The following is a 57671-nucleotide window of genomic DNA, read 5'->3' as shown; positions in this document are numbered from 1 at the left end:
TCGGCAATGTCGCCAAAACCGATCGCTGGCAAACTGTCGCGCTCGGCCACAAGCCTCGCCTCCATGGCCCTGGCCGCAATCAGTTGGCCTCGAGCCATCTCGTATTCAGAGCGAAGTTGGGCGTCATCCAGAATGATCAGCGGATCATCACGCTTGACGATGTCGCCATCATGGGCAAGCAGCGCTTTGACGATGCCGCCTTCAAGGTGCTGGACGGTTTTCCGATAAGCCTGCACGGTGACCACGCCTGGGGCATAAGCGGCACCGTCGAGGGGGGCGACGGCCGCCCAGGTGCCGAACAGGCCGAAGATCACCGCTATGATGACAACGCCCAGGCGACGAATTTTGCGATCGGATGTCGGCAGGTCGGCGAAGCTCTCAATTTGACGAATGGGCACCATAGGGTTCATCAGGATCACCCTTGCCGGCAACGACCGAAGCCGTGCCGGTGCTTGCGGGCACGGCTGGCGTCTGTGCCTGCTGTCGCTGCGCGTTAAGTTCGGCCAGGACATGCTCGCGTGGCCCGTAGAGACTGATAACCCCAGCGTTCATCACCATGAGCCGGTCAAGCTGCGACACGATGTTGGTCCGATGGGTAATGACAAACAGCGTCGCGCCGGTCTGCCTCAACTGCTGGATCGCTGCCGCGAGGGCCCGGTCACCGACGTCGTCAAGATTGGAATTGGGCTCGTCGAGAACGATCAAGCGTGGGCTGCCATACAGGGCCCGGGCCAGTCCGATGCGCTGGCGCTGCCCTGCCGAAAGCATGAAGCCCTCGCCGCCTATGACGGTGTCGTAGCCATCGGGCAACTGCAGGATCATCTCGTGAACCCCAGCGGTTCTGGCCGCCTGGATCACCTTCACCGAATCGACCTCGGCGAAGCGAGCAATGTTTTCACCGATGGTGCCTTCGAACAATTCAATGTCCTGGGGTAAGTAACCGATATAAGGCCCAAGCTCGTGCTTGTCCCAAGCGCTGATGTCGGCGCCATCAAGCCGAACCACCCCGTGCTGCGCGGCCCAGACGCCCAGCAACGCCCTGGCCAATGTCGACTTTCCCGCCGCGCTGGGACCGATGATGCCCACCATGCAGCCGGCAGGTGCGCTGAAGCTGATGTTCTTGAGGATCGGAGTCCTGGAACCGGGGGCCGCGACAATCAGGTTCTCGACCTGCACATGCCCTTGGGGCGCCGGCAAAGACATGCGCTCGGGTTGCGCTTGCTGCTTATCGAGGATGTCGTTCAAACGGTTGTATTGAGAGCGAGCGGCGATAAACCCCTTCCAGCTACCAATGATCAGGTCGATGGGCGCCAGCGCACGTCCCAGCAGTATGGACCCGGCGAACACCAGGCCGGCCCCGACCTGATTGTCCACGGCCAGATAGGCCCCTAAACCCAGCACCAGCGATTGCACCAGGATGCGGAAGGTGCGCGACAGCGTGCTGATGATCGCCCCGCTGTCACTCGCCGCCGATTGCAGCAACAGCACGTTGCGTTGCCGCCGGCCCCAACGATCCATCAGGGTTTCCAGCATGCCCATGGACTCGATGACTTCGGCGTTGCGCAGGTTCTTGGTGGTGTAGAGCGTCGCGCCGATGTGCTCTTTGTTGGCCTGGGCCAGCGCCGGTCCCGTGAGTCGTTCGTTAACGAAGGCGAGCGCGAGCAACAACAGCGCGCTGGCCGTCGCCACCCAACCAAACCAGGGATGGAACAGGAACATCACGGCGATATAGATCGGCAGCCAGGGCGCGTCGAAAAATGCGAACAAGCCGTTGCCGGAGAGAAACTGCCGCAAGCCCGTCAAGTCATTGAGCGATTGCGCCGAAGCGTCCATACCGCCGCTTTCCAAGGCCCGCTTGAAGCTGGCCCGGTAGACCTGGCGACTGAGCAGCACATCCAGCCGGGTACTGACCCGAACCATGACGCGCGAACGGATCCACTCCAGCGAGCCGAGGGTCACCAGCAATGCGGTCGTGATCAGCGTCAGCATGGTCAGGGTCGTGAGACTTCCGCTGGTGATCACTCGCCCATAGACCTGGAGCATGTAGAACGTGGGGACGAGCATCAGCGCATTAATGAAAAAGCTGAAAAAACCGACAGAAATGAAGCTGTCCCGGCAGGCTTTCAGTGCTTTTTTCAAGCTGTTTTCAGGCGCGCTTCGCATCGAAACCCCCTGCTCGGGTGACCCTCCTCTGGAGCTTAGATCATGCCGGACAACGGCGTGTAGCAATTGGCCAGATTGTTTGTGGGGGCATATCCAACACCGCCGATTGATACGACTTCAGATTGGCGAGACGGCTGGGCCCGGCCGTACAAAACACTGTTCCGTAACGGGTCGCCCCCATTGCTGTCCCTCTTGCTCCAGCTCCAACCTGAAACCAAACGCTTCATACAACTTGCGAGCAGCGTCGAGCCCCTGAAACGTCCAGAGGCTCGTTGAACTGAAGCCCCACTCGTCACAGAACTTCATCGCTTCAGCCAACAGACGCCTGCCAGCACCCTTGCCTCGCGCCGAATCATCCAGAATGAAGCAACGCAGCACCGCACTGGCGCCCTCGCCTTCGCCGTCGATGGCGATCGAACCGACCACTCGTTCGCCATCCAGGGCTACCCAGACCTCGTTGCGCGGGTTGTGCAGACGCCCCATCAGCTCGGCCATGTCCGATGCAACCAGGCTTTCAAACGGCTGGCCGAAGTTTGAATGCCTTGCGTAATAGTCCGCATGCATTTGCACAATGCGGCCGATGACGCCAGGACGGTAGCCACGCGCAATCGCCAACTGCGTCGGCGCAGGCGGCTCTGTACCGAGTCGATGAGCGTGCAGTGCGACAGCATAGCTGGCAAGCCCCTCACTCACGGTCTGACATTGCTCGCTGGATAAATGCGACATGGCCGCGACAACCTGTTGCGTGGCGAAAGCATCAATGGCTCGAAGAGTGTTTTGCCCCTGCACGGTGAGTCGCAATCTCTTGGCGCGTGCATCCTGTTCATGGGCAATTTCTTCGATCTCGCCGGCCTCGATGAGCTTGCGAACCATCCGGCTTACGCTGGATTTTTCCAGGCCGAGCAACTCGACAAGCTCGCCTGCGGTCAGGGACTCACGGTTGCCGAGCTCCACGATTGTGTGCACCGACGACGGCGGATAATCCGTGGCAGCCAGCGTGCTGTGCATGAACCCCAGCTCGCGCACCATGAGACGCGACGCCGAACGGATGTTCTCAATCAGATCTGGTGGGCAATGGTTCACGGCGGACCTCGGACAAAATGAGTGATTAGTTGTACCGCACAACTAAATACTCATCAATGCACTCAGTCAAGCTTCCCGGCCCAATTCCAGGATAACTTCAAGACCTTCCAGACCTATGGCATTGCCGCCCTGCTTTACATGTTGCAGGCATGCGCGCTGGTGGGGGGAATTGCGATTGGCTGAGCGCCAGTTGCTGGCCTATCAGCGATAACGTTCGGGGCTTACAGAGGCTCTGCGGTCTGGATGAGCGAGTTCAACACCAGCTTGATTTCAACAGCCGGGTCTTTATGCCCTTGCAATATCAGGCCTTCCGCCAGGGCGGTGAAGGTCTTGGCAAGCGCGGCGTAGGCCAGGGGCGGCCTCTTGCCGGCATGATTGAATATGATAGTAATCAACTTGCCCAAGGCCTCGCTGTTTTCCTCGTGCAAGTCGTAGTAATGCGGCGAGAACTCTTCATCGCGCAGGGCGATCAATTGCAACTCGGCATCGAGGATCGCACAGCGGGTATTGTTCTTCAGCGTATCGATATAGGCATTCAAGCCGTGGCTCAACTGCTCCGCCGAGTATCCCGACGCCAGGGTCGTACTCAATCGGTCGATCTCAACTCGCTTGAAGCGTTGAGTCAATTGCAGCAGCAAGTCCGATTTACTTGAAAAATTTGAAAAAAAGGCGCCTTTGGAAAAGCCGGCCTCCTCGGCAATAACGTTGACGCTGGCGGCATGAAAGCCTTTTCGGATCATCAGCTCAGTGGCTGTGTCGAACAATCTGTCTCTTGTTACTTGCTGGCTCTCTTCTCGACCTAGTCTCTTTTTAATCACGCCCTCGGCTCCTTTGGCCAAACAAAATATCTACGTGTAACTGGATGCAACGAATCGACGCCTCACTGTACGGAACCCGTTTTCGCCATCATATCTTATACGCGCCTTGTTCAATCATTTACATTTTAACTTTCAAAAAGTGCCATGTATGTGCCATGTAGTTGGAGCAACCGGCAGGGCACGCTAGAAGAGCCAGTGGCCACAGTTTTTGCCGGTGTACAGGCGAATTGAAATTTTCGTTTGCCCCCACTCGATAAGTCCCTTACGGGGTGTCGGGTGACTCAAATCGGATATTTTCCTGTCCGACGCCACACGCTGGAACGTGAGAAAAACGCGCATGAGGCCCGGTTCAGAGCGATCAGTTCGTCAATCCGACGAAATACCACTTGATTTTCAGATACCGGATGGTTTTTACTTGCGCCGTTGGTGGAGCCCAACGCCTGATCAGGGCATCGAGTCAGTGACACGGGTCTCGATGCGATGGCAGGTCACCTCACAGGAGCGGGATTTTAATGGAATATGCCTTCGTTACAGGCGCTACTGGCCTGCTCGGGAATAATGTCGTTCGTGCGCTATTAAAACGAAACATCAAAGTAAAAGCGCTGGTTCGTTCTGTAGAGAAAGCCCGAAAACAGTTCGGCAACCTGCCCGTGGAGTTGGTCGAAGGCGACATGCTCAATGTCGATGCTTTCGCCCATGCCCTGCAAGGGTGTGACGCCCTGTTTCATACGGCCGCCTATTTCCGCGACAGTTACAAAGGCGGGAAACATTGGCAAAAACTGTATGACACCAATGTGACCGGTACCGAGCGCTTGTTGCAAGCCGCTTATGACGCCGGTATCCGCCGTGCAGTCCATACCTCTTCCATTGCCGTGTTGAAGGGCAATAGGGATCAAGTGATCGATGAAACCATGTCTCGCAGTGAGTTGGAGGCTGACGATTACTACTTGAGCAAAATATTGTCCGAACAGAAGGTCCAGCAATTCCTGGCACAGCACCCGGACATGTTTATCGCCATGGTCCTGCCAGGGTGGATGTTCGGCCCCGGCGATATCGGCCCCACTTCGTCAGGACAGTTCCTGCTCGACTTTGTCGGACAAAAATTGCCCGGCGTACTCCCCGGAAGCTTTTCCGTTGTCGATGCCCGGGACGTAGCCGAGCATCAAATCGCGGCCATCAGCCGCGGCAGGTCTGGAGAACGTTACCTGGCCGCCGGCAATCACATGGACATGAAGAGCATATTCCAGGCGCTGTCCAGCGTCAGTGGCATAAAAGCCCCGGAGCGAAAAGTGCCCCTGTTCATGCTGCGAATCATCGCGCTTATCTATGAAGGTTACTACCGGATCACCAAAAAACCGGTGCTCATCAGTACCTCCACGGTCAAGCTAATGGAGCAAGAACAAGGCCGGACTCATTTCAGCCATAACAAAAGTTCAAGGGAGTTGGAATGCAAGTTCCGCCCTGTTGCTGAAACCCTGACCGATACCTTGGATTGGTATCGGAATAACAACTACACAGATGCTTAATTGAAACAATTCATATATAGCCTGCCTCTGTAGTACTTTTTTTGACTAGCCATACATCCAAGGATTGAGAGAGGTTGGTAAATGAAAAGCCTTTCATATAAAGAAGGTTTTCTGCATCGTTTTGTCGGTTTTTCGGAATCGTTCCCCGAGCAAGTTGCTATTCGGCATCTAGACACGGAAGAAGATACCGTTACTTACAGCGAGTTGCGAATCAAGGCTGAACAATGCAATGGCGCCCTTACGGCGCTCAGTGTATTGCCTGGCGATAAAGTAGCGCTGGTGCTGCCCAACGGGGTGGCGTTCATCGCTTACTACCTGGCGATCATCGGGCGGGGTGCCATTCCAGTCATCCTCAATTCCAAGTTGACCCCCTTCGAAATGGCCAGTGTCGTCAACCTCGCCAGGCCGACGCTCGTGGTCACGACCGAAACGCTATGGGTACAACACAGTGAGGTGTTCCAGTCTGTTAACAGCGTCAGGCACTCCCTGGTGCTGGACGGCGGGAGCGAACCGTCATCGCCCCTGCCCGCCAACGCAACGGCCATCTCTCAACTGCCTTGCCAGATCGAACCCCTATTGTTGCCCGAGGGCAACCCGATCGTCTCGGTGCAGTTCACCTATCGAGGCATTGGCAGGCCCCTGGCTGTTTCTCACCGCTATCTGGACCTGACGCAATCGAGCGATGGGTTGCATGAGCACTTTCATCGGCAAGGCGTCGGATCCGTTCATCTGGTGACCCTGCCGTTGTATGCCATCTTCGGCCTGTCCGTGATGATGGTGTTTCCCTTGAGCATTGGCGCCACCCTGCTCATGACCAACACCCTGCTTAATCGAGACCTCGCCGAAGTGCTGTCCGAGCATCAGGTCACCTTTGCCTGCCTGGTGCCCGACGTCATTCGCTACTTCAATACGCGCCTGGCCAAGCGCAAAGGCACGCTCTTGCCGTTGCACCCGCAGTTGATGATTTACTCGGGCGGCAGCCACCTGCCGGCCGATGAAGCCGAGAAGCTGGGGAAACTTCTGGGGTGCAATCCGGTGCTGCAAGGCTATGGGTTGACCGAGAGCATGCCGGTGATCGTCCAGAGCTCGATTGGCACGGTCCATCGTGGCGCCATGGGTCAGCCGATCAGCGGTGTGGAGCTGCGAGTCGTCGATGCCCAGGGCCAGGAAGTGGCGCCTGGGCGCATCGGCGAACTGCTGATACGCGGCTCGATGGTGATCGATGGCTACAACGATGCCGAGGACACCAATGCGCGGTTCTTCCGTGACGGCTGGTTCCACAGCGGTGACCTGGTCTGGCGGGACGACGACGGGCATGTGTTTTTCTATTGCCAACGCCTGCGAATCTCGAAGATCAAGGCGCAGATGGTCGACCTGGTGGAAATCGAATCCGTCGCGCTCAAGCACCCTGACGTGTTGCGTGCCAAAGCCTATATCGTCCCGGACCACAAGGAAGTCAACGTGCTGCACCTGTGCGTCGAAGGGACCGGCGAGCTGACCCAGAACGCGCTGTCCACCCTGCTTTCGCGCGACCTATCGGGCTTCAAGCTGCCCAAGACCATCGAGATTATTTCTCTCAAGGAAGAGGCACATGCACGCTAACAGCACACAACCGGTACTGGCCGTTTTCGACTTCGACGGCACATTGACCGATCGGCACACGTTCTGGCGCTACATGCGCTTTATCGTGGGCACCCGTTCGTTCTGGCTGCGGATCATTCCCCTGCTGCCCAAGATGCTCAGCGTGATCGTCGGCATCACCCCGCTGATGCAAGCGCGCCTGGCCTTCATTGCCTGCTACCTGGGCGGCCTGTCGGTGGAGCAAGAGCGCGAGCATGCCAAGTATTTCATCAGCGAGCTGCTGCCGCTCTGGCTCAGGCCCGAGGCGTTGCGGCGGCTGCAATGGCATCAATCCATGGGGCACGTCACGGCGCTGGTCAGCAACTCGCCGGAAAACTACCTGATCCCCTGGGGCCAGGCCGCGGGTTTTGACTATGTGTGCGGCACCCGCCTGGCCACGGCAAAGAACAAACTGACCGGCGGAATATCCGGTACCAACTGTGTAGAGCGAGAGAAAGTCACGCGGCTTAAAGGCTGCTTGAGCAACCTTGATGATTTTTACATTTATGCCTACGGCGATTCATCAGGCGACGATGCCCTGCTCGGCATTGCCAACTCTCCCTTCTACAGAAACTGGTACTGATCGATGAACACTCTGAGCACGTTGGCCCCCAAGCATTTCAAGCGACCTGGCAGCGCCCCGACCGTGATGATCGTCGGCGCCGGCCCTATTGGCCTGTCCCTGGCAATCCTGTTGAAGAAATGGGGCGTGTCGTTTCGCATCATTGAAAGGAACGCCGGCCCCTCGACGGCGACCAAGGCGATGGCCATCCATTCCCGGACCCTGGAAATCTTTCGGGACCTGGGCGTTGCCGAGCAAGCCATCAGCAACGGCTTCACGATCAACCAGTTTTCGGTGCAGTCCAATGCCAAGCGGGTGCTGAACTACAACTTCTCCTACCTGGATGCGACCTATCCCCTGCTCCTGAGCCTGCCACAACCGAAAACGGAGAAAATTCTCCTTGATCGGCTCAAGGAGCTGGGCGCCGAGGTGGAGTGGAACACCGAACTGGTGGACATCGAAAACCTGCCGGGTTCGGTGCGCATGACGCTCAAGCATGCCGACGGCACCGACGAACACTTCACCAGTCGGTGGGTGGCCGCTTGTGACGGTGCTCGCAGTAACATCAGAAAACGCCTGGACATGACCTTCGAAGGTTCGTCCTACGACCGCTTCTTCATGCTCGCCGATGCCGATATCGAATGGTCCGGAAGCAAGGATGAGGGCGCATTCTTCCTGGGTGCGCAGGACGGTTACGTGGCCGTTGCACCGATCAGCGCCCAATCCCGTTATCGGCTGTTCATCGAAATGCCCTACAACCTGCCGCCAGAAGGCGAGCGCCCGTCCTTGAGCCTGGAGAACTTCCAGCGCTTGTGCGAAGGGCGCGGGCAAAAGATGACGCTGTCCAACATTTCATCGACCACCATCGCCTCTTTCCAGCATCGCCGCGTGCAATCGATGCAACAAGGCTCCGTGTTTCTGCTGGGGGACTCGGCGCATATCGGCAGCCCCATTGGTGGGCAGTGGATGAACCTGGGGGTTTCCGAGGCCTATAACCTGGCCTGGAAAATGGCCTATGTCGATCAAGGCCTGGCGGCCCCATCCTTGCTCGACAGCTACAACGAAGAGCGCTATCCGGTTGCCCTGGAAGTCGAGAACACCGCACACCGGCTGACGGGGCTGATAACGGTCCGGCGTCGCGCCCTGGTCTGGCTACGGGACAATGTCCTGCCGCTGTTGAGCAACCGGAAAAAGGTCCAGCGCAAATTGCCGTCGATGATTTCCGGTCATCAGTATCACTATGAAAAGAGTGACTACATTCAAGACTCGCTGACGAAGAAGCAGCGCAAGAACTGGAACAAGAAAGGGAAAAAACCCGAGTTCCAGACCGCACCGCCTCGCGCCGGGCAACTGGCGCCCGATGTCGAACTGTGGCAACTGCAAGGGATGCCAACAAAACGCTTGATCGATTTGTTCCATGGAACATTCACGCTGTTGATTTTCAGCGCCGCCGATCAGTTTTCTCCTTTGCTGCCAGGGCACTACGCGTTGGCCGCGTCGGTGGAAAAGGACTACCCGGGCATCAAGGCCTATTGCGTGATCGACGCCCTGAGCGGCGCCGGTCTGCCGGCGTGGCACTCGACGTTGCTGGACCCCGATTGGCGACTGCACAAGCGCTACCACGCCAAGGAAGGCACGATGATGCTGATTCGTCCTGACGGCTATATCGCTTTCCTCGGTGCCGATGCAATAACGCTGATGACATACCTGAACGTAAGGTCCGGGTTGATCAAAGGCGCCAGAACAACAATATCTTGCGAGACCGAAGCAGTGGAACTCCAACTTTAAGTCGCTCCATGGCTACTGCCAGTTTGATTAATTGATATAAACAAGGCCCTGCCCTGGGCCATGATTTTTGATCTTTCTTACTTAAAGAAATATCGACCGACTTGGTTAGGAGAATCTTATGCGCTTGCAACTTAACGATGTTGTGCAGGAATTCATCGTGTCCAATGGGAGAATAGCCCATAGCTATTTCTCTCTTTCCGAAAAGATCATTGATTCACTGTGCGAATCCAACATCGCCAAAGAATCAATATTGCTGCGGCTCTTGGAACAGGCCGAAACGGTCACTGCGCATTATTTCAATGCTCATCAACAAGTCCTTGAAGGCGTTTATGCCAATGGGATCGAAGCCCCTATCAACAAAAGTGCTCCTGCCCTGGAGCCGGCCCACTCGAATCCGACAATACTGGCCCCGGCGCCCGTCGTCGAAGCCGTCGAACAGCCAACCGCACTCAACTATGGGCAATGGTTGCGCGCCGAAATCAGCTCGGTCACCGGGTTCCAGGCGCAACAGATCGACTTCGATCAGAGCTTCGAGAGCCTGGGGATCGACTCGCTGGGGCTGGTGGATATTTTCGAATCCCTGGCCCAGCACTTCCCGGAAAAGAAAGACCTCACCTCGCAGCTCTTCGATGCCCCGACCCCGACCGCCTTGCTGGCACGGCTTGAAGCCGATCCGCAGGCACCGTCGGTGGATGTCCACGCGTGGGTATTCGACCAGTTGGCGACCATCACCGGTTTTACGGTTGAACAGATCGACCCGACACAAAGTTATGAAAGCCTGGGCCTGGATTCGCTGGTGCAATTGGACTTCCTCGAATCGGTAGTGGCCATGTGGCCGCAACTCAAGGCTCACAGTTCCGAGCTGGCCAACGCCAAGTTCCCAATGGCCACCATTGCCCTGATTCAAGCCGCCCTGGCCGATCCCCAGCCGCAGGCAGCACCTGCCGACGAGCCTTCACCGGCCACGACGGACATCCAAGGGCAGGAGGAAAACCTGCTGCTCAACGCCCTGTCTCCGCTGATCCCGGACACCGCGCAGTCGATCGACATCCAGACGCCGTTCGCCCAACTGGGTCTCAACGGCTTTGCCCGAGAGGCGCTCTGCCAATCCATGGCACAACAGTGCTCTGCCAGCGAGTTTGCCGGTGAAGCGCTGATGTCCCGTCGCACGCCGCAAGATGCCCTGTCGTTGCTCGCCAGACTGAGCTGACCGGCAACGAGCAACAGGAATGGAATCCGGGTGATCGAACAGGTCACCCAGCTTTTTTGGCGATCAGGGAGACAGGGTATGAGTGGCGCAGTAACAACAACGGGCGATTTTTGCTTCAGCGCGATGGCGGGCGAGTTTCCGGGGGCGCCGTCCACGGATGCACTTTGGCAGTTGCTCTCGCACGGGCAGATCGCACCGATCGAATCCATGCCGGCACGCTGGGAACTGGACAAGGCATCGATCTATTCAAGCACGACAGGGGAGAAGGATCGCACCTACCTGGACAGCGCTTTTTGCCTGACCGACGACGCCTCGATCCCATCACGGCACGAAGGACGACAGGTCGCCATCGGCAAGAAAGTGCTCCAGGCGCTGCTCACCCAACTCGCTGGACAAGGCTCGGCGCTGAGCAGGGAACGCACTGCGCTGGTGGTCGCGACATCCTGGAGCGACGAGAGCTATTTTGTCACCGGCGTGTCCGGAAAAACCGACACACCGCAAGGCTTTACACCGGGCGAACAAGTAGCGGAACTGGCGGCGGCCTTTGCCTTGGGCGGGCCGGCGTTATCGGTAGACACCGCGTGCAGTTCGTTCCCCTATGCCTTGGATATGGCCCAGGCGCTGGTCAACAGTGGCCAGGCGGACAACGCGATTGTCATGGCCCTCAACACCGTGCTGCCACCGGCGCTGTTCCTGGGCTTCTCGCAGTTGACGGCCTTTTCCGCCCGCGCGCGCATGGAAGCTTTCGGCCAGGACGCCGACGGCATTGTGCCGGGCGAATGTGCGGTGGCCTTTCTGGTCGAACCGGTTGCCCAGGCCCTGACGGCGCAGCGCCGTCCCCTGGGCGTGCTGCGCGCCTTGGGCATGTCCGCCGACGGCGCCGAAGGCTCGGTGTTTGCGCCGGGCAAACAGGCCCAGTACTCGGCCTACCAACGTGCCTATCGCGGCCTTGATCCACGGGACGTGGACTACATCGAGACCCACGGCACCGGTACACCGCTGGGGGACGCAACGGAGCTGGCCTCGCTGAACAGTTTCTTTGCCCCCCATCGCCCGGACGGCAAGAAAATCACCATCGGCTCGATCAAGTCGGTCATTGGCCATCCCCTGGCCGCTGCCGGCGGTGCTTCGCTCGCCAAGGCGTTGATGATACTGCGCCATAAAGGCATTCCACCGCAGCCTGGTTACCGCCCCAGCACGAAGGTCGACGAGACCTGCCTGCGACTCGCCACCCAGCAGGTACACCCGCTGGAGGAGCGTCAGTCTGCAATCCGCATTGGCATCTCCAGCTTTGGTTTCGGTGGCGCCAACGCGCACCTGGTGGTGGATGAATACATTCCCGCCGACCGCCCTGCCGCGCCCCCGGCGAGCGCCAGCGGCGTGGTACTGCTGAACCTTGCCATTGTCGAGGCTGAAGCAGCGATGGGCAGCCACCGTTCCTTGCAGTCATTCCAGCAGCAACTCGATCAACCCGCCGCACCCTCGGTCATGTTCCCTTATGGGCGCTTCGTTGATTACACCCCGGCGCCCGGTCAACCGTTGCTGGGAAAATTCCTCGCACAGGACCACGTCATCGATATCGATGGCTTTGGCATGGGGCCCAAGCCATTGGCTCATGTCGATCCGTTCAAGCTGTTGATCACCGATCGCGTCAATCATTTGCTGCGACGCTTGCCGGGTGTAGCCGGTTCGCCCGGCACAGCGATGGTCATGTGCTGCAACATGGGTGGCGAGCGCTTCAGCAATGCCTATAGCAGCGCCCACAACTTCTACTCCCGGGCGCAAGGTACGGCACCGGGCGTCGAGGTGACGGACGTGGCAACCATGCTGCCGAACATGTTGTCCGGCTACCCGGCGCAGATTTTTGACTTCAAGGGTTTCCATCAGACCCTGGTCGGCACGGCGGGACTGTTCTGGCAAACCTTGCTGGCCTCGCCGCAATGGTTCAACGACGGCATCACCACGCTGCTGCTCGGCGCGGGACGCTTTTTCAGCGGTGAAATCGAGGTCGAGCGCGCCCGGTGCAGCACGATCACGCAAGGCGAAGGACTGGGGCTGATCGCGCTGCGTCGCTATCAACCGGAGGCCGCTGACAAACCCTTGTTGGTGATCCGTGCGGCGGTCCTCGCCCACGCTGCCGACTCGCTGGAAGAAGCCTGCCGACAGCTGGGCAAAGCGCCGAGCGACTATGCAGACGTTGAGGTCTGTCAGTTGCAGCCTGCTGCGACACCTGCCAGTGGATCACTGCAAGAGATGACCGGTTTCCTGGCTGAAGCCAGTGGCATCGAGACCCTGTTGGCGGTGATGTTGAAGGGCGCGACCCATTCCGTGATCGAGGTACGCGACGCCGGCAAGACGGTGATGTGGTTGTTTACCGAGAAGCTTCGCCAATGGAACCCGACGACAGCCGAAGCCAGTTCGCCCATCAAGCATCCCTTCATGCTGCGCTTTGCCCATTCGTCATCCCACGAACTGCAGCAGGTCATCACGCCTGCCCGGCCTGTCAGCCTGGTCCGCGAACCGCAGAACGATGGCGTCGACGTTCAGCAACTCAGCGACATGCTCACCAGCACCCTGCTCTCCGGGCTGCGGGTGCGGGTTCGCGCCATGGAAAGCCTGTTCGCCCTGCACCGTGGCGACACAACCCAGCGCCCGACGCACTGGCAGCGCAGCGCGGAGCATATCGTGATCGCCAACGCCCAGCGCAGCCCTCAGTCGCTGCATGCCCAGCTCGTGGTGGATGAAGCGCACCCGTACTTCTTCGATCATCCCCTGGATCACATCCCGGGCATTTTGTTGCTCGAGGGGGTGCTGCAATTGATCGAACTGGCCATGCCGCCTCTGAGCGGACGGGTCGCCTACATCAAGAGCCTGACGATCAAGTTCCAGCAATATGTGCAGAAGCAGGGCGTGATCGATCTGCATGTCGAGCAAGGCCAGGATCCCCAGGTGTTCAATGCCAAGGTCATGCAAGGTGCAAAAGTGATGTGCACCTGCGTCCTGGGGATGGGCTACAGCTCGGCGTTCGAGACATTGCCCGCCAGCGAATTCACCGCCACGCCCTGCCGTAACAAGGCTCTGTTGCACAAGGCCAGGGAGGAGAACGTCATCGTCAGTGACATGAGCAGCGTCGCCCAGGGTCTGAGCGTGGACACGGTGAAGCTGCCGCCGGAACACTTCTTCCAGGCCGGTGATCCCGAGCACTATTCGATGGTGTATTTCCTCGAAGTCGCTCGCCAGTGCTACATGCAGATCGCCCACAGCCACCTGCGGATTCCACTCAATACCCCGATGAATCTGCTGGCCTTGAGCTTCACCCTCGATCGCCCCATCCCCAGGAACAGCCCGCTCTCATTGGCGCCGCAAGCCGGCTTTGATGCGGCGCTCCAGGCATTCAAGACCAACCGCATCTATATCGACCTGTTCAACCGGGGCGAAAAAATCGGTCAAGCGAGCATTACCGCTCAGGTGCTGAGTCAATCCGCACCGGCGGCCTGAGCATTGAATGGATCTGCCCTCCAGCATGACCGTGCCCCCCACAACCAAGGTGTCGCCGTGAACGATGTCAAAGTGCAAGTCATAGTCAAATCGCCTCCTTCTGAAATCTGGAAGATCTGGAGCAATTTTGCAGAAGCGCCGCTATGGGATACCGACGTCCGCCAGTGTCAACTCGACGGCCCGTTCCAGGTGGGGACGCGCGGCAAATGTGTGCTCAAGAATGGCTTGAACATGCCACTGAAACTGGAAGCCGTGAGCCTGCACGAAAGCTATCGCAACAGCGCACGGCTGCTGTGGATCGACCTCGAATTCGATCACCAGATGCGCAGGATTTCTCCCGATGAAACCCATGTCATCCATAGCGCGAAGATTTCCGGCCCGCTGAGCTTCCTCTACCGCGGGCTGCTGCGCAAAGCGTTGACTGCAGCGATGACCACGGCACTGGACAACCTGTGCACGCTGGCAGAACAACGGGCCATCGGCGCCCCGGGGCACGGGAAAACCGCGACGCCTTTGCACCTCGTATGAATACCTCCCGGCAGGAGGCGCGCTGAACGCGCCTTCCCGGACTCGCTTCGCCTACTTATCGATAACAGCACATTTCGGATCTAGCATGAACCTACAAAAAAACACCCAGTATCTTGTCATGGGCATCATTGGCCTGGGTGTCATCGCCCCAGCATCGAGCTTCGCCGACACACTTGGCCCTTATGTCAGTGGCATGGGCGGGGTGAACTGGGTCGCTGAGCAGGACCTGACCCAGAACAACCTCGACTTCGTCGAGATGGAATACAATCAACCGCTGCACTCGGGCTACGCTACCGGGCTGGCACTTGGCTGGCGGTTCCCGGTCGGGCTACGGCCCGAGGTGGAGCTGAGCTACCGCCGCAACACCATGGACCAGTTCAATAACCGGGTCTACGAAGGCGGCACCAGCATCGAGGGCAAAGGCGAAGAGCAAGCCAGCAGCCTCATGGCCAACCTCTGGTATGACGTCTCGAACCTGCCGGCCCCCTTGAGCCGCTTCACACCTTATGTAGGCGGTGGCCTGGGCTACGCCGTGCTGACCATCAAGGGCCTGGAAGCTGGCGGCGTCGAGTTCGGCGGCACCCATCGCGACACCGTTACAGCCTGGCAACTCGGCGCCGGCGTCGCTTACGAACTCAGCGAACATTGGTCCATGTCCCTGGATTATCGCTACTTCAAGACCGGCGAAGCGAACTTCGGCAAGATCCAGGGCCTGCCCCAGGCCGATGTGAAAACGGAGTACAACGCACAGACCGTGATGCTCGGTTTGCGGTACTGGCTGTAAGCGCTGGACGGATCGGCGCCTGGCCTTTGACAGGCGCCGATTTATCATCCCGACTAACGCAAGGTACCTGGCCAGCCCCTGCTGGGGACGTTCAGCGCACGGATTCGCGAAGAAACATGAATGCGCAAGGTGAAGGGAGATGTTCCAGCAACACCATCATCCCCTCTCGGAACAGCGGATGTGCGTCTGCCACGATAATCCGGCAAATCTTCTGACTCGAACGCGTCGTTCATCGCGCCTCATACTGCATCTTGACGACTTCAGTGATTCGCTGCGCAACACCATTGGCCGGCGGCGTGACTGATCGGATCGACTGGCCACGGTAAGGCCCCTCCGCGGGAAACCAATTCTGCACAACGACCACGTTTTTCGGCTGCGTGGCGGAAGCCGAACCCGTAGAGATTTCATTGGTGAACTTGCAGGTATCAAACGTACCGAGGGCCGTCTTGATCGTTTCACGACCGTTATAAGTCAGCTTCTCGACGACATCGAACTCGATGGTTGCCCCGGCGCTCACGGCTTTGGTTGTGTAGCTGACGGTGACGGTCTGCCCAGGTTGCAGGTCAATCGATGTGGAAGCAGGAGGCTGGTAGGTGGTGGTCACCAACGATGCCCCGGCGCCATGGCGATCACCGTAACGAATCAGTCGACCGTCCTTGATCTCGGCGAAGGTTGTCGTCAGGAAGAACGGCACGTTATTCAAGAACGACGTGTGCGCCGAAGCCACCGGATTGGCGCCGGCAAATGCCTCGCGCCCCAACGCCTCGGTTTTGCCGCGACTGATGGCCGACGACAGGTTGTCACGGCTTTCATACTCCACCACTGTCCCGGCCTGAAAGTCCGCTTCGTTGGTGCAAGCAGCAGAAGACGTTGCACTGGCGGTCGATGCCGATGCGCTGGCGACAAGGGCCGAGGCGGTGAACGCTGTTGCCAGGCGTTTGCGCCAAGCCGGATTGACGTTGGACTTTTTGGCAGGTGTACTTTTCAAAAAACAGATCCTTGTCCCAATGTGCTCGTTGCGATCGATCGAAAAACCGATAACGCTCATAGGTTATGGGACGAGCGCCGAGCGGCGCTATAGCGCAAGTGTGCTATAGGCTTTGTTCTTGTCTGGAGGGGGGTAATGATCAAGGCTACCGAAACACTGAATTCAATGATTATCCTGCGTGAATCGAATTTCTAGATCGAAAGTACAAAGCGGCATCCACCCTCGATGTCCTCGCTACCCGACAGCGTTCCAGGCACAAACCCGCACCGCTCAAGGACTTTCCTTGAGCCGCCATTGTTCTCATAGACATAAGCCACCAGTTGCGTCAGGCCCCAACGCATCCGCGCCGCGTGGATCAGGTGTTTCAGGGCCAACGTTGCCAGCCCTTGCCCGCAAACACGTTGATCAATGCGATAGCCCACCTCGGCGCAACCGTGTGGTGAATGGATGCCTTTCAAATTTGCGCGCCCCACTATTCTCCCGCTGGAATCTTCGATCACAAAGGGGGGGGCTGCTGCGCAGCCCAGCGGGAGCAAGCTCCCTCGCCACAGAAGCGGCGCCGGTGCTTCCGTTGGGATAGATCGACGGAACAGCCGAGGGGCTTTTGTGGCGAGGGGATTTATCCCCGCTGGGCTGCGCAGCAGCCCCAAAAGGCTGAATGCGGTCTGCCTGAAACATCACAGGGCCTGACTTCAGGGCCGCTTCGCGCCCCAGCGGGGCGGTGCGACGTTTCGCTAAATCCCCTCGCCACAGTGTGTGTCTATGCAGGTAGATGACTCACGCCTCCCCCAAGCCAAAAACAACTCCGTGGCGAGGGAGCTTGCTCCCGCTGGGCTGCGCAGCAGCCCCAAAAAGGCTGAATGCAGTCAACCTGAAACACCGCCGTGTCTGGGTTTAGGGGCGCTGCGCGCCCCAACGGGAGCAAGCTCCCTCGCCACGGGTTATCTATTTGACGCGGACATAAACGAAAAATGCTCCGTACCTTTCGATACGGAGCATTTCTTCAAGACCCCCACTGATTGCCAGGTATTCATGCCTGGTTCAATCGCCTGCAGAATTCAGAGGAATTCTGCAGTTCCTATCGGGGAGTCGGAACAGAACCTGCCTGGAGTCCTTCAGGCATTTTGGTTCCAGGGACGGTCTCCATGCTCGTCCTTGATGCGCGTCGGCAAGCCCATCACATCCAACGCCTTGAGGAACGCCTCGGCGGGCAGCTCCTCGACGTTGACCATGCGCTGCACGTCCCACTCGCCACGGGCCACCAGCAAGGCTGCGGCCACGGGTGGCACGCCTGCGGTATAGGAAATGCCCTGGCTGTCGGTTTCGGCGTAGGCGTCCTCGTGGTCGGCCACGTTGTAGATGAACATCTCGCGCGGCTGGCCATCCTTGACGCCCTTGACCAGGTCGCCGATGCAGGTCTTGCCGGTGTAGCCCGGCGCCAGCGAACTCGGATCAGGCAGCACGGCCTTGACCACTTTCAGCGGCACGACTTCCAGGCCCTCGGCGGTCTTGACCGGTTGCTCGGAGAGCAGGCCGAGGTTCTTCAGTACGGTGAACACGTTGATGTAGTGCTCACCGAAGCTCATCCAGAAACGCACGTTAGGCACGTCGAGGTTCTTCGACAGCGAGTGCACTTCGTCATGGCCGGTGAGGTACAAGTTCTGCGAGCCCACGACCGGCAGGTCGTCGGTGCGCTTGACCTCGAACATGGTGTTGCTGGTCCACTGGCTGTCCTGCCAACTCCACACCTGTCCGGTGAATTCGCGGAAATTGATTTCCGGGTCGAAATTGGTGGCGAAATATTTGCCATGGGAGCCGGCATTGACGTCGAGAATATCGATCGAATCAATGCGGTCGAAATGCTGTTGTTGCGCCAGTGCCGCATAGGCATTGACCACACCCGGGTCGAAGCCCACGCCGAGAATGGCGGTGATGTTCTTTTCCTGGCATTCCTGGAGGTGGTTCCACTCGTAGTTGCCGTACCAGGGCGGCGTCTCGCAGACCTTGCCCGGTTCTTCGTGGATGGCGGTATCCAGGTAGGCCACGCCGGTATCGATGCAGGCACGCAGCACCGACATGTTGAGAAAGGCAGAGCCGACGTTGATGACGATCTGCGACTCGGTTTCGCGAATCAGCGCCTTGGTCGCTTCGACATCCAGAGCGTTCAGTGCAAAGGCCTTGATGTCGGCGGGTTGCTTGAGGCTACCCTTGGCCTTGACGCTGTCGATGATGGCCTGGCATTTGGAGATGTTGCGCGACGCGATAGCAATACGACCGAGTTCGTCGTTGTGCTGCGCGCACTTGTGGGCCACCACCTTGGCGACACCTCCTGCACCAATGATAAGTACGTTCTTCTTCAATTTCTTCATTTCTCCTTCCGCCAGCTCAAGACAGGCTGGACAGATAGTCGTCGTAAACAAACTCGCGAACCACCTCGACGCTGCCGTCGAGCTGCTTCACTACGATGGACGGCATTTTCAGGCCGTTGAACCAGTTTTTCTTGACCATGGTGTAGCCCGCTGCGTCGATGAACGACAGCCGATCGCCGATGGACAGCGGACGATCGAATTGGTACTCGCCGAAAATATCTCCGGCCAGGCAGGATTTGCCGCACACCATGTAGGTGTGTTCGCCCTCGCTCGGTGCCAGCTTGGCGTCCAGGCGATAGATCAGCAGATCGAGCATGTGCGCCTCGATGGAACTGTCCACTACAGCCAGGTGCTTGCCGTTATAGAGAGTGTCGAGCACGGTGACTTCCAGCGATGCACTCTGGGTGATCGCGGCCTCGCCCGGCTCCAGGTAGACCTGCACGCCATATTTTTGCGAGAAGGCTTTGAGCCGTGCGCAGAAGGCGTCCAGGGCGTAGCCCTCGCCGGTGAAATGGATGCCGCCACCGAGGCTGACCCACTCGACCTTATGCAGCAAGTGACCAAAGCGCTCTTCGATAGTGCCCAGCATCTGGTCGAACAAACCGAAATCGCCGTTCTCGCAGTTGTTGTGGAACATGAAGCCGGAGATATGCTCGATGACTTGCTCGATTTTCACCGGATCCCATTCACCCAGGCGGCTGAACGGTCGCGCCGGGTCGGCCAGCAGGTAATCGGAGCTGCTCACTTGCGGATTGACCCGCAGGCCACGGACCTTGCCGGTCGAAGCCTCGGTGTAGCGCTGCAACTGGCCAATGGAGTTGAAGATGATCTTGTCGCAGTTGGCGAGCATCTCTTCGATTTCATCGTCAGCCCAGGCCACGCTGTAGGCGTGGGTCTCGCCAGCGAACTTCTGCCGGCCGAGCTTGAGTTCGTAAAGCGACGACGACGTGGTGCCGTCCATGTACTGCTGCATCAGGTCGAACACCGACCAGGTGGCGAAGCACTTGAGCGCCAACAAGGCCTTGGCCCCGGACTGCTCACGCACATAGGCGATCTTCTGCATGTTCGCCAGCAGCTTTTGTTTGTCGATAAGGTAGTACGGCGTTTTGATCATTTTCGAGGCCTCCGGGCAAGGCGAGCCAAAAAAGGATGCGCATTGTGCCTTCACTGACTGCAGATCGAAAGAGCGAAAAGCCCCGTTCACGCAATCATCCTGATCCAGGCCCACGCTTTGCGATAACCGGACGTACCGGCGGCCCAGGCGATGAAATGCTGGATGATCTGGCAAGGAAGGGGTCACCGAAGAGGCGCTGATGCTCGAAACTTGACCGTCGTTGATAAACGGCAACCGTCCGTGATCAGTGTTGATGCATCAGGCCATGAAGAACGCCGAACCTCAGGCCGGGCTCGGAAGCAATCATCTGCGAGATACCGAAAACCTTGAACGCCGCCAGCATGATCGCCAGGCCACCGGGCAGGATGCCCAGGCGATGGCTCTGCAAACCAGCCAATCTGAGCTGGTCGACATGGCCGACCTCCAACAGTCGCAACGACAAACGCAACAACCCACTGTAGGTAATGCCGCCTCGCCCGAAATCGTTGAGGCCATTGGCCTTGAGCACTTTGGCCAACATCCGCGCCGTACCGGAAGAACCGATCGCCTGCTGCCAGCCCTGGGCGCGATAACCAGCCGCCACTTTTTCAAACTGCAGCACAGCCACTCGCTCAGCCTCCAACAAGGCCTGAGCGGTGATGCATCCACCCGGAAAGTAACGCGCGCCAAAGGTGCCACTGCCAATAGCGATGCTTTCCGTCACTAGCGGTTGAGCGCCCTGCCCCAGAATCAGTTCGGTCGAGCCGCCGCCGATGTCCACCACCAGCCGCGTGTGCTCGACACCGGGCACCGTGTGGGCAACACCGGCGTACACCAGCCGGGCTTCTTCATGCCCGGACAGCACGTCGATCCGAAACCCCAGGTGCCGCTCGGCACTAGCCAGGAACAACTGGGCATTCGCCGCTTCGCGCACGGCACTGGTCGCCACCGCCCGCACCCGTCCGGCTTCAAAGCCACGCAGTTTTTTGCCGAATCGAGCGAGCGCCTGCCAGCCCCGATCCAGCGCCAACTCGTCCAAAGCCCCGGCCTGCAGGCCCTCGGCCAATCGGACCGGCTCACGCAGGGTCTTCACTTCCTGGATCACCAACTGTCGATTGCGCCTGACCGACTGGCCAATCATCAGGCGGAAGGCGTTAGAGCCCAGGTCAATGGCCGCGAACAGGGGGGCGTCGCCTTTCATAGCGGTGTTCCTTGATTCATCAGCCAGCAGGCACAAGCGCCGCCGGACTTCCCACGATGGTTTGCGAGGATCCTGCCACGGCTTCGATGACACCTGGATGACACCCCTGGCGCTCGACCATGAAAAAACAGACGCGTGCCGGCGAAATTTCGGGTGAGCCCCGCGCCTTCGAGCGTAATCGATAAAACCTGATCGTGCTGGCATCCTCCCACAGATAAACGTTTTAGCCGGGGGAAAGCGCGTGAAGCACAGATGACGGTCACCACTATGTAACAAAATGCAACTAGCGTGGATGGCGCCTCCACGACCGAGTTTTCCATCATGCTTTCAACCCAGGACACCTTGGTACAACGCATCCACCGTGAACTGCTCGATCACAGTGACGAAGAACTGGAGCTGGAGTTATCCGAAGACGGGCATGACTTGAACGACTTGTTCGATGAGCACTCCCCGGATAGCAGCGAGAAGGAAATCCGCCGACGGTATTTCAGCGAACTGTTCCGCCTTCAAGGCGAATTGGTGAAGCTGCAAAGCTGGGTGGTCAAGACCGGGCACAAGGTCGTGATCCTCTTCGAAGGACGCGACGCTGCCGGCAAGGGTGGTGTGATCAAGCGCATCACCCAGCGACTCAATCCCCGGGTCTGTCGCGTTGCGGCCCTGCCCGCCCCCAACGACCGCGAACGGACCCAATGGTACTTCCAGCGCTACGTTTCGCACCTGCCAGCGGCGGGTGAAATCGTGCTGTTCGACCGCAGCTGGTACAACCGCGCCGGCGTCGAACAAGTCATGGGGTTCTGCACCGCCGACCAGTACGAGGAGTTTTTTCGTACCGTGCCGGAATTCGAGCGGATGCTCGCCCGCTCCGGCATCCAGTTGATCAAGTACTGGTTCTCCATTTCCGACCAGGAACAGCACCTGCGCTTTCTCAGTCGCATCCATGACCCGCTCAAGCAATGGAAGCTCAGCCCCATGGACCTGGAGTCCCGTCGACGCTGGGAGGCCTATACCAAGGCCAAGGAAATCATGCTCGAACGCACGCACATCAGCGAGGCCCCTTGGTGGGTGGTGCACGCCGACGACAAGAAAAAAGCCCGGCTCAACTGCATCCATCACCTGCTTGGGCAAATGCCCTATGAAGAGGTGCAACTGCCGGCCATCGAACTGCCGCAGCGGGTACGACAGCAAGACTACTCCCGCAGTCCGACGCCACCGGAGCTCATCGTGCCCCGGGTCTATTAAGGCCGGCCAGGCAGGGACGCCCGGCACCGAGCCTCTCACTTCCACCGCTCACTGAATCGGATTTCATCATGACAAACCAGACCCTGGTCATGGACTCATCGAGTGCCATCGCCCCCAGTTCAAGACCGCAACTCAACCGCAAACCGAGCGTGATCACCCTGGTGGTGTTTTTCGCCGTACTGGGCAGCGGCCTGCTGTTTACCGCCTACAGCCTGATGCACGACATGAGCGAACTCGGCACCGTGGTGACCACCTGGACGCCGTTCCTGCTGTTGGGCGTGGCGCTGCTGATTGCCCTTGGCTTCGAATTCGTCAACGGTTTCCACGACACCGCCAACGCCGTGGCCACCGTCATTTATACCAATTCCATGGCGCCGAACTTCGCCGTGGCCTGGTCAGGCTTCTTCAACTTCCTCGGAGTGCTGCTCTCCAGCGGCGCCGTGGCCTTCGGCATCATCGCCCTGCTGCCGGTGGAACTGATCCTGCAAGTCGGCTCCTCTGCCGGCTTCGCGATGATCTTCGCCCTGCTGATCGCCGCCATCCTGTGGAACCTGGGCACCTGGTGGCTGGGCTTGCCGGCGTCGTCGTCCCATACCCTGATCGGCTCGATCATCGGCGTGGGTGTCGCCAATGCCCTGATGCACGGGCGTGACGGCACCAGCGGTGTGGACTGGGCCCAGGCGACCAAGATCGGCTATGCGTTGCTGTTGTCACCGCTGGTGGGCTTCGGTTGCGCTGCATTGCTGCTGCTGGCACTGCGGGCCTTCGTCAAGAACCGCTCGCTGTACAAGGCCCCGGAAGGCAATACTCCGCCGCCCTGGTGGATTCGCGGCATGCTGATCCTGACCTGCACCGGCGTGTCATTCGCCCACGGCTCCAACGACGGCCAGAAAGGCATGGGCCTGATCATGCTGATTCTGGTCGGTACCCTGCCGATGGCGTATGCGCTGAACCGCACCATGCCGGCCGACCAGGCGCTGCAATTCGCCGCCGTGGCGCAAGTTACCCAGCAAGCCTTGGCCAAGCACTCGCCGCTGCCGGCCCCGGCAAATCCGCGAGCGATCCTTTCCGCCTACGTGGGCAGCAAGGAAGCGACGCCGCAATTGGTACCGGCGCTGGCCGCCATGACCGGCAGCATCGGCGCCGAGGTCAAGGGCTACGGCTCGCTGGCCAAGGTCCCCGCCGAAGCCGTGGGCAACGTGCGCAACGACATGTACCTGACCAGCGAAACCATTCGCCTGATGGACAAGAACAAGGTCGGCAACTTCGACGCCGACACCAGTGCCCAGCTGCAATTGTTCAAGCAGCAGATCGACAATTCCACGCGGTTCATTCCACTGTGGGTGAAAATCGCCGTGGCCATCGCCCTCGGCCTGGGCACCATGGTCGGCTGGAAGCGCATCGTGGTGACGGTGGGTGAGAAAATCGGCAAGTCTCACCTGACCTACGCCCAAGGTGCCTCGGCCGAAACCGTCGCCATGCTGACTATTGGCGCCGCCGACATGTTCGGTTTGCCGGTGTCCACGACCCATGTGTTGTCCTCCGGCGTGGCCGGCACCATGGTCGCCAACGGGTCCGGCTTGCAGATGCGCACCATCCGCAACCTGGTGATGGCCTGGGTACTGACGCTGCCTGCTGCCATCCTGCTGTCCGGCAGCCTCTACTGGTTGTTCACCAAGCTGTTCTGACAAATGTGGGAGCGAGCTTGCTCGCGATGGCGTCAGCCCAGACAACCCAGAACCTGTGGCGAGGGAGCTTGCTCCCGCTCGGCTGCGCAGCAGTCGCAAAACCAGACAACGCGGTCCGCCTGTAAGCATGCTGGGGCCCGCTGCGCGGGCCAGCGGGAGCAAGCTCCCTCGCCACAGGGCAATGGGTGAGTTCAAGGCCAGAAACGGTTAATATCGCGCTCCTTCGTCTACCCTCACAGAGCGGCGTACCGTCCTCGTGGGCGTGATGCTTCACCATTCCTTGCCTTCCTGTACCGGAGATCCTCCATGCTCAAGCGTTCCCTGGCATTGGCCGTCGGCGTTGCCCTGTCTTTTTGCAGCCTGCTGACCCAGGCCGCCGACACCCTGAAAGTCAGTGCGATTCCCGATGAGGCCCCGACCGAACTGCTGCGCAAGTTCAAGCCGCTGGGCGCCTACCTGGAACAGCAAACCGGCATGAAAGTCGAGTTCGTGCCCGTCAGCGACTACCCCGCCGTGGTCGAGGCGCTGGCCACCGACCGGATCGACATGGCTTGGCTGGGTGGCTTCACCTTCGTGCAGGCACGCCTGAAAACCGGCAACGCCATCCCCTTGGTCCAGCGCGAACAGGACGCCCAGTTCACCAGCAAATTCATCACTGCCGACCCAGCCGTCAAATCCCTCGCCGACCTCAAGGGCAAGACCTTTGCCTTCGGTTCGGTGTCGTCGACGTCCGGCAGCCTCATGCCGCGCTATTTCATGCTCAAGGACGGCATCAAGCCGGAAAGCTACTTCAGTCGCGTGGGCTACTCGGGCGCCCATGACGCCACCGTCGCCTGGGTCCAAGCCGGCAAGGTCGACGCTGGGGTGCTGAACGCCAGCGTCTGGGAAAAACTGGTTGCTGCCGGCAAGGTCGACACGACCAAGGTCAAGGTCTTCGCCACCACCCCAGCCTACTTCGACTACAACTGGACGGTGCGCGGAACCCTCGACCCAGCGTTGGCGGCGAAGATAAAGGCCGCGTTCCTGGCACTTGATCCGGCCAACCCGAAGGACAAGGAAATCCTCGATCTGCAGGCCGCCAGTCGCTTCATCGAAACCAAGCCTGAGAACTACAAGGGCATCGAGGAAGCCGCGCGCGCCGCCGAACTGCTCAAATGACCCTGCAACTGACCCAGGTCAGCGTTACCCACGCCAACGGCGTCCAGGCGCTGCGGGGCATCGACCTGCACATCGGTGCCGGCGAACAGGTCGCCATCATCGGCCCGTCCGGCGCGGGCAAGTCGAGCCTGCTCAACCTGCTGGCCACTGCCCTGCGCCCGGGTAACGGCGAGCTGCAGTTGCTCGGCGAACGCGCCTGGCAGCTGTCTGCCCGCCAGCGTCAGCGCCTGCGCGCGCGCATCGGCCTGATCCACCAATCGCCGCCGCTGCCGCCACGTCAACGCGTGGTCACGGCGGTCCTGGCCGGAAAGCTCGGTCAGTGGGGCATCGGCAAAAGCCTGTTGAACCTGCTGCATCCGCTGGATATTCCAGGCGCCAGGGCGGCGTTGGCCCGGCTGGACCTGGGCGACAAACTGTTCGCGCAATGCCAGCAGCTGTCGGGCGGACAGCTGCAACGCGTAGGCATTGCCCGGGTGTTGTACCAGGCGCCAGAGGTGCTACTGGCCGATGAACCGGTTTCGGCCATGGACCCGGTATTGGCCCAGCACACGCTTTCGGTGCTGTGTCGCCATGCCCGGGAGCACAACGTGACCCTGGTCGCCAGCCTGCACGCGGTGGAACTGGCCTTGGCGCACTTCTCCCGGGTCATTGGCCTGCGTGATGGACAGATCCTGTTCGACCTGCCAACCGAAGCCGTGGACCGTCAGTTGCTCGACACGCTCTACGCCAACGAACAGCTGCAGTCTTCGCCCACAACGCCCCACGCGTCCTTGAGCGTGCAGATTCCCCGATGCTGACACGCGATACCCGAGACCCCGCCACCCGCCCGCGCCTGCTGCTCACTCTGCTGGCCCTCGTCCTGCTGTGGCCAGGCATCCAGTTCAGCGAACTGGACCTCAGCGTGCTGGTGGCGAGCGACAGCCAGAGCGAGATGGGCCGGTTTGTAGCGGCCTTCTGGCCTCCAGCCCATGGCGACGAATTTGTCGAGCTGCTGTGGCAAGCCACCTTGCAGACGCTGGCGATCGCCACGGCCGGCATGGCCCTGGCGTTGCTGTTGGCGGTGCCCGCGAGCCTGCTGGCCAGCCGCGCCCTGTCGCTGTCGGCGGCCTCCCGTGCCGGGCACCCGGGCTATTGGGGCCAACTGCTGCGCTGGCCAGTGCGCGGCCTGCTGATCTTCCTGCGCAGCGTCCCGGAAATCGTCTGGGCGTTGCTCTTCGTCCGTGCCGTCGGCCTCGGCCCCACCGCCGGCGTACTGGCGATCGCCATTACCTACAGCGGCATGCTGGGCAAGGTCTACGCGGAAATCTACGAGTCGGTCGACCAACGTCCGGCCCACGCACTCTTGCAATCGGGCAGCAGCCGACTCGCGGCCTTCTGCTACGGGATCCTGCCCAATGTCGCGGCGGAGTTGTTATCGTACACAGTGTATCGCTGGGAATGCGCCATTCGCGCCTCGGTGGTGATGGGCTTCGTCGGTGCCGGGGGCCTGGGCCAGCAGATGGACCTGTCGCTGCGCATGTTCGCCGGCGGTGAAGTGGCCAGCCTGCTGCTGACGTTCCTGATACTGGTGCTGTTTGCCGATCAACTCAGCCGCCTGCTGCGCTGGAGGCTGGCATGAACCGCCTGTTCAACGTGGTCATGGTCCTGTGCATCGGCGCGGCGGTCGTCGCCTCGTTCGTCTACCTGGGCATCGACCTGGGCGAACTCGGCAACAGCGGCAATCTGCACCAGATGGGCGCTTATGCGCAGCGCTTTCTCAGCCCGGACCTGAGCCCGGGTCATCTGAAGGCGATCGGTCACGGCGCCTTGGAAACCCTGGCCATGTCGGCCCTTGGCACCCTGCTCGCGGCGGTATTCGGCCTGCTGTTGGCCTTGCCTGCGGCCGGGCGCTTCGGCTGGCCCCTGCAGAGTGCTTCGCGGCTGGTGCTCAATGCCTTGCGCGCCGTCCCGGAACTGGTGTGGGCCGCGCTGATGGTCCTCGCCGCCGGGCTCGGCCCCAATGCCGGCACCCTGGCCTTGGCCCTGCACACCACTGGCGTGCTCGGCCGGCTGTTCGCCGAAGCCCTGGAAAATACCCCTTCCGAACCGGCCGATGCCATCCGCCTGCAAGGTGGCAATGCGGTATTGGCGTTCTGCTACGGCACACTGCCCAATCTCCTGCCCCAGCTACTGGCCTATGTCTTGTACCGCTGGGAAAACAATATCCGCATGGCCAGCGTGCTCGGCTTCGTCGGCGCCGGGGGCTTGGGGCAAATGCTCTACATCAGCCTCAGCCTGTTCCAGGAAGCCCAAGGCAGCACGGTGATCCTGGCGATGCTGTTGCTGGTTTTAGCGGTCGATACGTTGAGCGGCTGGAGTCGCCAACGTTGGGTCAAGGCTTGAGATCCTGGGGCACAATACCCTCCCACTGATTTCAGTGAAGCCACGCAACCTGTGGGAGCGGGTTTGCTCGCGATATTGACTGATCGGGCCCTATCGCGAGCAAGCTCGCTCACAGTTTTAACGCCTGCAGGCGTTGACCGGTGGGACTCGGCCGCGCCACGGTTGGGCGCGCTCCAGTTGGGCGGCCAGGGCCAGCAAGGTGCTTTCCTCGCCAAAGCGACCGGCAAAATGCGCCCCCATCGGCAGGCCATTGGCGCTCCAGGACAACGGCACTGACATCGCCGGTTGGCCGCTGGCATTGAACAGCGCGGTGAACGGCGAATAGCTGTGGTAGCGCTCGATCAGTTGATCCAGGCTCATGCACACATCCTGCAGATCCAGTTCGCCAATCGGCGTCGGCTCACGGGTCAGGACCGGGGTCAGGATCACGTCGTAATCCTGCATGAACGCGGCCAGTTGCCGGCCGAGGGCATGAATCCATTCCACCGCCGCAGCATATTGGGCGCCGCTGACGTCGCCCTTGTCTCGCAAGATGATCCGGGTACGCACTTCAAGTTCTTCCGCCTGCACCGCAAACCCACGCATCTGACCCAGCAGGTCGACATAATGACGGGTGCTGGCACCAATGATGGTGAACACGTGGTCGAGAAACTCCAGCAACGCCACCGGCAGGCTCACCGGTTCGACACGATGCCCCAACGACTCGCACAACCGCGCGGCCTCGCCCACCGCCTGAAGGCTCTGGGGTGACGTAGGCCAAGGCCCGAGCTGCTCGACCAGGGCAATGCGCAGCGGCTTGGGATCGGCCTGCACCGCCATCACATACGGCAACACCTGGATCGGCGCGGCGTACGGCGCACCCAGGTCCATCCCGGCGGTGGCGTCCAGCAGCGCCGCACTGTCGCGCACCGACAAGGTGATCGCATGAGGCGTGCCCATCCCCGCCCAACCCTCGCCCACCATCGGCCCCGATGGCAGCAAGCCACGGCTGGGCTTGAACCCGAACACGCCACAGCAAGACGCCGGCACGCGCAATGAACCGCCACCGTCGTTGCCATGGGCAAACGGCACCACGCGGGCCGCTACCAGTGCCGCCGCGCCCCCGCTGGAGCCACCGGCGCTGTGGTCGATGCTCCAGGGATTGCGCGTAGCGCCGAAGCGCGCGGACTCGGTGGAGTACGACGTACCGAACTCCGGCGACGTACTGGTGCCCATCACCTGGCATCCGGCACGCCGCAGACGCGCGACGATTTCCGACTCGAAATCCGCACGGAAGTTGCCCAACGCGCGTGAGCCGTTAGTCATCGCCGCGCCGTGGACCGGTGAAAACAGGTCTTTGATCAAGGTCGGCACACCGGCCAGCAGGCCCTGGCCAACCTGTGGCGTACGCGCCGCCTGCCGAGCCGAATCGTACAAACGCTCGGCCACCGCATTGAGCTGCGGCTCGACCCGTTCCAGGCGCTCGATGGCCGTCTCCAGCAGTTCGTCGGGCTGGACTTCGCCACGCCTGACCCACTCGGCCAGCGCCGTGGCGTCTTCAATGTCCATCAGGTGGTGGATGTCTTGCATACCCATGTTTCAGGTTCCTTGTGTCATGACGATTAATGTGACCCGACAGTGCGCGCCTGTCCCTGGACGCGTGCACGCAGGCCGACAACGACCCAGAGCAGCGCCAAGGCAAAACTGGCCAGGGCCAGCCACTGGATGGCGTGACGCAGGTCACCGGCGAAGACAATCACCAAGGCCACCACCAGCGGACTGACGAATTGGCCGATGTACAGGCACGAGGTAAACCCGCCCATGCCCCGGCCGCGGGTGCTGGCGGTCAAGGCATTCATCACCGGCGCCATCACGTTGGGCACCAGCAACCCGGCTCCCAGACCCTGGATGAACACCGCCACCAGCACTTCGTTGTAGCTTTGCCCGCGCATCAGCAGCCACAGACCCAGGCCCATCAGGCCGAGCAACAGCGAGTTGCAACCGGCGATGCCGAAGCGGCGGCGCAGTAACGGCCACATCAGCGAACCGCCCAAGGTCGCCAACAGGCTCAACCCCGCGGCCAGGCCGATCATCGTGCTGGAGGTAATGCCCAGGCTGACCAGCAGCGTCGGCGCCTGGATCGGCATGATGAACGTCAGGACCATACCGCCCAGGATCATCAGGTAGCCGACCAGCAGTTGCAGCACGGCGACCTTGGCCGGCCCCGACTCATCGACGCGCTGCTCGACCATTTGCCGCGTCGCCACCGGCGGTTCCCAGAGCACTTTCATCATGGCCGGCACCAGCAGCAGTGGCAGCAGATACAACAGGAACGGCGCACGCCACGAATGCTCGCCGAGCACACCGCCCACCACGAAAAACAGCGCGCCCACCAGGCCGATGGTCACCACCTGCCGGTTGACGTAGCGCAGCCGCTCCTCGCCCTGCCAATAGTCAGCGATCAAGGTTGCGCAGCAGGTCATCACCGCTGCCTCCGTGCACCCGAACAACAGCCGCGCACCGACAATCGAAGGCAGGCTGTCGAGCATGGCCGGCAGCGCACCGAGCAAGGCGTAGAGCACCGTGGCAATCACCAGCAACGCCTTGCGCCCAACCCGGTCGGCCAACCAGCCAGCCAACGGTGCGCACACGGCAATCGCCAAAGCCGGGCCGGTAATCGCCAACGGCACCAACAGATCGGCGCGCGGTTCCATGGGACCGAATTCGGCGCCCAATCTGGGCAGGATGGGCGTGACCATCACCGCGCCCATGATCGTCAGGCTGCTGCCCAGCATCAGCACCCCGCCTTCGCGCCAACCGGCCTGGCGCGACGGGGTGGCCGCCGGTGAAACGGAATTTGATTGGTTCATGGCGAGCCCCTTTTAGAAACTGTGAGAAATACGCAGCGCCGTGGTGTAGCCCTCGGCGCGGTTGCGCGCATCGAGCTCCTTGTAGACGTGCAGCCACACCGGGGGCATGCCGGGCTTGAAGTAGCTCACCGCCGGCCCGACCGCCAACACCCGGGCGCGATTGCCCGCTTCCAGGCCCGGCGCATCGTCGTCGGTGAATTGCCGGTAGTAAAAACCGCCCACGCCGACGGTCCATGGGCCGACGTGTTGGCCCACGGCGAATTCGTGACGGTACTCGACGCCATTCTTGTAGTCGGTGGCGTGGTTGCGGGTGTTGATGTCGGCTTCGAAACTGGAAGACACTTCGAAGCCGCTGTCGGAGATGTAGGTGGCGTTGAGGATCGGCGAGAAGGTCCAGTGGTTGAGACCCGGTGAGATCAAGCGATCCTTGTCGTAGTCGCCCGTGGGGGCCTGGATCTGGAACTGGGCGTTGACGAACAGGTTCGGCGACAAGGTCCACTGCAGGATCACCGGCAGCACCTGTATATCGGCCATGCGAAACGGATCGGCTTCCAGGTCCAGCGGCCCGACAGGGGTCTGCACCTGTAGCGAAGCGTCCATCTGGAAAAACGGCACGACGGCGCCGAAGCCATACTTGGCGCCCAGCACGGTGTAATCGGTCATGCGCATGTAGGCAACGCCGATGGACAAGATATCCAGGGACAAATTGTTGTCCACGGACTTACCGTGACGATCCTTCTGCACGTTGGCCGAGTAGAACGCGGTGCGCAGGCCGACGGTGCCAAAGGGCGTGGCCGGCGGCATCATCCCCGCGCCGAAATCGTAGACCCCGAACGCCGTGGTCGGCGCACCGTTTTCGGTGCCATGGGCAGCGCCACACGCACCGATCAGCCCCAAACTCAACCCAATACAGCGCCAGGCGTTTGCTTTTTTATTTTGATTCATCGAATGCCCCTCCAACCCTGTGGTGTTGGGGTCATCCTAGGGAGCCGGCCAGTCAGCCGTTATCCGTTTTCAGCACAGATGCGTGCGACGCAGGGTTTGTGAAGGTGTCTCGCCGAACAGCACTCGATAGTCGCTGGAAAACCGGCTCAAATGCCAGAAGCCCCAGCGTGCTGCCACCTCCTGTACACCCTGGGCATGGCCGCCGCTGCGCAGTTCACGACGCACGGCATTGAGGCGCAACGCCCGCAAATAGGCCACGGGGTTGATGCCCAGCGTCTCCTGGAAGCAATACTGCAGTTTTCGCCGGCTGGCACCGATGTGGTTGCACAGGTCGAGGATCGACAGCGGCTCATCGACATGGGTCAAGGCATATTCCCGGGCACGGTCGACCATGCGCTTGCGCGCCGTGGGGTTGAGCGGCGGCGCCTCATCCGGGGCCACCAGTTCCAGTATGTGCAGCATCACCGTGTCACGCAGGCCACGGCGGATCGACTCGTAACCCAGTAACGAGTCACGCCCCTGCTCGCCGCCTTCAAGCTCATCGAACAACGCCGCAAGCTCGGCGGGCAGCGTCGAGTTGCCGAGACGGTAACACTTGGGAAGATCGGTAATTCGAAAGCGACTGCCCTGTCGTTCCAGCACATGCTCCAACGCCTGCTCGTCGATGGCGACACCGAGCAGGTCGAGATGCTGCGGTGTGCGCAGCTCGGGCAGGTTTTGGCCACGGGCGACCAACAGGCTGGGCTCGATAATCGGGTGCCCGGAGCAAAAGACCGGCCCATCGGCACTCAGCGGCACGCTAAAGGTGATGGCGCCCTCCCAGGCCATGCCTTGCTTGGTCATGGCCTGATTAGAGCGGTCGCGTACCAGTTGCATCCAGTCCGAGCGGAACTCGATCAACTCGCCTTCAAAGCGCCCGGGGGTCAACTGGTCATAGCAAACCTGCCAGCCGCCCATGTTGCGGGCGTGCTCGTCGATGTCTGCGGTACGAAACCGATTGATCGGCAGCGTCGGCAACAGATCCGACGAGACCGCTGGCTGCGTCATGTTGTAATTGTTCATTGACCCGACCTTTGATGATTCCAGGGCTTATGGGTCAATGCTCAGGCAAGTTCCATTCCGCCCCGTGGGCCGGTCGGGCGATTGTGCCGAAAACGGATAATCGCTCAGGACTCAACTGCCGGCACCGGCATGGGCCTCTTCAAAGAAATAGTCCTTCCAGCTGTCGGCCTGGTTTTTCAGCACGCCCAGTTCATGCAGTTTCTCGGCATAGATGTAGGTGCGTTGCGGGACGACGGTGAAGTCGATTTCGGGGTCAGTGACGATTTTTTCCACCAGCGGCAGCGGCAACTTGGACTGCTCTACGCGGATGTAGGTCTGGGCTGCGGCCGGCTTGTCGGCCTTGATGATGCCTTGCGCCTCCACCAGGGCGTCGTAGAACGCCTTGTAGGTCTTGGGGTTTTCGTCGTGGAATTTTTCCGTGGTGTAGAGCACGTTGAACGTCGCCGGCCCGCCCAGTACATCATAGGAGCTGAGCACCTTGTGCACGTTGGGGCTTTGCAGTGCCTGGTACTGGAACGGTGGGCTGGAGAAGTGCGAATTGATTTCCGACTGACCGGCGATCAGCGCCGCCGTCGCATCCGGGTGCGGGAGGCTGACCGAGATATCGTCGAACTTCTTGAAGTGATCGCTCCCGAACACCTTGGCGGTTTCGATCTGCAGCGTGCGCGACTGGAACCCGACGCCCGCCGCCGGGACGGCGATCCGGTCCTTTTCGGTGAAGTCCTTGAGGCTTTTCACGTTCGGGTTATTGGTCAACAGATAGTTGGGCATCGACCCCAGCGAGGCGATGGCCTTGACGTTCTGCTTGCCGCGGGTCCGATCCCAGATCGTCAGCATCGGCGGAACGCCCGCCGACACCACATCCAGGGCACCGGTCAGCAAGGCCTCGTTCATTGCCGTTGCGCCGGAAATGCTGTTCCAGTCCACCTCGATGTCGATGCCCTGGGCCTTGCCATGTTTCTCGATCAACTGCTGGTCACGCACCACGTCGAGGATCAGGTAGCCAATGCCGAATTGCTGGGCGATGCTGATCTTGCCTTCGGCGTGGGCCAGGGGATTGAGCAGCGCCGTGGCCGCCAGGGAAACTAACAAGGTGAGCGCAGAACGCTTGAAAGCCATGGTCTGGTGAACCTCACAGTAAGTGGAAAAGACTGAAGATCACGACTTTAAAGCTATAAGAATATTAATTTAAGTATCTTAATAGAATATCAATAGCACCTAAGTATTTATCCCAAGCCAGTCTGAATATCGTCACTGCTGATGCCGAGCGCGAAAAGTCCGGGCTCTGGCGCGAGGGTTCATTGGCGTGCTTGCATTGGCCGTGTTGCTGAACAGAAGAAGCAAGAGACCTTGTAGTGCTTGCTGACTCTTTTGTTGTGAGGGCGCTTGCGACGCCCCCGCAACATTACCTGGCGACTACCCAGGTAGCCTGTGGTTATCCAGTACTCGATTGACCGCTAACTCACCCAACATGATGACCCGTTGCAGCACCAGCATCGTTTGGCGTCGTGGGCCGTCCGTCAAATCGGTGAGGTCGCTGACCATCACGCTGGCGGATGCCAAGGATTCGCACGCCTCAACGAGCAACGTTTCATCATCCACCGCTGCGTCGATGGTGAAGATCGTGCTGGGTTTGCGGGGCTGTATCTGCGTTTTCGTTGCCCCGGGGTTCAGGTAGTGCTTGAGCGCGCGGTCTGCCGCCTCTTTCAATTTTTCGGGGTCGAGAGAGTCGCCGTAGAGTACCGAATCGATATCTGGGGGGTTCGGAGTTACTTTGAACATAATTGACAATTCCTACATTGGAGCTGCAACCGTTCTCTACTAAAAGAAGGGTGGCGGCTGTACGCAGGTTAGTAGACCGGAGGAATTGGCAAAACCGGCGCGCCCGAGGGCGCCCTGCGCACAACCACCATTAGTGCAGGAACAGAAGTAACCTGACTGAATGGTGCTCATGCACCTTACCAAACCTATGGGCTACTAAACCCGACCACTGATGGGCAGTGGCAGGTAAACGATAGAGGCCAGGGGCAAAGCGCACAAGCCAGCGGATTCTGACGCATGCGTAAGTAAGGACGCAAGGTCTCGTAGCCTTTAGGGCGTAATGTGGAATGTATTTAAACGTGTCGCGCTGGATATGTTTACGGCAATTAAACGAGGCGACTTTTCTTGGTTATTTCTTGGGACTGTATTGTTGCAAATACAGTGTCTTATAGGGCGCTTCGGGGGCATCGATATTAAACGAGATCAGGCCGTAGATAATACGCTGGCGGATGTCTTGGGGAACTTTCCTACATCTGAGAGCAGTAACGACGTGCTTCTCGGTCGAGGGTTTGAGGTTGGAGGCGATCGTTTTAGGCTACTGGCTTCGGCCCTCGACCGCTTTTGGTGGGCTTTGAAGGATGCTTGGCGGAGGGATGCAGCTGTATGAGGTCACCGGCTGAAAGATCGCACTCAATGCAGGGTTGAACCTCGCACAGCTACCATAAAGCTCTGGCGGTTAAAAAGATGGCACTGTACGGCGGTGTGAACCGGGGATTTGCAATGCCGGAGTGCCCAGGGGCCACGGCGTACAGCACCATCAAACATCGGGCGAAGCGACCTGTTCCTTAATGAGAGGCACTTAAGAACTACACCAGGCTGCTCCGCCCGGTCACCGCGAGCGATGACCGGGGATAAGATACCGGTGGGGCTGTGGATGCGCTGCCGGGGGATTCTGTGGTGGTTGCAGGTAATGGCGCTGGGGTTGTAGCCCTTCTAAAGACTCCTATCCCTAGAAGGCATCGTCCTCGACATCGTACGGACTCACCGCTAAATGGCTGCTAATCTTCAGCGTCCCGGTGTCTAGCGTAATGAGGCTCAGATTTGGCTCAGCTCCCAGTTACGAATGACCTCCAAGCCAGCGTCGATTCCATCAATGCTGAGATATTTGAAGTCTTACGCGATGCGAAAGTACTTGCCCGGCGCTACTACCGGTTAACGGGCAAGCCGTTAGGTATCACCGGTGAGGTGGCTGAATACGAAGCCGCGACCAAGCTTGGCCTGGATCTACATTGCGCCAGAAAGGCCGGTTACGACGCCACCGAAATCAGAAATGGCGACCCTGTATATATCCAGATCAAAGGCCGGTGCGTGGTGACTCCGGCCAAGATATCCGGCCGATTGGGTTCTATTGATTTGGCGCAACCCTTCGACGCGGTGCTGTTGGTGTTACTTGACTCTGATTTCAACGCTTTTGCTATGTACGAGGCCAGTCGTGATGCGGTGGTTACTGCCCTGACTAAGCCGGGGTCAAAAGCCCGGAATGAGCGTGGTTCGTTAGGGATTAGGCAGTTCATGGCGATTAGTTCGCAGCGCTGGCTACGTCAGTAGTGATCACCAACCCCCTGCTCGGATGCGCCGAACCCTTGTAGAATTCAATCAGGACGACGATATGAGCATTGAGAAGCAATGGGAGAACCTGCTGACACCTGCGGTGATGCAGGAACGATTGATTGCTGTATCACTTTACATAACAGCCTTTGAAATGCTGAAGGAATCCATCATTGGTCGGCTAAGGGATTTCTACTGCATCGATTTTACTTCGGATGGAATCACCATCTCTCCAGATTACAAATGCAAAGTTCTTGCGCTTAACAAAAGTCCTGTTTATGCATCATTAACATGGCTAAAAAATACGGAAGTAATTGATAAAGAAGATATTGAACTCTTTGAGCAGCTAAAGCAGGTACGCAACTCATTAGCTCATGAGGTGCCGGAAATTGTCTTGACGGGAAAAGACCTTGCGCTCATGGCGAGACTCCAGGATGTCATGAGTTTGATGCGAAAGGTAGAGCTCTGGTGGATCGTTAATGTCGAGATCGAAACTGACCCTGATTTCGATGGGCGGGACGTCGATCCTGAGGAGATCACACCTGGCCCCATCCTCATGATGCAGATCATGATGGAGGTGCTCTCCGGAAATGAAGAGCTGAGAGAGCACTACAAGGGCAGTAGGCCGGACTCATAGGCTCCGTAGCACGTCCCGTCATCGCTAGATGATCGGCATAAGGATTAAGCAGCTGCAAGTGCTGCTTACCCTAGCGCCCACCTAGAAAATTTACGCGTCCTTGATTAAGGGCAGGTTTTCAAGGTTATCTCTGGTAGAGCTATCTTTTTTTGTCTTTAGATAGTCAGTTGTTACCTGAATAATTTCAAGCTTCGCTCCAGGCTTCCATTCGCTACCAACTTTGGTCATGGTGCTGAAGGTCTTTTTCTTATTGATCAGCTCAATTACTTGCGGTCGGGTTAGCTCTACAGATGGCTTAAACTTACCATCACTTCCGACTTCGTGAACTCGCAATTTAGCGATGTGGGTATTATCGCTATTGTATTCAATTGCTGAAACATAATAGTTGTAATTTGCCACTTTTCAATCTCCTACTGGCTATGGTTTGTTGTGTGCATTTGTGACGGAACTATGCATGATTGATGGCCTGGAACTCTGGCTTCCAAGCATTAGGAGAGCGTGTCCAGAGCGTCAACGTGCGGCACGTACTTACGCGCTATAAATAATCTTCCCCTTCCCTCGGGTCGCGGCTTCCTGACCTAATCAATATTACGGCCCGGGGAAGCGACAGAGAATGTGTGCGCTTTTGGTTTTCTTGCTCCTCGGGCTCTTGCCTCAACTCAAACCCGTTCATCAGTTCTTCCGGCAGTGGAGAGTCAGGATGCTCGTGCTGAAGTGACAGCAATACCTCGGTAAGCCAAGCCCGCATTTGGGCCCCATTTGCTGCGGCTCCATACACCAGCGTTGAGATAGGCGTACCGATAAGGTTTCGTTCCAAGGCGCGTCCGAACTGCTGGAGACAGCAGGTCCCTGTCGCTTCTACATGACCTCCAACGGTCCGAAGTTTCCGGAGCGGAGTTCCCCATAGAAGGGTCCCAGACGGGCTGGCATTGTTATGCAGAGCAGTGAGGCCGTCCGCCACCAAATACGCGAAGTCGAAACTACCGCCTACGGGGTAAAACACACCAAATGTACCAACCGATGGAAGAAGCGCCCCGGAAAGCAAGTTCAACGGAGGATGAAATGATCTCGACGCGGAGCTGATATTTGGACGATTGGAAAGTAAGTCCCATTGCTCCAAGTTCGCACGAAAGCTGTAGGGCGCCGCCGCTGAAAAGGTTCGATGACACCCCAGAGCGTTATCGGTGACTTTTGCTTGATTGAAAGTTACTCGGGCGGCACTAGGGTTACCAATCGGATAATTAATAATCATCACGTCACACAACTCGCAGCGGGGGGTAGCCCGTCCCGCGCCTCGAGACTCGTTAAATGTAACTTGGTATCGGTTGCCGTGATACTCTTTCGCCAGTGCGTCAACTCCAAGAGCGTTGAAGGCTCGAATGAACGCCTGAAAAAGTTTAATTTCTCCTCTGCTGCCCTTTGCCTCTTTAAGGAAAGCTTTTTGTAGCTTAAGTCCAATCATAAACGTTATGTCTTCCGAATTGACTGTTTTACCTGTTGACGCGCTTAACGTGTAGCTTCATCGACCACAGTTTGGGTATGCCCCATTACTCGTGTGGCCAGCGCAAAGAGATCTTTGGCCGCAATTTCGTGCTCTTCCGCAACATTGAATACCTCCTCAACATCTTTTACTCGCCCAGAGCCTGGGTCCGGATATCTGCCGGCCCAAAGAGTAAAGTGGGTTAGGGTCTGTAAAATTGCTTTATCCTTAACGCTCAGATCTGGAATAAATTCGGCTAGTTTTACCAGTCGATGGTGATAGAAAGATTTTTCGTTCGCCATGTAAGCCACGACTCCACTCTGCAGAATCGTCATAGCTTTAAGGCAAACCTCCAGGCTGTAGCCAACGAGCATCAACCCCACTGCACAATATTGGCTATCGCACACGCCCCTCATGTAAATGGGCATATCGTCGAATCCTGGTTGATTTTGGATGACGGCAACCGCTGCTTGAGTCAAGGCTTCTGCCTGGGTTAACCATAGGATCGGGGACTTGAGATCTTCTGCCGTTGGAGGTTTTGAGATGTCTACAGGAAAACCCGCTAGTGTTTGGGCGATTCCCCATTTGAGCCATGCCGCAGAGCTGTAGCCGAAAGGATCCGCCGCAAATGAGTTTCGGTTTGGTTGAAGTTTTTTATGTAAATTCATTTGGAACTCTCGACTCGAAGCCAAACCAGATCACGTTGGTCTCTGCGCATATTTAGTTGCCTTCTTCCTCTCCGAGGAGCGGCCCTATGGCTTCGTCCTCCAGAGGTTCTGGAGCCGCATTTGCGGGGGTGTTAGCAGCGAGCGGAGCCACGGTTTGCCGTGCAACCGGAGTAGGGATGCGATTACAAATTATTGCATCCATTGCCGAGACCAAGTCTTCTAAGGCAATGATCCATCGCTTGACCCTAGCCTCATCAATATCCTGAATTCGATTCGCTCGGTTGTAATCGCCCGCGTGCACAATCTCATGACGACGATCTATAAGATCGCCGACTCGACTCTTGATATGGTTTTTACCCGTTTTTTTGGCAGCAAAATCGGTCAGTTTATTAAGACGATACACCAGAAAGACTGAGTCAATTACATCAAATCTTTGGGTCGTGTATTGCGCGTAATGTGACTGCACCAGGTTCCGGATGCGACGATACGGGCGGTCCATTGTGAGAAGGCTCAACGCCTCACGCGTATCCAGCCCAGCCTTCAGAAGCAAGACAACGAGCGATTCGTCTGGCCTGTGTTTTTTCAGGTATGTGGCAAGCTTTTCGACAAAGACGTCAGTCACGTACGCATCTAATGCGGCAACCGCTAAAACGACCGCCCCGCGAATAATGTCCTTCGGCGCGGCGGGCACCTCGGCACCTGCTTCGTTCAGACCATGAATTGTCGTGTATGCATCGACCAGAGTGTCACAGCGTCTGACCGTTTTATGAAATTTTGCGAATGCTTTCGACGCCATCCCAGTCTCTCCATCACTCCCTTGAATGTCATATTGCCATCATTTCAGGCCAAAGGTAAGCCTCCCACTTTAGGTAATGTATTCAGGATTGACCTAGGTCAGTTTCAGGTACGAGGATTGGCGGCAAGTCCGGTTCTGCTAGGAGCTTTCACTTTTGCCTGGGAGGTTTTATCTCAGGCCTGCAGGCTCGCCAAAGCGCACACAAGCTGTTAGTGGCGCTTTGTAGGTGTACTCAAAATGAGTTTTAAATAATTATTCGCTTGGTATGACAGGCACTTTTGCAGCACCTAAGTTAGTTAACGCTGCATCAAGCCTTCTTAGATAACCAACCGTAAATTTATCGTAGTACTGTAGTAGCTCTTTGGCGCTAATCACGGTTGCGATAGGCCCGCGGCGGACGATCGTGGGCACCCACCGAGAGATAGACCTGCTTGCCAGCGCGCTGCAGCTCATCGGCGATCTGCACCCCCGACGACCCGGCCCCCACCACCAACACCGCCCCCTCGGGCAATTGCCCGGGGTTGCGGTACTGGGCCGAGTGCAACTGGGTAACCGTCGCCATATCGGGTGCAATCGGTGGAATCACCGGCCGCTGGAAGGGCCCGGTGGCGACAACCACATGAATCGCCTCGATCAAGCCTTCAGAGGTTTCAACGGTGAAACCCGGACGGCCGACATTGCGCTCGACCTTCCGGACGTCCACGCCGGTGCGGATCGGCGCGTTGAACTTGCTGGCATAGGCTTCGAAATAATCGGCCACCTGGTCCTTTGTGGCGAAGGCATCCGGGTCGAGCCCGTCGAATTCCAGCCCCGGAAAACGGTCATGCCAGGCCGGGCCATTGGCGACCAGCGAATCCCAACGTGATGTGCGCCAGGCCTCGGCAATGCGGCTTCGCTCCACCACGAGGTGCGGCACGCCTTGCCGGCTCAAGTGCTCACTCATGGCGATGCCGGCCTGGCCGGCGCCTATAACAAGCGTATCGATGCGTAGGGTTTCAACGGGCATGTCTGTGCACTTCCGGCAGTAGGTTTGGTTCAGGCCGGCATAGCGCCGCCTCGGGTTCTGATTTTTTGTTGTTCTGCGGTTGCAGCTATCGAGATCAGGTGTCGAGGCGATTGTGTTGGCGGGGGGAGATTTGCGAAACGAGGGTTTTTATCGTTGCTGGGAAGGAAAAAAATGGGCTTCTGGGGGGGGATCGTTCCTACGCAGAACCATTGTGGGAGCGAGCTTGCTCGCGATGACGGCGGCACAGTCAATATTGATGCAAGCTGACCCACCGCTTTCGCGAGCAAGCTCGCTCCCACAATGGTTCTGCGTGAGAACGATCGATCGCGTTAACTAGTTCACGTCATCCGCGCCGGAAACGCCTTGAGCTCAAGCTTCTCCATCACCAACCCGATGAATGCCGAAACCGCCAGCGGCAACTGCCGCCGGCTCGGATAGAGCACATTCAAGCCGAAGCCGATGCGCTGGTATTGCGGCAGCACCCGCACCAGCCTGCCGGCTTCCAGGTCGAGGCTGCTCAGCGCCCCCGGCAACACGGCGATGCCCAGGCCGGCGACGGTCGCCCTGCGCAACGCCTGGGCGGTGTTGGCGTGGAAGCGGCTGGCGATCTGCACCTGTTCCTCGATGCCGTCCGGGCCAACGAATCGCCAATGGGCCATACCGCCGGGATGGGCGAAACTCACGCCGTCGTGGTGAGCCAGGTCCTGCAACGAAAGCGGTGCGCCGCGCGCGGCAATGTACGCGGGGCTGGCAACCATGCCGTCGCCGTCGTTCTTGAGCAGTTGGCGACCGACATACCCCGAGTCCTGCAAGGGACCGCCGCGAAAGGCCACGTCGATGCGGTCGGCAATCAGATCGACCCGGGCATCGCTGAGCACGAAATCAAGTTGTACTCGCGGATGCGCGGCTAAAAAGTCGGCCACCCATTCCATCGGGAAGAAATCGAAAAAGTCCGCCATCGCCGCGATGCGCACCAGGCCGCTGGGCTCCTCGCTGCCCATCATCAGTTCCTGTCCGGCGTCCATCAGGCCGTCCACCGCATCCACGCAGCGCTCATAAAACCCCTGGCCCGCATGGGTCAGCGTGAGTTTGCGGGTCGAGCGCTGCAAAAGTCGTGATTCCAGCTGCACCTCCAGCTGCTGGACCCGTCGGCTGACGGTGTTGGAAGGCATGCCCAGGCGCCTGGCCGCTTCGGCGAAACTGCCGCTGCGGACCACCTGGACGAACAGCGCAACATCGTTGAGATCAAGCATGGCGCTGACATTCCTTCGTTTCTTGGATGAGTTCAATCCGATTGTATCGGCTAATCAATCTATTGGCAGGCACTTATCCTTCTCGCATCGAGGCTCAACGCCCAAGACTTGGAGGTAACCCCATGAACAGCATCGTCGCAGCACCGCCGCGCGCCATCGCCCACCGCACCTGCGGCAGCAGCCATGGGCCGATCACGCGGCTCATGAGCCCAGGTGACCTGGGCCAGCTCTGCAAGCCATTCGTGTTTCTCGATCACTTCGCCTTCAACGCCGATGCCATGCAAAGAGGTTTCGGCATGCACCCTCATTCCGGGATCGCCACGCTGACCTACATGATCGAGGGCCAGGTGATCTACGAAGACACCACGGGCCAGTCAGGCACGCTGCCCAGCGGCGGCATGGAGTGGATGCAAGCCGGTAACGGCGTATGGCACACCGCCCGACCGGTTGCGGGTTCGCCGATCCAAGGCTTCCAGCTCTGGGTTGCACTGCCGGCGGCAGAAGAAAATGCCCCGGCCCGCAGCGTCTACCTGGCGCCCGCCGAGATCCCCCGGGAAGGTCCGGCGCTGGTGTTGCTCGGCCAATACGGCGCGGCCCGCAGCAGCGTCGCCTCCCCGGCGGGCATGAATTATCTCGCCGTGCAGTTGCAGGACAACGAGCACTGGCGCTACACGCCGCCGGCCGGGCACACCGTCGCCTGGCTGGCAGTCAACGACGGCAGTCTCGATGCTGGCGGCAACGTCAATGCCGGAGAAATGGTGGTATTCGAAGCGTCCGGCGAGACCATCGACATCGTTGCCCGGGGCGCGACCTCCTTCGTGCTCGGTTCGGCGGTCAAGCATCCCCATGACCTGGTGATGGGCTACTACTCGGTGCACACCAGCGAGGCCGCCCTGGAAAAAGGCGAGAAAGAAATCCAGCGCATCGGCGCCCTTTTGCAACAAGAGGGCCGGTTGGCTTAGCCGACCCTCTACTCAATCCCTAATTCATACCCGATCCCTTAGAGGTGAATCATGACTGACATCGGTCTCGATCTTCTGTTGTCCCGCACTCAAGTCGGCAAGCTGTCCCTGAAAAACCGCATGATCATGGCGCCCATGACCCGCAGCCGCGCAGGTGCTGGCGATGCCGCCACGCCCCTGATGGCCGAGTACTACAGCCAACGCGCCAGCGCCGGCCTGATCGTCAGCGAAGGCTCCCAGGTGTCGGCCCAGGGCAAGGGTTACCTGAGAACGCCAGGGATCTTTACCCCTGAGCAGATCACCGGCTGGAAACAGGTGACCGACGCGGTCCATGCCGAGGGCGGGCAGATATTCTTGCAGCTCTGGCACGTAGGCCGTCTTTCCCATCCGTTGGTGCAGGTCAACGGCGCCCAACCCGTAGCTCCCTCGGCAATCAAGGCCGATGGCGAGATCTACACCCCCGAAGGCCTCAAGCCCTATGAGCTGCCACGGGCCCTGGAGCTCGATGAAATCCCCGGTGTGGTCGCCGACTTCCGCCAGGCCGCAGCCAACGCGAAGCTGGCCGGCTTCGACGGCGTGGAGATTCATGGCGCCAACGGCTACTTGATCGACCAGTTCCTGCGTGACGGCACCAACCAACGTACCGATGCCTACGGCGGCTCGATCGAGAACCGTGCACGTTTGCTCAAGGAAGTGGTCGAGTCGGTGATCGAAGTCTTCGGCGCCAGCCGCGTCGGCGTTCGCCTGTCGCCGATCTTCAGCTACTTCTCGATGAGCGACAGCAACCCGCAAGCAACATTCGACTACACGGCCAGAATGCTCAGCCGCTATGGCCTGGCTTACCTGCACATCGTGGAATTGGGCGAAGGCCCGTTCGACTTCCTGGAACTCAAGCGTCGCTTCGGCGGGACGTACATTGCCAATGGCGGCTACAGCGCCGAACGCGCCGCCACTGCCATCAGCCGTGGAGAAGCAGACCTGGTGGCATTCGGCACGCCGTTTTTGGCAAACCCGGACCTGGTGGAGCGTTTCAAACGAGGCCAGGCGCTGAACACCCCTGACGCATCGACGTTCTACCAGGGCGACGAGCGCGGTTATACGGACTATCCGACCTTGGCCGGGGCTTGACCCCAGTGTCCAGCGCGTGCCTCGCCTGGACTTGTACAAAATAGCGAAATTACTTGTACAAAAAACTTTAATTTGTACAAGGCGTGCAGTAGGCTTCTGAAAACTTGTACAGGAATCATTTCCTGTACAACAATCGGAGCCTATGCATGTCCGTCTACCTCCAGCGTTTCGCCCACGCTTTCGCCGAGCTGGACGCCAGTCGCCTGGCTGAGCTCGATGAACTCTACAGCGCCGACATACAGTTCCAAGACCCTTTGCACCGGATCGAAGGCTTGCCGGCCCTGCGCGCTTACTTTGCCCAGTTGTACGCCAACGCCAGCAACCTGCGCTATGACTTCCACGCCTTCGATGAAGTCGGTCCCGGAGAGGGCTATCTGCGCTGGACCCTGCATTTCAGCCACCCCCGCCTGGCGCAAGGAGCACCCATCGCGCTGCAAGGCTGCAGCTATCTGCGTTGGAATGATCGAATCTACCTGCATCAAGACTTTTTCGACGCAGGCGCCCTGCTCTACGAACATCTGCCGCTGTTTGGATCGGTGATTCGCTGGCTCAAGCGGAGGTTGGCATGAGCCGTGTCTGGCTGACCGGCGCCAGCAGCGGCATTGGCGCGGCATTGGCGGCAGTCCTTCTGGAACAGGGGCATCTCCTGGCTGTGAGCGCGCGCCGGAGCCAACCCCTGGAGACCTTGGCCACACGCTATCAAGACCAGATATTGGTGCTACCGGGCGACCTGACCGACCCGCATCAGGCCGCCACGATCTGCCAGCAGATTGACCTTCATTGGGGGGCGCTCGATCTGGTGATCCTCAATGCCGGCACCTGCGAATACCTGGAGCCGGGCCACTTCGACACCCGCCTGGTCGAACGGCTCATCAACACCAACCTGCTGGGTACTTGCCATTGCCTGGAGGCCGCCTTGCCCTTGCTGCGCCGGGGCCAGCGTCCACATCTGGTGGCGGTGAGCAGTGCGGTCACCTCGCTGGCCCTGCCTCGCGCCGGCGCCTACGGTGCGTCCAAAGCCGCGTTGCGTTATCTGATCGAATCCTTGCGCATCGACCTGGCCGCCGAGGGTATCGATGTCACCCTGGTCAGTCCCGGCTTCGTCGACACGCCACTGACCCGACGCAACGACTTTCCCATGCCCATGCGCTGGTCGGCGCAACGAGCCGCCCGCCATATCGCGCGACGCCTGCCGGCGCGCCCGCTGGACATTGCGTTTCCGTGGTCCTTCACGCTGGTCCTGCGCCTGCTCGGGCATTTGCCCGCCCGCTGGCGGCTGGCCCTTGGCCGACGCCTGGCACGCCCTTCCAAGGAGTCTTGAAGCATGCGCATCGCGATCATCGGCAGCGGCATTTCCGGGCTGACATGTGCTTACCTGTTGGCCCGCAGGCACCAGATTACCCTGTTCGAGGCCGACGACAGGATCGGTGGCCACACCCACACCGTGGATGTCGATTGGCAGGGGCAGCGCTATGGCGTAGACACAGGCTTCATTGTGTACAACGACTGGACCTACCCGAATTTCATCCGTCTGCTGGACCAGTTGGGCGTCGCGTCTCGCCCCACTGAAATGAGCTTCTCGGTGCATGATCCGGCCACCGGCCAGGAGTATAAGGGCCACACCCTGCGCAGCCTGTTCGCCCGCCGCCGCAATCTGTTTTCGCCCGGGTTCTGGGGCATGCTGTGGGACATACTCAGGTTCAATCGGCAGGCCACCGCCGACCTGCAGGCGCAGCGCATCGACCGAACCGCCCGGCTCGGCGACTACCTGCACAGCCAAGGGTATAGCCAACGTTTCATCGATCACTACATCGTCCCCATGGGCGCAGCAATCTGGTCGATGTCGCCCGCCGGGATGCTGGAGTTCCCGCTCGAGTTCTTTGTGCGTTTTTGCCACAACCACGGCCTCATGTCGGTCAATCGGCGCCCTCAATGGCGCGTGATCGCGGGCGGCTCACGTGGCTACATCGAGCCTTTGTGCGCAGCCTTTCGCGAACATATCCGGCTCAATTGCCCAGTGCAGCGTGTCAGTCGCAACGTTGCCGGGGTTAGCGTAACCAGCAGCGCTGGCACCGAGCATTTCGACAAGGTGGTGTTCGCCTGCCACAGCGACCAGGCCCTCGCCCTGCTCGAGGCGCCAAGCCTGGCGGAGCGTGAAGTCCTCGGCGCCCTGAGCTACGCCAGCAATGAAGTGCTGCTGCACACCGACACCCGCCTGCTTCCCCTGCGACCCCAGGCCTGGGCGAGCTGGAACTATCGGCTCGGTGGCCCTGCGCAAGCACCTGCCGCGGTGACCTACAACATGAACCTGCTCCAGGGCCTGGATGCCCCGGTGACCTTCTGCGTAAGCCTCAACCAAGGCGACGCGGTCGACCCGGCCAAGGTGCTTGCGCGCTTCGATTATGCGCACCCTCAGTACAGCCTCGCCGCCATTGCCGCCCAGGCCCGCCAAGGTGATCTGCAAGGGCATCAGCACAGCTATTTCTGCGGCGCCTACTGGGCCAACGGCTTCCATGAGGATGGCGTGGTCAGCGCGCTCGACGTGGCAAAGCATTTCGGAGAACAGCTTTGAACAGCAGTGTGTGTCGCGGCTGGATTGATCATCGGCGCCATACGCCGCGAATCCACGCCTTCCGCTATCGGATCGGCATGCTTTACGTGGACCTCGCCGAACAGGAACACATGCTGGGGTTGTCGCGCCTGCTACGGCCCTGGTCCTGGGCCCCCCTGTGCTGGCGCGAGCGCGACTACCTGCCATCGCGCACCCGCCTTGGGGTTCCCCTGGTCGATGCCGTGCGCCAGATCCTCAACGAAGCCCTGGGTGTCGCTCCCCAAGGGGCGATTCACCTGCTGACTCAGCCGCGCAGTTGGGGCCTGTCGTTCAACCCGGTGAGTTTCTATTTCTGCCATGAAGCCAACGGGCGCCTGGCGGCGATCCTCTGCGAAGTGCGTAACACCCCATGGCGCGAGCGCTATCACTATGTATTGCCGGTGCCTCCCGGCGAGTCCTGTGCCTTCAGGGTGGCCAAGGCGTTTCACGTATCGCCGTTCCTGCCTCGGGACATGGACTATCACATGGGATTCCTGGTCCAGGACACGCACATCCGCATACGCATGGAGAACTGGCGCGACGGCCACAAGGTGTTCGAGGCCGACCTGGCACTCAAGCGCCACCCCCTCGACGCCTCTTCGCTGCGCCGACATGTCCTGGCCTTCCCCTGGATGAGCTTGCGCACCGTAAGCGCCATTTACTGGCAGGCCCTGCGCCTGCTTTTCAAACGCACGCCCCTCTACGCCCATCAGGCCAGCGAAGACGGCCTGAGTCTGGGTCAAACCGCTCACAAGGATCCCAATCATGCCCGAACCGACCCTGAGCGCTACCAAGGCTGGTAGTTGCGACCTCTTTAACGGAGGTTTTTTCAAGCAAGCCGTGCTGGGTCAGTTACGCCGCCTGCGTCACGGCCACCTGCGGCTGCTACTCAATGGCGAACCATTGAGCTTCGGTGACCTGGCCAGCCCCTTGATGGCCGAGGTCGAGATCCTCGACGACGCGGTCTGGGGCATGGTTGCGTGCAACGGTTCCATCGGCGCTGGCGAGGCTTATGTCCACGGCTATTGGCGCAGCGGCGACCTGACGGCTGTGACGCGCCTGTTCGTCGCCAACCTGGATGTGCTCGATGCCATGGACAGCGGCCTGGCTCGCATCGGCCGCCCGTTGTTGCGCTGGCTGCACTGGCTCAACCGCAACAGTCGACGGGGTTCGCGGCGCAATATCATTGCCCATTACGACTTGGGCAATGCTCTGTTCGAGCGCCTGCTCGACCCCACCATGATGTATTCAGCCGCCCTGTTCGAAAGCCCCGAACAAAGCCTGGAGGAGGCTCAGCTCAACAAGCTCGCCCATATCTGCCGCAAACTCGACCTGCGTCCCGGCGACCATTTGCTGGAGATCGGCACGGGTTGGGGCAGCCTCGCCATCTACGCAGCCAGCCATTATGGCTGCAAGGTGACCACCACCACGCTGTCCCTGGAGCAATACACCCACACCTGTCGACGTGTCGAAGAATTGGGCCTGCAACAGCAGGTGCAGGTGTTGCGCAAGGACTACCGTGACTTGCAAGGGCGCTACGACAAGCTGGTGTCCATTGAAATGATCGAAGCCGTCGGGCATCGCTATCTGCCCGAGTACTTCCGGCGCTGCGCCGCGCTGCTCAAGGACGACGGGCTGATGCTGCTGCAATCGATCACCATCCGCGACCAGCGTTATGAGCAGGCCCGACGCTCGGTGGACTTTATCCAGCGCCATGTTTTTCCCGGTGGCGCGTTACCGTCACTGTCGATCCTGCTGAAGACTGCCAGCACCCAGACGCCGCTCAACCTCCTGCATCTCGAGGACTTCGGCGCGCACTACGCCCGTACTCTGCGGCACTGGCACGACAACTTTCGCCAATCGCACCAGGCCTTGGCGCAGTTGGGCTACGACGAAACCTTCCAGCGCCTGTGGGAGTTCTACCTGTGTTACTGCGAAGGTGGATTCATCGAGCGTGCCATCGGCGTGGCCCAACTGCTCTTCGCCGGGCCCGGCGCCCGTCGAACCGCCCTGCTGGAGTACCAGGATACGTGATGAGCCGCACCGGCCTGATCGTCAATGCCCTCTGGTTGCAACTGGGTTGGTGGGGCTGTGTGCTCGGGGCACAGGAACCGTGGTGGCTGTTGCTGGTGGTCATCGGATTGCTGGCCCACCTGTGGCTGTGTCCTGCTCCCCGGGCAGAGCTGTTTGCGGTGATGCGTGTCGGGCTCAGTGGCATGCTGCTGGACTGGAGCCTGGGTACGCAGGGCTTGTTCATATTCAAGCAAACCCCGCTGCCGCTCTGGCTGGCGCTGCTCTGGCTGGTGTTTGCCACAGGCCTGCGTCATAGCCTGGCCTGGGCCAGGCGGCCGGTATCGCGTGGTGTGTTGCTGGGCTTGGTCGGTGGTCCGCTGGCCTATTGCGTGGGGGCGCCACTGGCGGGCGTCGCCTTGCCACTGGGGGTCGTTGGCACCGCCCTGTTCCTGGCACCGCTATGGGCGTTATGGCTACCCCTGGCGCTGCGTCTGGCCGAGCCGAACTGAGCTGGCCCCAGAACGCCGTCGCTACCAGGGCTCGTCGAGGAAAAGCGGCATGCGCAGCGGCTCGATCGGCCCCTCGCGCTGGCCGCACATCTCATCATGGACAACCTGTTGCACCAGCGTGCAGGGTAGCCGCGGGACGAAACGAAGCAGCTCACGCAAATGGGTGGTGGAACGTATAGGCAAAGTCTTTCCCGACTCATCGAGCAACGTACGCAGGCCACCGTCCAGTCGGGCGCGCAATACGTAGATGCCACCCTCCAGTGACAACAACTCCAGTTCGCGGACTCGCCCCTCGACAGCCAGCTCCGTGAGCGCCTGCAAGTTCATGGCACGTTTGCGCAATGGGTCAGGCCCAGTATCAACAGCAATGCCATCATAAAATGCCTCACTGCTCATCTCTCCCTTCACTTGAGGTTTTGATTCCAAGCAATTGATTTCTAAGATCAGGCTCTCGAGTTCGAGGATCGAGCCAGATGGCAAAAAATGCCCGGGCGAATAGCGAGTCTGTGACCGCGAGAGACAGTTTTTCACCCACATAGAAACGACAGCCCTGCCCCGGCAGATACAGGCCAGTGATACGACTTCCAGGCTTCACATCAATAAAGGCACGGCGCATTTGCGCGGCCCATTCGTCCCGGCGCTTGGCGTCCAGGGGCGCACCGTTGAGGCGCTGCATTTCCTTCAGGCTCGTTTCGACCAAAGACTCTTTGTCGATGGCGCGTCGGTAATTGAGTTCCAGGGCAAACGCTGTTTCCAGGCTTGGTGCAGCGGCCGCACTCCAGAGCCTGGCCTGATAGACGTCGAACCCATACCAGTCGAAATCGGCTTGTCCAACCAGACGCGTGCCTGGCAATACGCCGCGCCAGTCCGACAAGACTTGGGGGCAGTAAAGCGTAAACATGCAAAGCGCTATGGCGACCAGGCTTTTCCTGAGCGCGAACGACCAGGCCATGAAGGCGTTACCCGCTTATCAAGGGAACCCTAATATTTGTACATAATTTTAGCTTTGTACAGGTTTTGTGCAGCTATACGCTTTCCGACACATCAATCTGAAGTGGCACCACCCGCCTCGGTGCCGGGCCTGGCGGCGTAGCAGTCGCCGCTTCGACCAGGGCTTCAACTGCCTGTTCGGCCATGGTCACGACGGGATGCGACAGCACTGCCTGGACCAGGCCCGTCTTCAACGCCTCGCGTGTCAACGGCGTCAGGTCGTGGCACACCACCACCGGCAAGCGAATCCGCTGTTCCTGGAGGCTGCGCAAGGCCCGCAACACGCCGGCGATGCCACCACCGGCCACATAAAGTCCCACCAGGTCAGGCTCTGCGCTGAGCAAGTCCAACGTGTTGCCATACGCGAACTCATCGTCCTCCAGCGTCAGGCGCGACGCGAGCAGCTCCCATTCGCTGGAGTGCTCGGCCAGATAACTGCGAAAGCTCAGCTCGCATAATTCCTGGCACTGGAAACGCTGGCTGCTGAGCATGACAGCCGCCGCCCCGGGCTGCCTCGCCAGACGGCTGATGAACCAGCCTGCCGTGCGGCCCGTGAGTCGATTGTCCAACCCGACATACCCCGTGCCGCTGGCGCTGGCGCTGGACAGCTCCGACAGCAGCGCCACCACCGAGACACCCGTCTCGCGCAATTGCGCAACCGCCTCCCGGACCCGGGGATGATCCACCGCCACCACGCCCAGGCCGTCCACTTGATCGCGCAGGGCCAGGATGCGTTGCGCCACGATGACCGGGTCGAGGTCGTCCAAGTAGCCGATGACCACGCGAATCCGTGCTCGCGTGCAGGTCGCGGCAGCGTTCGACAACGCATGGGCAAGCCCCTGGTAGAAAGGCACACCACTTTTCTGCAACAGGAAGCCAAGCCGCAAGGTCGGGCGGTCGTTGAGCACCCGCTGTTCGATAACGCCCTTGGCATGGAACCCCAACCGCGCGGCCGCCGCGGCAATGCGTTGGGCGGTGTCGGCGCGCACATCGGCGCGCAGGTTCAGCACCCGATCGACGGTCGACAGGCTGACTCCGGCTTCCCGGGCGACATCGGACATGGTGGGGCGAAGCATTCGGCGGGGCTTTTCTGACATTTTTTGACACCTCTACCGAGCATCATGAGGGGTTTTGACAGATTAAGCCATCGGCCCATGGCCCCCTCACCGGCAACGCAATAGCATCAGGACCAGCCCATAACAATAAACACAGCCGGAGTATTTCCATGGCGATCCACATCTGCACAGCGCCCTGCTGTTGGGGCGTCGACGACGTCAAGAACCCGTTCCTGCCACCGTGGCGCCAGGTGCTTGGCGAAGCCGCCGAGGCTGGTTATCGCGGCATTGAACTGGGGCCCTATGGTTACCTGCCCCTGGACGCCGAGGGCGTAGGCTCGGCCTTGTCCGAACACGGTCTTCACGTGGTTGCCGGGACGATCTTCGACGACTTGGTCAACCCCGCCAACCTGCCTGAACTGCTGCGCCAGGCCCACGATATCTGCACGCTGCTCAGGCAGTTGCCCCCCATGGAAAAACAGCCCAGCCAACGCTTCGCCGGGCCGTATCTGGTGATCATCGACTGGGGCCACGAGGCGCGCGACTACGCCGCCGGTCACTCGGACCGCGCCCCGCGCCTGGACGATGCACGCTGGAACACGATGATGGCGCACATCCGCGCCATCGCTGACATCGCCTGGCATCAATACGGCATCCGCGCCGTCATCCATCCCCACGCTGGTGGCTACATCGAGTTCGCCGACGAGTTGGCGCGCCTGGTGGACGACATTCCCGATGAAGTCGCCGGGCTGTGCCTGGACACCGGGCATCTCTATTACGCGGGCATGGACCCGGTCGCGTCGCTGCGCACCTACGCCCATCGCCTGGATTACCTGCACTTCAAGGACATCGACCCAGTGGTGTTCGACCAGGTGCTGAACGAACACATCCGCTTCTTCGCCGCCTGCGCCCGCGGCGTGATGTGCCCCATCGGGCGTGGCGTCATCGATTACCCGGCGCTGCACAGTCTCGTGCATGAACTGGGTTATGTGGGCTGCATCACCGTCGAACAGGAACGCGACCCGCGCAACGCCGGGAGCAGCCTCGACGACGTGGCCGCCAGCCGCGCCTACCTGGCCCGTATCGGTTTCTGATCACACAAGGACAACGTCATGATCAACGGCAGCAAAACAATCACGCGGCCCATCCGTTGGGCCATGGTCGGTGGCGGTGAACACAGCCAGATCGGCTACATCCACCGCTCGGCCGCCCTGCGCGACCGGAATTTCGAGTTGGTTGCCGCGGCGCTGGATATCGATCCCGCCCGTGGCCGGGCCTTTGGCGAGCAACTGGGTATCGACCCCGAGCGCTGCTATTCGGACTACCTCAGCCTGTTCGAACTGGAAGCGCAACGTCCCGATGGGATTGAAGCGGTGTCGATCGCCACGCCCAACGGCACCCACTACGCCATCACCCGGGCCGCCCTGGAAGCCGGGCTGCATGTGGTCTGCGAAAAGCCGCTGTGCTTTACCCTTGAGCAGGCCGAGGCGCTGCGCAGCCTGGCGCACGCCAAGGGGCGCATCGTGGGCTTGACCTACGGCTATGCCGGGCACCAGTTGATCGAACAGGCGCGGGCGATGATCGCGGAGCAGGCACTGGGCGAGATCCGCATGGTGCACATGCAGTTTGCCCATGGTTTTCACAGTGCGCCGGTGGAGGCGCAGAACCAGGCAACGCAATGGCGCGTCGATCCGCGCCAGGCCGGGCCCAGCTACGTGCTGGGGGATGTCGGCACGCATCCGCTGTATTTGTCCAAAGTGATGCTGCCCGATCTCAAGATCAAACGCTTGATGTGCAGCCGACAAAGCTTCGTCGCCAGCCGCGCCCCGTTGGAAGACAACGCCTACACCTTGATGGAATACGAAGGCGGCGCCATGGGCATGGTCTGGTCCAGCGCCGTGAATGCCGGTTCCATGCACGGGCAGAAAATCCGCGTGATCGGCTCCCGGGCCAGCCTTGAATGGTGGGACGAGCGGCCCAACCAGTTGAGCTTCGAGATCCAGGGCCAACCTGCGCAGACCCTGGAACGCGGCATGGGCTATCTGCACGCCGACGCACTGGAGGACGACCGCATCGGTGGCGGCCACCCCGAAGGGCTGTTTGAAGCCTGGTCCAATCTCTATCGCCGCTTCGCCCTGGCCATGGATGCGGCGAACCGTGGCGACAGCGAGGCGCTGGCCGCCCTGCGCTACCCCGACATCGACGCCGGCGTGGAAGGTGTGCGTTGGGTCGAACGCTGCGTGGAGTCAGCCGAGAAGGATGCTGCGTGGGTCGCCTATTGACCCAACGCCAGTCAGTCAAATAACCCTGTGGCGAGGGAGCAAGCTCCCTCGCCACAGGTAATGAGCGTTGCCTAAGGAGAACAACAATGAAAATCGCCCTCGACCCCTACATGCATCGCCACCTGAGCCTGCCGGACCTGTGCCGCAAGACCGCCGAACTTGGCTACCAGTACCTGGAGCTGTCACCACGGGAAGATTTCCTGCCCTGGTGGGTCCGCCCTCGTGCCCACAAGGAACGCATCGCCGAATTCAAGAAAGCCCTGCGCGACCACGATCTGCAACTGGCCTCGCTGCTGCCGATGTATCGCTGGGCCAGCCCCCACGAAGACGAGCGCCGGGCAGCGGTGAACTACTGGAAGGAGGCCATCCAGATCGCCGTGGAGATGGGTTGCACGACGATGAACTCCGAGTTTGGCCGCGGGCCATCCCCTGATCGTGGGCATAAAGTCAGTTGCTGCGGCGGCCTGCACAGCCATGAGTCGAGCGAAGCAGCCTGGTGGCGCTCGATGGAGGAACTGGTGCCGATCCTGGAAAGCGAGGGGGTCACGCTGAACGTCGAACCTCACCCCGAAGACTGGTGCGAAACCCTGAACCCGGCCCTCGACATGCTCAAGACCCTCGGCTCGGACAACGTCAAGTTCCTCTATTGCACGCCGCATACCTTCTATTTCGGCGATGACATGAAAGCCATGATCGCCGAGGCCGGATCGATGATCGCCCATGTCCACATCGCCGACACCTACAACCACAAGGCCTCGTCCGGCCTGCGCTACATCGTCAACCCACCCGGCGCCAAGGTCACCGTCCACCAGCACATGGACATGCACCAGGGCGAGATCGATTGGGACCTGTTCTTCAGCGAGCTGGCCAAGACCGGCTTCGACGGTATCGTCACCGCTTGCGTGTTCGGCTGGGAAGAACGGGCGGATGAATCCGGGCGCTTCATGCGCAAGGAAATCCAGTCCTACGTCGACAAGTACTTCAAGTAAGCATGTTCATTCCAGCAACCGGACTAGCCGCGGCTCGATCGCGCTAGCACTCACCTCGACCAACGCCAGCGTCACCGGCAGCGTGAACCGCCGCCGGCCGGCGCTGCCGGGGTTCAGGTACAGCCGGTCGCCACGCCATTCGATGCCCGGCTTGTGGGAATGGCCGCTGATCACCCACTTCACGTCCGGATCGAGTAAATCCTGTACATCGGCGATGTCGTGAACCAGCAAAACCTGCCATCCACACAGGTCGAACTGCAGGCGATCGGCAAGCGGTCCAGCCCACTCGGCCCCCATGTCGTTGTTGCCGCGCACCACGTGCAATGGCGCGATGGACGCCAGTTGATCAAGGATCGCGGCGCTGCCGATATCACCAGCATGAATGATCTGCTCACAGTCTTGCAGCGCAGCAAGCGCTTCGGGACGCAGCAGACCGTGGGTGTCGGAAATGACGCCAACTTTCATGAAACCTTTCTCCCCAATCGTGTGTCGCCGGTTGTACCTGCCTCGTCGTAGCGAGCTAACGTGCTGGAATCGAATAAGATAGGCTGCGCATCAATAGTGCGCAGACCTGTCGTAAAAGGAAATGTTGATGCTCGGACGCAAACGGCCAGAGCCAAAGATTGAAACCACCGATGAGGCCTTTTCTCCCCAGAGCACACGGGCTGGAGCGGCATTGCGACTGACCGTGAGTTTCATGCTGGTGGTCATCATCGCGTTTCTGGCCGTTGAAGGCTGGCGCACCTGGCGCGATTACCGCGCCGCTTTTGCGTCTGCCCGCGATTCGGTGACGAACCTGGCACGGGCGACGGCCCAGCACGCCGAAGATACCATTCGACAAGTGGATGTGGTCACCGCCGCCCTCAGTGAACGGGTGGAGGGCGATGGCCTGCAGAACATGGACGTCCCGCGCATCCATAAGCTATTGGTGCAACAGGCCGCCATCATGCCGCAACTGCACGGGTTGTTTATCTATGGCCCGGACGGCCAATGGCTGGTAACGGACAAGGAAATCATTCCGGAAACGGCGAACAACGCCGACCGTGACTACTTCCAATATCACCGTACCCACGAGGACCGAGGCGTGCGCATTGGCGCAGTGATCAAGAGCCGATCCACCAACGAACTGATCATCCCTGTGTCCCGTCGCTTGAACAATCCCGACGGCTCGTTCGCTGGTGTGTTGCTCGGAACGGTAAAAGTCAGTTATTTCGTCGACTACTACGGCGACTTCAAGATCGACGACAAGGGGGCGCTGGTCCTGGCCACACGCAGCGGGAGCATCCTGGTACGGCGCCCCTTCGTCGAATCAGTGATCGGCAAGAGCCTGGTCAACAGCGTGATCTTCAGGAACTACCTGCCTACCTCGAACCAGGGCGTAGCGGAAGCCAGGGCCGTGATCGACGACACAGAGCGGCTGTATGGCTATCGGGCCCTGACCACCTACCCGCTGGTGGTGGAAGCCGGGTTGTCGCGCGAGTCCATCATCGCCCCGTGGCGGCGCGATCTGTTCAAGACCAGCCTGGTGCTGATTTTCCTGATCGTGATCCTCGTCGGCTTCGGGCTCATCGTGCTGAGCCAGTTGCGCTACCGGATGACCATGGAGAAACAGATTCGCACTGCGCACCAGGCCATGCGCGACATGGCGCTGACCGACAGCCTGACCGGACTGGGCAACCGCAGGCGGCTGGACATCGCCTTGGCCGACGAAATTCGCCTGGCCAAGCGCCAGAATTCTTCCCTGGCGTTGATCATGCTCGACGTCGACTACTTCAAGCGTTTCAACGACAGATACGGTCACGCTGCCGGCGACGATTGCCTGCGCGCGATTGCCGCCGCGGTCAGGCAGACCATCAAAAGGCCGGGCGACCTGGCGGTCCGGTATGGCGGTGAAGAGTTCACCGTGTTGCTGCCCAACACCGACAGCGCCGGCGCCGCCAAGGTCGCGGAGCAAATTCTCGAAGCCGTCAGGGCCCTGAACATTGAACATGGCGATCATCCCTTGGGAATCGTGACCATCAGCGCCGGTATCACCACCTGCCAGCCGAGCGGCGAGGACGTCACCCCGGCCATGCTGATCAAGGCGGCGGACGCCTTCCTGTACCTGGCCAAGAACACCGGGCGCAACCGCTGGTGCAGCGCCGGCTCGACGCCTGGGTGAGCCCAGCGGGACGGCCGCGCATCGGTCAAGGTCGTACAACCCCAAGTCCACAGGTGCCGGCAAGGCGCCTGGCAGCTACAATGCTCGCTTCGACCGTGACCAGCCTGACTAAAAACAAATGTCCTTGCCCAAACATCATCTGGAATTGCTCAGCCCCGCCCGCGACGTGACCATCGCCCGCGAGGCCATCCTGCATGGCGCCGACGCCGTGTACATCGGTGGCCCGAGTTTCGGCGCGCGTCACAACGCTTGTAACGAAGTGGGCGATATTGCCCGGCTGGTGGAGTTCGCCCATCGCTACCACGCCCGTGTGTTCACGACCATCAACACCATCCTGCACGACAACGAGCTGGAGCCGGCCCGCCAACTGATCCACCAGTTATACGATGCGGGTGTCGATGCGTTGATCGTCCAGGACCTGGGGGTGATGGAGCTGGATATCCCGCCCATCGAGCTGCACGCCAGCACCCAGACCGACATCCGCACCCTGGCCCGGGCAAAGTTCCTCGACCAGGCCGGCTTCTCGCAACTGGTATTGGCCCGTGAGCTGAACCTGCAGGAAATCCGCGCCATCGCCGATGAGACCGACGCGGCCATCGAGTTCTTCATTCACGGCGCGCTGTGCGTGGCGTTTTCCGGCCAGTGCAACATCTCCCACGCCCAGAACGGCCGCAGCGCCAACCGTGGGGACTGCTCCCAGGCCTGTCGCCTGCCCTACACCCTCAAGGACGACCAGGGCCGGGTGGTCGCCTACGAAAAACACCTGCTGTCGATGAAAGACAACAACCAGAGCGCCAACATCCGCGCCCTGGTCGAAGCGGGCGTGCGCTCATTCAAGATCGAAGGCCGCTACAAGGACATGGGTTATGTGAAGAACATCACCGCCTATTACCGCCAGCGCCTGGACGATGTCCTCGAAGACCGTCCGGACCTGGCCCGCGCGTCCAGCGGCCGCACCGCGCACTTCTTCGTCCCCGACCCGGACAAGACTTTCCACCGTGGCAGCACCGACTATTTCGTCAGCGAACGCAAGATCGACATCGGCGCCTTCGATTCGCCGACTTTTACCGGTGTGCCGGTGGGCGTGGTGGAAAAAGTCGGCAAGCGCGACCTGCAAGTGGTGACCTTCGACCCGCTGTCCAACGGCGACGGCCTCAATGTGCTGGTCAAGCGCGAAGTCGTCGGCTTCCGCGCCAACATCGCCGAGCCCAAGGGTGAATTCGAAGAGG

51 protein-coding genes and 2 pseudogenes (2 of these 53 cut by a window edge) are annotated in these 57671 nt (G+C 60.0%); 29 read left to right on the top strand and 24 right to left on the bottom strand.

Translation table 11 applies throughout. The features are described from left to right. The 4 genes from Q7F16_RS01480 to Q7F16_RS01465 all read right to left on the bottom strand — a co-directional run. Nucleotides 1-410 carry the start of an HlyD family type I secretion periplasmic adaptor subunit gene (locus Q7F16_RS01480; protein ID WP_186652227.1) on the bottom strand. 916 nt of this gene lie to the left of the window's left edge, so only the first 410 of its 1326 coding nucleotides appear in the window; the start codon lies at nt 408-410; its stop codon lies beyond the left edge, outside the window. Continuing rightward, nucleotides 379-2163 carry a type I secretion system permease/ATPase gene (locus Q7F16_RS01475; RefSeq protein WP_046062190.1) on the bottom strand — a complete coding sequence of 595 codons (1785 nt, stop codon included), beginning with the start codon at nt 2161-2163 and terminating at the stop codon, nt 379-381. The genes Q7F16_RS01480 and Q7F16_RS01475 overlap by 32 nt, the downstream gene beginning before the upstream one ends. Nucleotides 2164-2280: 117 nt before the next feature. Continuing rightward, complete coding sequence (locus Q7F16_RS01470; RefSeq protein WP_046062189.1) at nt 2281-3192, bottom strand: bifunctional helix-turn-helix transcriptional regulator/GNAT family N-acetyltransferase; 912 nt, start codon at nt 3190-3192, stop codon at nt 2281-2283. A gap of 275 nt (nt 3193-3467) precedes the next feature. Then, nucleotides 3468-4064, bottom strand: a complete 597-nt coding sequence (locus tag Q7F16_RS01465; RefSeq protein WP_046062188.1) for a TetR/AcrR family transcriptional regulator — start codon at nt 4062-4064, stop codon at nt 3468-3470. Nucleotides 4065-4576: 512 nt separating this feature from the next. Here Q7F16_RS01465 and Q7F16_RS01460 point away from each other — a divergent pair. The 8 genes from Q7F16_RS01460 to Q7F16_RS01425 all read left to right on the top strand — a co-directional run bounded on the left by Q7F16_RS01460 (nt 4577) and on the right by Q7F16_RS01425 (nt 15580). Further along, nucleotides 4577-5590 (top strand): SDR family oxidoreductase, encoded by a 1014-nt coding sequence (locus Q7F16_RS01460; RefSeq protein WP_014338495.1) that lies wholly within the window; start codon nt 4577-4579, stop codon nt 5588-5590. An 81-nt stretch (nt 5591-5671) separates the two neighbouring features. Continuing rightward, the gene (locus tag Q7F16_RS01455; RefSeq protein ID WP_409555465.1) at nt 5672-7192 is read left to right on the top strand and encodes a class I adenylate-forming enzyme family protein; all 1521 of its coding nucleotides are present in this window, start codon (nt 5672-5674) and stop codon (nt 7190-7192) included. Next, a complete protein-coding gene (locus tag Q7F16_RS01450) occupies nt 7182-7793 on the top strand; it encodes an HAD-IB family hydrolase (RefSeq protein ID WP_003201018.1) in 612 nt (203 codons plus the stop codon). Before Q7F16_RS01455 ends, Q7F16_RS01450 begins: the two co-directional genes overlap by 11 nt. Before the next feature lie 3 nt (nt 7794-7796). Further along, nucleotides 7797-9560 carry an FAD-dependent monooxygenase gene (locus Q7F16_RS01445; protein ID WP_046062185.1) on the top strand — a complete coding sequence of 588 codons (1764 nt, stop codon included), beginning with the start codon at nt 7797-7799 and terminating at the stop codon, nt 9558-9560. Nucleotides 9561-9678: 118 nt separating this feature from the next. After that, nucleotides 9679-10770 (top strand): acyl carrier protein, encoded by a 1092-nt coding sequence (locus Q7F16_RS01440; protein WP_409555464.1) that lies wholly within the window; start codon nt 9679-9681, stop codon nt 10768-10770. Between the two features lie 78 nt (nt 10771-10848). Continuing rightward, nucleotides 10849-14268 (top strand): polyketide synthase family protein, encoded by a 3420-nt coding sequence (locus Q7F16_RS01435; RefSeq protein ID WP_046062183.1) that lies wholly within the window; start codon nt 10849-10851, stop codon nt 14266-14268. A 57-nt stretch (nt 14269-14325) separates the two neighbouring features. After that, a complete protein-coding gene (locus Q7F16_RS01430) occupies nt 14326-14796 on the top strand; it encodes an SRPBCC family protein (protein WP_046062182.1) in 471 nt (156 codons plus the stop codon). Nucleotides 14797-14881: 85 nt separating this feature from the next. Further along, nucleotides 14882-15580 (top strand): outer membrane protein, encoded by a 699-nt coding sequence (locus tag Q7F16_RS01425; RefSeq protein ID WP_409555463.1) that lies wholly within the window; start codon nt 14882-14884, stop codon nt 15578-15580. A 229-nt stretch (nt 15581-15809) separates the two neighbouring features. On the opposite strand, the gene Q7F16_RS01420 is transcribed toward Q7F16_RS01425, so the two are convergent. The 5 genes and pseudogenes from Q7F16_RS01420 to Q7F16_RS01400 form a co-directional block, all read right to left on the bottom strand. Continuing rightward, nucleotides 15810-16628: a hypothetical protein gene (locus Q7F16_RS01420; RefSeq protein ID WP_409555462.1), complete on the bottom strand. Its 819-nt coding sequence runs from the start codon at nt 16626-16628 to the stop codon at nt 15810-15812. 131 nt (nt 16629-16759) lie between these two features. Continuing rightward, nucleotides 16760-17074: pseudogene (locus Q7F16_RS01415) on the bottom strand (GNAT family N-acetyltransferase); the annotation flags it as partial. 609 nt (nt 17075-17683) lie between these two features. Further along, complete coding sequence (locus Q7F16_RS01410) at nt 17684-18928, bottom strand: saccharopine dehydrogenase family protein (protein ID WP_409555611.1); 1245 nt, start codon at nt 18926-18928, stop codon at nt 17684-17686. 25 nt (nt 18929-18953) lie between these two features. After that, nucleotides 18954-20051 (bottom strand): carboxynorspermidine decarboxylase, encoded by a 1098-nt coding sequence (locus Q7F16_RS01405; RefSeq protein WP_046062175.1) that lies wholly within the window; start codon nt 20049-20051, stop codon nt 18954-18956. A 244-nt stretch (nt 20052-20295) separates the two neighbouring features. Next, on the bottom strand, nt 20296-21231 hold the full coding sequence (locus tag Q7F16_RS01400) for a Ppx/GppA phosphatase family protein (protein WP_409555461.1): 936 nt from the start codon (nt 21229-21231) through the stop codon (nt 20296-20298). A 321-nt stretch (nt 21232-21552) separates the two neighbouring features. On the opposite strand from Q7F16_RS01400, the gene ppk2 reads away from it, so the two are divergent. The 6 genes from ppk2 (at nt 21553) to phnE (Q7F16_RS01370) (ending at nt 27698) form a co-directional block, all read left to right on the top strand. Next, nucleotides 21553-22470, top strand: a complete 918-nt coding sequence (gene ppk2 / locus Q7F16_RS01395; protein WP_046062466.1) for a polyphosphate kinase 2 — start codon at nt 21553-21555, stop codon at nt 22468-22470. A 68-nt stretch (nt 22471-22538) separates the two neighbouring features. Beyond that, a complete protein-coding gene (locus Q7F16_RS01390) occupies nt 22539-24158 on the top strand; it encodes an inorganic phosphate transporter (protein ID WP_046062173.1) in 1620 nt (539 codons plus the stop codon). A gap of 306 nt (nt 24159-24464) precedes the next feature. Next, nucleotides 24465-25316: a putative selenate ABC transporter substrate-binding protein gene (locus Q7F16_RS01385; RefSeq protein ID WP_003200995.1), complete on the top strand. Its 852-nt coding sequence runs from the start codon at nt 24465-24467 to the stop codon at nt 25314-25316. Next, complete coding sequence (locus Q7F16_RS01380; RefSeq protein ID WP_014339225.1) at nt 25313-26113, top strand: phosphonate ABC transporter ATP-binding protein; 801 nt, start codon at nt 25313-25315, stop codon at nt 26111-26113. The genes Q7F16_RS01385 and Q7F16_RS01380 overlap by 4 nt, the downstream gene beginning before the upstream one ends. Next, complete coding sequence (phnE, locus tag Q7F16_RS01375) at nt 26107-26934, top strand: phosphonate ABC transporter, permease protein PhnE (RefSeq protein ID WP_014339224.1); 828 nt, start codon at nt 26107-26109, stop codon at nt 26932-26934. The genes Q7F16_RS01380 and phnE (Q7F16_RS01375) overlap by 7 nt, the downstream gene beginning before the upstream one ends. Then, complete coding sequence (phnE, locus tag Q7F16_RS01370; RefSeq protein ID WP_409555460.1) at nt 26931-27698, top strand: phosphonate ABC transporter, permease protein PhnE; 768 nt, start codon at nt 26931-26933, stop codon at nt 27696-27698. The genes phnE (Q7F16_RS01375) and phnE (Q7F16_RS01370) overlap by 4 nt, the downstream gene beginning before the upstream one ends. A 117-nt stretch (nt 27699-27815) precedes the next feature. Here the strand turns inward: phnE (Q7F16_RS01370) and Q7F16_RS01365 are convergent, their stop codons facing one another. The 6 genes from Q7F16_RS01365 to Q7F16_RS01340 form a co-directional block, all read right to left on the bottom strand. Beyond that, nucleotides 27816-29273: an amidase gene (locus Q7F16_RS01365; RefSeq protein WP_409555459.1), complete on the bottom strand. Its 1458-nt coding sequence runs from the start codon at nt 29271-29273 to the stop codon at nt 27816-27818. A 26-nt stretch (nt 29274-29299) separates the two neighbouring features. Continuing rightward, nucleotides 29300-30547, bottom strand: a complete 1248-nt coding sequence (locus Q7F16_RS01360; protein ID WP_409555458.1) for an MFS transporter — start codon at nt 30545-30547, stop codon at nt 29300-29302. A gap of 12 nt (nt 30548-30559) precedes the next feature. After that, entirely contained in the window at nt 30560-31492 is a 933-nt protein-coding gene (locus Q7F16_RS01355; RefSeq protein WP_409555457.1) for a SphA family protein, read from the bottom strand. 69 nt (nt 31493-31561) lie between these two features. After that, nucleotides 31562-32554: a helix-turn-helix domain-containing protein gene (locus tag Q7F16_RS01350; protein WP_014339219.1), complete on the bottom strand. Its 993-nt coding sequence runs from the start codon at nt 32552-32554 to the stop codon at nt 31562-31564. 111 nt (nt 32555-32665) lie between these two features. Beyond that, nucleotides 32666-33673 (bottom strand): ABC transporter substrate-binding protein, encoded by a 1008-nt coding sequence (locus tag Q7F16_RS01345; protein WP_409555456.1) that lies wholly within the window; start codon nt 33671-33673, stop codon nt 32666-32668. A gap of 297 nt (nt 33674-33970) precedes the next feature. Next, a complete protein-coding gene (locus Q7F16_RS01340) occupies nt 33971-34336 on the bottom strand; it encodes a DUF6124 family protein (RefSeq protein WP_043042188.1) in 366 nt (121 codons plus the stop codon). A 1080-nt stretch (nt 34337-35416) separates the two neighbouring features. Here Q7F16_RS01340 and Q7F16_RS01335 point away from each other — a divergent pair. Both Q7F16_RS01335 and Q7F16_RS01330 read left to right on the top strand, forming a co-directional pair. After that, a complete protein-coding gene (locus tag Q7F16_RS01335) occupies nt 35417-35923 on the top strand; it encodes a hypothetical protein (RefSeq protein ID WP_024619834.1) in 507 nt (168 codons plus the stop codon). A gap of 61 nt (nt 35924-35984) precedes the next feature. After that, nucleotides 35985-36560 carry a hypothetical protein gene (locus Q7F16_RS01330; RefSeq protein ID WP_024619835.1) on the top strand — a complete coding sequence of 192 codons (576 nt, stop codon included), beginning with the start codon at nt 35985-35987 and terminating at the stop codon, nt 36558-36560. A gap of 90 nt (nt 36561-36650) precedes the next feature. Here Q7F16_RS01330 and Q7F16_RS01325 read toward each other — a convergent pair whose 3' ends face one another. From Q7F16_RS01325 to Q7F16_RS01305, 5 genes and pseudogenes are all read right to left on the bottom strand, one after another. Beyond that, nucleotides 36651-36959 (bottom strand): DUF3892 domain-containing protein, encoded by a 309-nt coding sequence (locus Q7F16_RS01325; RefSeq protein WP_024619836.1) that lies wholly within the window; start codon nt 36957-36959, stop codon nt 36651-36653. A 1107-nt stretch (nt 36960-38066) separates the two neighbouring features. Then, nucleotides 38067-38708 carry a hypothetical protein gene (locus Q7F16_RS01320; protein WP_024619838.1) on the bottom strand — a complete coding sequence of 214 codons (642 nt, stop codon included), beginning with the start codon at nt 38706-38708 and terminating at the stop codon, nt 38067-38069. A 52-nt stretch (nt 38709-38760) separates the two neighbouring features. Beyond that, nucleotides 38761-39504 (bottom strand): HEPN domain-containing protein, encoded by a 744-nt coding sequence (locus Q7F16_RS01315; RefSeq protein WP_409555455.1) that lies wholly within the window; start codon nt 39502-39504, stop codon nt 38761-38763. Nucleotides 39505-39874: 370 nt separating this feature from the next. Further along, nucleotides 39875-40510, bottom strand: a pseudogene (locus Q7F16_RS01310) (flavin-containing monooxygenase); the annotation flags it as partial. A gap of 338 nt (nt 40511-40848) precedes the next feature. Further along, the gene (locus Q7F16_RS01305; RefSeq protein ID WP_409555454.1) at nt 40849-41763 is read right to left on the bottom strand and encodes a LysR family transcriptional regulator; all 915 of its coding nucleotides are present in this window, start codon (nt 41761-41763) and stop codon (nt 40849-40851) included. Between the two features lie 122 nt (nt 41764-41885). Between Q7F16_RS01305 and Q7F16_RS01300 the strand changes: the two genes are divergently transcribed. The 8 genes from Q7F16_RS01300 to Q7F16_RS01265 all read left to right on the top strand — a co-directional run bounded on the left by Q7F16_RS01300 (nt 41886) and on the right by Q7F16_RS01265 (nt 48965). Beyond that, complete coding sequence (locus Q7F16_RS01300) at nt 41886-42725, top strand: pirin family protein (protein ID WP_409555453.1); 840 nt, start codon at nt 41886-41888, stop codon at nt 42723-42725. A gap of 51 nt (nt 42726-42776) precedes the next feature. Further along, nucleotides 42777-43853 carry an alkene reductase gene (locus tag Q7F16_RS01295; protein WP_024617106.1) on the top strand — a complete coding sequence of 359 codons (1077 nt, stop codon included), beginning with the start codon at nt 42777-42779 and terminating at the stop codon, nt 43851-43853. A 146-nt stretch (nt 43854-43999) separates the two neighbouring features. Next, on the top strand, nt 44000-44422 hold the full coding sequence (locus Q7F16_RS01290) for a nuclear transport factor 2 family protein (RefSeq protein ID WP_014339204.1): 423 nt from the start codon (nt 44000-44002) through the stop codon (nt 44420-44422). Next, entirely contained in the window at nt 44419-45174 is a 756-nt protein-coding gene (locus tag Q7F16_RS01285; protein ID WP_409555452.1) for an SDR family NAD(P)-dependent oxidoreductase, read from the top strand. The genes Q7F16_RS01290 and Q7F16_RS01285 overlap by 4 nt, the downstream gene beginning before the upstream one ends. Before the next feature lie 3 nt (nt 45175-45177). Beyond that, on the top strand, nt 45178-46425 hold the full coding sequence (locus Q7F16_RS01280) for an NAD(P)/FAD-dependent oxidoreductase (protein ID WP_409555451.1): 1248 nt from the start codon (nt 45178-45180) through the stop codon (nt 46423-46425). After that, nucleotides 46422-47246, top strand: a complete 825-nt coding sequence (locus Q7F16_RS01275) for a DUF1365 domain-containing protein (protein ID WP_046062158.1) — start codon at nt 46422-46424, stop codon at nt 47244-47246. The genes Q7F16_RS01280 and Q7F16_RS01275 overlap by 4 nt, the downstream gene beginning before the upstream one ends. Then, nucleotides 47209-48477 (top strand): SAM-dependent methyltransferase, encoded by a 1269-nt coding sequence (locus Q7F16_RS01270; RefSeq protein ID WP_079304006.1) that lies wholly within the window; start codon nt 47209-47211, stop codon nt 48475-48477. The genes Q7F16_RS01275 and Q7F16_RS01270 overlap by 38 nt, the downstream gene beginning before the upstream one ends. After that, complete coding sequence (locus tag Q7F16_RS01265) at nt 48477-48965, top strand: DUF2878 domain-containing protein (RefSeq protein ID WP_014339199.1); 489 nt, start codon at nt 48477-48479, stop codon at nt 48963-48965. Before Q7F16_RS01270 ends, Q7F16_RS01265 begins: the two co-directional genes overlap by 1 nt. Before the next feature lie 21 nt (nt 48966-48986). Here the strand turns inward: Q7F16_RS01265 and Q7F16_RS01260 are convergent, their stop codons facing one another. The 3 genes from Q7F16_RS01260 to Q7F16_RS01250 form a co-directional block, all read right to left on the bottom strand. After that, nucleotides 48987-49292, bottom strand: a complete 306-nt coding sequence (locus tag Q7F16_RS01260; RefSeq protein WP_409555450.1) for a DUF6482 family protein — start codon at nt 49290-49292, stop codon at nt 48987-48989. Between the two features lie 58 nt (nt 49293-49350). Further along, the gene (locus Q7F16_RS01255) at nt 49351-49917 is read right to left on the bottom strand and encodes a chalcone isomerase family protein (RefSeq protein ID WP_095974664.1); all 567 of its coding nucleotides are present in this window, start codon (nt 49915-49917) and stop codon (nt 49351-49353) included. A 73-nt stretch (nt 49918-49990) separates the two neighbouring features. Continuing rightward, the gene (locus Q7F16_RS01250) at nt 49991-51052 is read right to left on the bottom strand and encodes a LacI family DNA-binding transcriptional regulator (RefSeq protein WP_409555449.1); all 1062 of its coding nucleotides are present in this window, start codon (nt 51050-51052) and stop codon (nt 49991-49993) included. A gap of 128 nt (nt 51053-51180) precedes the next feature. Here Q7F16_RS01250 and Q7F16_RS01245 point away from each other — a divergent pair, with 128 nt between their 5' ends. From Q7F16_RS01245 to Q7F16_RS01235, 3 genes are all read left to right on the top strand, one after another. Further along, the gene (locus Q7F16_RS01245; RefSeq protein WP_046062156.1) at nt 51181-52104 is read left to right on the top strand and encodes a TIM barrel protein; all 924 of its coding nucleotides are present in this window, start codon (nt 51181-51183) and stop codon (nt 52102-52104) included. Between the two features lie 18 nt (nt 52105-52122). Continuing rightward, on the top strand, nt 52123-53292 hold the full coding sequence (locus Q7F16_RS01240; RefSeq protein ID WP_046062155.1) for a Gfo/Idh/MocA family protein: 1170 nt from the start codon (nt 52123-52125) through the stop codon (nt 53290-53292). 86 nt (nt 53293-53378) lie between these two features. Beyond that, nucleotides 53379-54281: a sugar phosphate isomerase/epimerase family protein gene (locus Q7F16_RS01235; RefSeq protein WP_018613397.1), complete on the top strand. Its 903-nt coding sequence runs from the start codon at nt 53379-53381 to the stop codon at nt 54279-54281. Nucleotides 54282-54287: 6 nt separating this feature from the next. Here the strand turns inward: Q7F16_RS01235 and Q7F16_RS01230 are convergent, their stop codons facing one another. Next, a complete protein-coding gene (locus Q7F16_RS01230) occupies nt 54288-54746 on the bottom strand; it encodes a metallophosphoesterase family protein (RefSeq protein WP_046062154.1) in 459 nt (152 codons plus the stop codon). Between the two features lie 127 nt (nt 54747-54873). Between Q7F16_RS01230 and Q7F16_RS01225 the strand changes: the two genes are divergently transcribed. Together Q7F16_RS01225 and Q7F16_RS01220 are read left to right on the top strand one after the other, a co-directional pair. Beyond that, nucleotides 54874-56442, top strand: a complete 1569-nt coding sequence (locus tag Q7F16_RS01225; RefSeq protein ID WP_046062153.1) for a sensor domain-containing diguanylate cyclase — start codon at nt 54874-54876, stop codon at nt 56440-56442. A 118-nt stretch (nt 56443-56560) separates the two neighbouring features. Then, on the top strand, nt 56561-57671 hold the 5' portion of the coding sequence (locus tag Q7F16_RS01220; RefSeq protein WP_409555448.1) for a peptidase U32 family protein. 890 nt of this gene lie beyond the right edge of the window; 1111 of the gene's 2001 nt are visible here — the first part of the coding sequence; it begins with the start codon at nt 56561-56563; its stop codon lies beyond the right edge, outside the window.

The organism is Pseudomonas sp. Lb2C2 (assembly GCF_052112205.1).
Classification (GTDB): Bacteria; Pseudomonadota; Gammaproteobacteria; order Pseudomonadales; family Pseudomonadaceae; genus Aquipseudomonas; species Aquipseudomonas kilonensis.
Note: the sequence above shows the minus strand (reverse complement) of the source record. Positions and strands in the feature narration are given on the sequence as shown.

Coding starts and splice junctions, on each gene's coding strand:
- Q7F16_RS01320 (WP_024619838.1), bottom strand. CDS start 38,708: ATGAATTTACATAAAAAACTTCAACCAAACCGAAACTCATTTGCGGCG.
- Q7F16_RS01445 (WP_046062185.1), top strand. CDS start 7,797: ATGAACACTCTGAGCACGTTGGCCCCCAAGCATTTCAAGCGACCTGGC.
- Q7F16_RS01225 (WP_046062153.1), top strand. CDS start 54,874: ATGCTCGGACGCAAACGGCCAGAGCCAAAGATTGAAACCACCGATGAG.
- Q7F16_RS01265 (WP_014339199.1), top strand. CDS start 48,477: ATGAGCCGCACCGGCCTGATCGTCAATGCCCTCTGGTTGCAACTGGGT.
- Q7F16_RS01280 (WP_409555451.1), top strand. CDS start 45,178: ATGCGCATCGCGATCATCGGCAGCGGCATTTCCGGGCTGACATGTGCT.
- phnE (WP_014339224.1), top strand. CDS start 26,107: ATGCTGACACGCGATACCCGAGACCCCGCCACCCGCCCGCGCCTGCTG.
- Q7F16_RS01270 (WP_079304006.1), top strand. CDS start 47,209: ATGCCCGAACCGACCCTGAGCGCTACCAAGGCTGGTAGTTGCGACCTC.
- Q7F16_RS01315 (WP_409555455.1), bottom strand. CDS start 39,504: ATGGCGTCGAAAGCATTCGCAAAATTTCATAAAACGGTCAGACGCTGT.
- Q7F16_RS01390 (WP_046062173.1), top strand. CDS start 22,539: ATGACAAACCAGACCCTGGTCATGGACTCATCGAGTGCCATCGCCCCC.
- Q7F16_RS01405 (WP_046062175.1), bottom strand. CDS start 20,051: ATGATCAAAACGCCGTACTACCTTATCGACAAACAAAAGCTGCTGGCG.
- Q7F16_RS01440 (WP_409555464.1), top strand. CDS start 9,679: ATGCGCTTGCAACTTAACGATGTTGTGCAGGAATTCATCGTGTCCAAT.
- Q7F16_RS01380 (WP_014339225.1), top strand. CDS start 25,313: ATGACCCTGCAACTGACCCAGGTCAGCGTTACCCACGCCAACGGCGTC.
- Q7F16_RS01435 (WP_046062183.1), top strand. CDS start 10,849: ATGAGTGGCGCAGTAACAACAACGGGCGATTTTTGCTTCAGCGCGATG.
- Q7F16_RS01305 (WP_409555454.1), bottom strand. CDS start 41,763: ATGCTTGATCTCAACGATGTTGCGCTGTTCGTCCAGGTGGTCCGCAGC.
- Q7F16_RS01300 (WP_409555453.1), top strand. CDS start 41,886: ATGAACAGCATCGTCGCAGCACCGCCGCGCGCCATCGCCCACCGCACC.
- Q7F16_RS01255 (WP_095974664.1), bottom strand. CDS start 49,917: ATGGCCTGGTCGTTCGCGCTCAGGAAAAGCCTGGTCGCCATAGCGCTT.
- Q7F16_RS01230 (WP_046062154.1), bottom strand. CDS start 54,746: ATGAAAGTTGGCGTCATTTCCGACACCCACGGTCTGCTGCGTCCCGAA.
- Q7F16_RS01285 (WP_409555452.1), top strand. CDS start 44,419: ATGAGCCGTGTCTGGCTGACCGGCGCCAGCAGCGGCATTGGCGCGGCA.
- Q7F16_RS01400 (WP_409555461.1), bottom strand. CDS start 21,231: ATGAAAGGCGACGCCCCCCTGTTCGCGGCCATTGACCTGGGCTCTAAC.
- Q7F16_RS01240 (WP_046062155.1), top strand. CDS start 52,123: ATGATCAACGGCAGCAAAACAATCACGCGGCCCATCCGTTGGGCCATG.
- phnE (WP_409555460.1), top strand. CDS start 26,931: ATGAACCGCCTGTTCAACGTGGTCATGGTCCTGTGCATCGGCGCGGCG.
- Q7F16_RS01360 (WP_409555458.1), bottom strand. CDS start 30,547: ATGAACCAATCAAATTCCGTTTCACCGGCGGCCACCCCGTCGCGCCAG.
- Q7F16_RS01245 (WP_046062156.1), top strand. CDS start 51,181: ATGGCGATCCACATCTGCACAGCGCCCTGCTGTTGGGGCGTCGACGAC.
- Q7F16_RS01475 (WP_046062190.1), bottom strand. CDS start 2,163: ATGCGAAGCGCGCCTGAAAACAGCTTGAAAAAAGCACTGAAAGCCTGC.
- Q7F16_RS01250 (WP_409555449.1), bottom strand. CDS start 51,052: ATGTCAGAAAAGCCCCGCCGAATGCTTCGCCCCACCATGTCCGATGTC.
- Q7F16_RS01345 (WP_409555456.1), bottom strand. CDS start 33,673: ATGGCTTTCAAGCGTTCTGCGCTCACCTTGTTAGTTTCCCTGGCGGCC.
- Q7F16_RS01455 (WP_409555465.1), top strand. CDS start 5,672: ATGAAAAGCCTTTCATATAAAGAAGGTTTTCTGCATCGTTTTGTCGGT.
- Q7F16_RS01365 (WP_409555459.1), bottom strand. CDS start 29,273: ATGGGTATGCAAGACATCCACCACCTGATGGACATTGAAGACGCCACG.
- Q7F16_RS01450 (WP_003201018.1), top strand. CDS start 7,182: ATGCACGCTAACAGCACACAACCGGTACTGGCCGTTTTCGACTTCGAC.
- Q7F16_RS01350 (WP_014339219.1), bottom strand. CDS start 32,554: ATGAACAATTACAACATGACGCAGCCAGCGGTCTCGTCGGATCTGTTG.
- Q7F16_RS01425 (WP_409555463.1), top strand. CDS start 14,882: ATGAACCTACAAAAAAACACCCAGTATCTTGTCATGGGCATCATTGGC.
- Q7F16_RS01470 (WP_046062189.1), bottom strand. CDS start 3,192: ATGGTGCGCGAGCTGGGGTTCATGCACAGCACGCTGGCTGCCACGGAT.
- Q7F16_RS01260 (WP_409555450.1), bottom strand. CDS start 49,292: ATGAACTTGCAGGCGCTCACGGAGCTGGCTGTCGAGGGGCGAGTCCGC.
- Q7F16_RS01385 (WP_003200995.1), top strand. CDS start 24,465: ATGCTCAAGCGTTCCCTGGCATTGGCCGTCGGCGTTGCCCTGTCTTTT.
- Q7F16_RS01295 (WP_024617106.1), top strand. CDS start 42,777: ATGACTGACATCGGTCTCGATCTTCTGTTGTCCCGCACTCAAGTCGGC.
- Q7F16_RS01235 (WP_018613397.1), top strand. CDS start 53,379: ATGAAAATCGCCCTCGACCCCTACATGCATCGCCACCTGAGCCTGCCG.
- Q7F16_RS01330 (WP_024619835.1), top strand. CDS start 35,985: ATGAGCATTGAGAAGCAATGGGAGAACCTGCTGACACCTGCGGTGATG.
- Q7F16_RS01290 (WP_014339204.1), top strand. CDS start 44,000: ATGTCCGTCTACCTCCAGCGTTTCGCCCACGCTTTCGCCGAGCTGGAC.
- Q7F16_RS01340 (WP_043042188.1), bottom strand. CDS start 34,336: ATGTTCAAAGTAACTCCGAACCCCCCAGATATCGATTCGGTACTCTAC.
- Q7F16_RS01460 (WP_014338495.1), top strand. CDS start 4,577: ATGGAATATGCCTTCGTTACAGGCGCTACTGGCCTGCTCGGGAATAAT.
- Q7F16_RS01355 (WP_409555457.1), bottom strand. CDS start 31,492: ATGAATCAAAATAAAAAAGCAAACGCCTGGCGCTGTATTGGGTTGAGT.
- Q7F16_RS01420 (WP_409555462.1), bottom strand. CDS start 16,628: ATGAGCGTTATCGGTTTTTCGATCGATCGCAACGAGCACATTGGGACA.
- ppk2 (WP_046062466.1), top strand. CDS start 21,553: ATGCTTTCAACCCAGGACACCTTGGTACAACGCATCCACCGTGAACTG.